Below are 56,021 nucleotides of genomic sequence, written 5' to 3'. Positions count from 1 at the left end.
ACCTGCCCGACGAACGACGGCTCCACCCGCGGCCTGCCGATGCCCTCGATGCGCGAGGGCATCCCCGTCGCGTAGTCGCAGGAGTTGGTGTCGTAGCCGCCGAAGAACGCCGAGTTCTCCGGATCGACCACGAGCAGACGGGTGGCGTGCCTGCGGTAGCGGATGTACCGGCCCAGCGTCGCGCTCGTGCCGCCGGTCCCGGCGCTCATGACGAGCCACTCCGGCACCGGATGCTCTTCACGAATCATCTGGTGGTAGATCGACTCGGCGATGTTGTTGTTGCCCCGCCAGTCGGTGGCCCGCTCCGCGTGCGTGAACTGGTCCATGAAGTGACCGCCCGTTTCCGCGGCGAGCCGTCGGGCCTCGCTGTAGATCTCCGGCGGCCGGTCGATGAAGTGGCAGCGACCGCCCTGCGCCTCGATGAGGGCGATCTTCGCGCCGCTCGTGCTGCGCGGCATGACGGCGACGAAGTCGAGGCCGAGCATCTTCGCGAAGTACGCCTCGCTGACGGCAGTGGACCCCGAGGACGCCTCGATGACCGTCGTCCCCTCGGTGATCCATCCGTTGCAGATCGCGTAGAGGAACAGCGACCGGGCCAGCCGATGCTTGAGGCTGCCCGTGATGTGGGTCGACTCGTCCTTCAGGTAGAGCTGCACACCCCATTCGACGGGCAGCGGGTACCGCAGCAGGTGCGTGTCGGCGCTGCGCTGCGCGTCGGCGTCGATGAGGCGGACGGCGTTGTCCACCCAGTCACGCGGAAAGCTCCGGTCGATGACGACGCAGTCGCCGTCCGTCACCGGGCCGTGCCCTCACCGCGGAGCCGGGCACGCAGGTCGGCCTGGTCGGCGCGACGCTGCGCGTCGAACGCGGCGATCCCCTCGTTGACCCGGCGGCGGAGTTTCGCGAACAGCAGCAGCGACAGCGGGAGTGCGATGAGGACCGCGAAGATGGCCGCGACGAGCAGCGGCACGGCGACTCCGACGAGTGCGGCCACCCCGAGGATGATGGCGCCGATGACGACGACCAGCAGCAGCCGGGCGATCGAATAGATCGCGACGTCGCGCGCCAGCTGCCCCTTGGTCACCCGCCCGTCCTGCTTGGCCGGTGCGCTCGAATCGGCAGCACCGGGGCGCTCGACCTGGTCTTCTGGCTTCTCGGATGACTCACTCACGCCCCCAGGTTACCCATCGTCGAGGCCGCTCCTCACACGTCCGACTTATCCGATTTGTCTATTACCTCCCCTTTACCAACATTAGATCGTTCGAGTACCCGGGGTGCCAGATGCCACGATGACCGAGATCAGTCGCAACAGCGGCCGGCTTCAGCACAGACCAGTCGAAAGCAGTGGAGGACCGTCGATGAGCGCACCCACCTACAACGGATCCGGATTCAGCGGATCCAACGAAGCCCTCATGACCCCGGGCCAGGTGGCTGCCCTGTTCCATGTCGACCCGAAGACAGTGACGCGATGGGCGCACGCGGGCCGGCTCGGATCGCTGCGCACCCCGGGCGGACACCGCCGCTTCCGCGAGGCCGAGGTCATGCAACTGCTCCGCTCCCTCACGACGGAAGCAGGCCGACCGTAAGGCTGACCGCGACCACACTGCCCGGACGCCACCCGGCCGGGTAGGTGCCCTCTGCCGCCGACGCGGCTACGCTCAGGGATACCGGCTACCCTCGAGCGGTGTAAGGAGGTGCGCGGTGATCTATCTGTTGGCACTCATCGGGCTCGTGACAGTGGCGGTCCTGCTCTGGAAGGCGTTCGGCCCGAACACCAGACCCGTGCTCAGCAATCGGGTGCAGGGACCCGACGACGATCCGGATTTCCTCTGGAAGGTCGACCGGGAGACCCGTCGGAAGAAGTCCGACGAACCCGATACCGGTCCGGCGGACCCCGCCGGATGAGCCGAAACCGGGGTGCCGGTCGATCCGGCGCCCGCGGTGTCATCGCCTCAGCGACGATCCTGTAGCGCGAAACTGGACGCCGGGAAGTCCGACGCCACCGCGGCAGCCAGTTCGAGAAGAGCGTTGCGCGTCTTCGGACGCAGCCGCTCCAGTTCGATCTCGGCGCCCTCCTCGAGGTGCGGATCGAACGGAATCAGCCGGACCAGGCGGCACCGCTGCTCGAAATGCTCGACGACCTTCGGCAGATCCACCTTGCCCGACCGTGGTCGCACCGCGTTGACGACGGCCACCGACCGGGACACCAGTTCGCGGTATCCGTGGGCGTCGAGCCAGTCGAGGGTCGCGGAGGCGCTGCGGGCGCCGTCGACGGACCCCGAACTGACCACCACGAGCGCGTCGGCCTCTTCGAGGATGGTCTGCATGGCGGAATGCATCAGTCCGGTGCCGCAGTCGGTGAGGACGATGCTGTAGAACTTCTCGAGCATCGTGACGGTCCGCGAGTAGTCGTCCGCGCTGAACGCCTCCGACACCGCCGGGTCGCTGTCGGACGCGAGCACCTCGAGCCGGTGCCGGCTCTGCGACGTGTAACTGCGGACGTCGCTGTACTTTTCGATGCTCTGCTCGTCGCGCAGCAGGTTGCGCACCGTGGCGGGGGTCTCGAGGGGAATCTTCTGACTCAGCGTGCCCCGGTCGGGGTTGGCGTCGACGGCGATCACGCGGTCACCGCGCAGTGACGCGAACGTGGAGCCGAGCGTCGCGGTGGTGGTGGTCTTGCCCACTCCGCCCTTGAGGCTCAGCAGCGCGATCTTGTAGCAACCCTGCAGCGGCTGGTTGACCTGCTTGGTCAGCTCGATCCGACGCTGTTCCTTCGCACTGTTGCCGACGTTGATGTACCGGCCGGACAGTTGGTACAGCGCCTTGCGCCACCCCGTGGTGGGGGCCGGCTTGACCTGCTTGAGGAGCAGCGACGTCGACAGGTCACGCGCCGACACCGCGTACTGCTGGTCGGCATTCGTGTTGTGCGGGCGGGGATGCTGGGGTGCGTGCTGGACCGGCGCCTGCTGCGGCGGAGTGAACGCTCCCGGCGCGGGAGTCTGCTGCGGGGCCGGGGCCGGCGTCTGCGGCCGCGCGGGTGCGGCGGAGGGGGCCTGGACCCCGGGCTGCGCGAACGGGTTGGGACCCTGCGGCTGAACGTACGGGGCCTGCCGCGCGGCGTTCCACGCGGCAGCCGAGGCGTGGTCGTCCGCGGGCGGATTCGATGCAGGCCGTACCGGCTCCCACAAGCCGGCGTTGTTTTCGGACATGGCTGAACATCCCCCTCGTGAAGTCTCCATCGTCCCCACCGAATCACACCGGTCGGAGACGTCGCGGCGGAAGGATATCAGTCGGCGACTACCGTCAGTTGAGGCCCGCGTACGAGTGCAATCCCGACACCACCATGTTGATGATGAACAGGTTGAACAGCATCGCGACGAAGCCCGCCACGTTGATCCATGCGGCCTTGGTGTCGCGCCAGCCCGACGTCGCGCGGGCATGGAGGTAGGCGGCGTAGATCACCCAGGCGATGAACGACACCGTCTCCTTGGGGTCCCAGCCCCAGAATCGGCCCCAGGCGGCCTCGGCCCAGATGGCGCCGAGGATGACGCCCGCGCCGAACAGCGGGAACCCGATGATGGTGGTCTTGTACGCCAGCCGGTCCAGGGTCTGCGCGTCGGGCAGCCGCTCCGCGATCCGCGCGAACACGCCCGTTCCCTCCTCGCCGTGCGGGTACCGCATGCGCAGCAGGAACAGCAGGCTCGCGATGCCCGACACCAGGAACACACCGGAACCGACGCTCACGATGGTGACGTGGATGGGCAGCCAGTACGACCGCAGCGCGGGCACCACGGGCGCCGCGTCCGCGTACAGCACGGTGGCGGCGAGGAACATCAGGATCAGGACGGGGACGAGCAGGAACACCCACATCGACCGGTACGCCGGCTTCGACAGAAGCGCGAGACCGACGACGAGTGCGGCCGCGCAGGCCATGGTCACGAACTCGTACATGTTGCCGAGCGGGAACCGCTCGGTGGCGAAACCGCGCAGCACAATCGACGCGAAGATCAGTACCGTGCCGACGACGAGCACGGCAGCGCCCATGCCGCCGAAGCGCTCGGACATGGGCTTCTTCGGCTGTTCGACCACTCGGCCGGGAGCCGACGGCGCCTCGGCCGGACGGGCGCCGGAGCCTGCCGACACGAGTTCCCGGTCCTGCACGGCCTGCGCCCGGGTGGACGCGTACTGCACGATGAGCAGCACGAGTGCCAGCACCAGCACGGTGAAGGCTGATCGGAAGGCCCAGTCGCTGTACTGCGCCAGTGTCTCGTTGGTCGTCATCGTTGGCTCTCCTGCGCGTCAGGCTTCGTGTCGTCCGTGAGCAGACGGGTGCAGAGTCGGCCGAACTCGTCGCCCCAGCCGGCCTGATCGGTCCGGGCGAGTCCACCAAGCTCTACTACAGTACGTCGTGGGTCAAGATCGGAAGCGTCCGCGGGGTAGATGCGGGCCCAGACGCGGCGACGCTTGACCAGCAGCGAGACGAGCAGTCCGGCCATCATCGTCAGCGCCGACAGCAGCACCCACTGCTGCGCCGGGTCGTGCGACACCTGCAGGTTCACGAAGTCCACGGCACCGTCGAACCGCACCTGGGTGCCGTCGGCCAGCGTCGAACTCTCCCCCGGTTTCAGATTCACCCGGTCCTGCTTCACGAGCCGGCCCTGGTTGATCAATTCGGTGTTGAGCGAGAACAGCGACTGCGGATTGCCCGTGTCGAGGCCGGTGTCGCCCTTGTAGATGTCGATCGCGACGGCCGGGTCGTTCATGGCCGGGTAGCTCGACGCCAGCAGATTGCCGTGCAACAGCGCGGTCGGCGCGAACAGTCCCTCGATCGCGATCTGGTTCTTCCGGCGCTCGTCGGTGTCGGTGTACATGCCGCCGGGCGGGTCGAACCGCATCGCGCCGCTGCTGAGGAACGTCGTCGCGTCGTCGGGCCGCCACTGCAGCGTCTCGGTGCGGGTTTCCCCGTTCGGGAACGTGACGGTGAACGTCGGTGCGTACCCGTGCCCCTGCAGGTAGACGCGGTCACCCTCGACGCGCAGCGGGTGGTTGACCTGCAACTGCCCGTCCCGCCACGTGTTCGTCTCGAGGTCGTCACCGGCCTGGTAGGCGATGTTGGACGTGAACATCTCGGCCTGACCGCTGTCGAGGTAGTCGGCCGCGAAGTCCTTGACCTTGACGCACAGCGGTGTCATGCCGGTGCCGTCCTGCGTGTTGCCCGCCTTGAACGAGTCGAAGACCGCGGGCGACGTGGTGCAGAAGCCGGGACCGTTGTTGGCGACCACGATGACGTTGCCCTCGTAGCCGAACAGCTTGCCGACGGCGATCGCGACGAGCAACGCGACGAGCGACAAGTGGAAGACCAGGTTGCCGAGTTCGCGGAAGTAGCCCTTCTCCGCGGAGATGGTGATCTCGCCGTCATGCGCGGCGCGCTCCCCGCCCTCGCGCGTCTCGACCCGCCACCCCTTCAGGTGGGCGCGAATGCGGGCGGCGAGTTCCTCCGGCGTCTCGTCGACGCGGTCCTCGTGATGGTGCGGCAGTCGCGCGAGATTCCGCGGCGCAGGCACCGGACGGGTGCGCAGCGCCTTCGCGTGGTCGACGCAGCGCGGCAGGATGCAGCCGACGAGGGAGATGAACAGCAGGACGTAGATCGCGGTGAACCAGAAGCTGCCGAACACGTCGAACAGCTCGAGTTTGTCCATCCACGGACCGAGGGTCGGCCGGTTCGAGATGTACTCGTCGACCTTGCCCGCGTTGAGGCTGCGCTGCGGGAGCAGGGCGCCGGGAATGGCCGCGAGGGCCAGCAGGAACAGCAGCACCAGCGCCGTGCGCATCGACGTCAGGCCGCGCCAGGTGTTGCGGACGACCGCGAACGCGCGACCCGGCAGCGATTGGCGGGGCACCGGCGCGGCTTCCGGGGCCTCGGGGGTCTGGGTGTCGCTCATATCGGCAGAGTCACTTCCGAGATAAAGGCGTCGCGAACCCAGCCGACGAACTGGTCCCACGCGCCGGTGACGAGGGCGATGCCCACGGCCACCAGCATGATTCCGCCGAAGATTTGAATGGTGCGCGCGTTGCGGCGCAGCCAGCCGACACCGCGCAGCGCGCGGGACGAGCCGAGCGCCAGGATCACGAACGGCAACCCGAGGCCGAGGCAGTACGCGACGATCAGGGCCACTCCGCGGGCGGCGGTGGCACCGTCGGTGCCTGCGGCCAGGGAGATGACACCCGCCAGGGTCGGGCCGAGGCACGGGGTCCAGCCCAGTGCGAACACGGCACCGAGCAGCGGGGCCCCGGCCAGGCTGGAGATGCGGCGCGGCTCGAGCCTCGTGTCCCGCTGCAGGGCCGGGATCAGGCCGATGAACACCAGGCCCATGGCGATGGTCACCACCCCGCCGACCCGCATCAGGATGTCGCGGTTGATCGCGAGGGCCGAGATGGCGCCGAACACCGACGCGGTGGCCAGCACGAACACCACGGTGAAACCGGCGACGAACAGGGCCGCGGCGCCCGCGACCCGCAGCCGTCCGTCGGCGACCGTCTTCGTGCGGGTGGCCGCCTCCTCCGCGGTGACGGCCGGGGCGTCCGCACCGACCACACCCGCGAGGTAGGACAGGTATCCGGGAACGAGGGGCACGACGCACGGCGATGCGAACGACACCAGACCGGCGAGGACGCACGCGCCGAGCGCGAGCAGCAGCGGCCCGGATGCCGCGGTGGACTGGAAGGCGTCGCCGACGCCGCCGGCGAGAAGGGTGGTGCTGGTGCTCACGATTCCTGCGCCACCCGTTCGACCACCGGCTTCAGGTCCTCGGCGAGCAGTTCCTTGAGGAACACGGCGGCCACGCGGTGTTCCCGGTCGAGCACGATCGTGGTGGGGATGACGCTCGTGGGGTAGTTCTGCCCCAGCGCGATCATCGTCCGCATGGCGGGGTCGTAGATCGACGGATACGACACCTTGTTGTCGATCACGAAGTCCTGCGCCTTGTCCTGCTGGTTGTCCCGCACGTTGATCCCGAGGAACGACACTCCCTGATCCTTGGTTTCCTCGTGCACCTGCTCGAGGTCGTTCGCCTCACCCCGGCACGGGCCGCACCACTGCCCCCACACGTTGAGGACCACCACCTGCCCCGCGAAATCGTCGAGCGAGGTGGTCTTGCCCTCGGTCATCAGGTCGGGTCCGGACACCGTGCCGATGGTGCCGCGGTCGGCAGGCGGGTCGTAGAAGATCTCCGTCTGCCCGCCCGGCGACACGAAGTCGAACGTGCCGCCCTGAGCCACGGCGTCGTCGCCGGACGCACACGCCGACAGCGACACCGCGGCCGTACAGATCACCGCGAGAAGCCCGGCGAAGCGCCCCCGACTCATGCCCCGGTCACCCTCGGATCCGACGCGCCCGCGGGCTCCGAGTACACGATGTCGATGAGGGTGTCGCCCTCGTAGACGAGGGAGGTCAGCGACGCGAGACCGCACTGACGGTGCCGCGGGTCGTGCCACAGCCGCTCCCCCTGCAGGAACCGGCGGAGGGTCCAGACGGGGAGTTGGTGGCTGACGACGACGGCCTCGTGGCCCACCGCCGACACGCGGGCGCTGTTGACGGCGGCCAGCATGCGGTGCGCGATCTGCAGGTACGGCTCGCCCCAGGACGGTGTGAACGGGTCGCGCAGTTTCCACCAGTGCCGGGGCCGGGACAGCGCGCCGTCGCCGACGGACACCTTGAGGCCCTCGAATTCGTTGCCCGCCTCGATGAGGTTCTCGTCGGTCGCGATCTCGACGCCGTGCGCGTCGGCGATCGGAACCGCCGTCTCCTGCGCCCGCTGCAGCGGCGAGGACACCACGTGCGTGATGTCGTGCTTGGCCAGCACCGACGCCACCGCGCGGGCCTGCGCCTCACCCGTCACCGACAGCCGGAACCCGGGGAGCCTGCCGTAGAGGATTCCGCGCGGGTTGTGCACCTCGCCGTGCCGGAGCACGTGCACGATGGTGCGGGTCTGTGTGTGGTCGGGATGATCGGCTTCGGTCACGTTGGGGTTCCTCGGGTCGGGACGGGAGGTCGGGTGGGTGTCGGCGGCGGGGCTACCGGCCGCGAGGGGGGACGACACGTCAGGGCTGGACGGCCGCGGCGGCGGCCTTCGCGGCGTGCGGCAGGGCGTCGGCGATGATCGAGAACGCTCTGTCGTCCATAGCGGCGGAGACGAACCACGCCTCGAACGCGCTCGGCGGCGGGTACACCCCGCGCGAGAGCAGTCCGTGGAAGAACGCCGGGAAACGCCAGGTCTGGGCGGCCTTGGCCTCGGCGTAGTTGGTCACCGGGTCCTCGCTGAAGAACACACTGAGCATCGTGCCCGCGGTCTGCACCCGGTGCGGCACGCTCTCGGCGGTCAGCGCGTCGGACAGCAGGGTCCGCAGGGTGGCGCTGTTGCGCTCGAGTGCGTCGTACACGCCCTGGTCCGCGGCGCGCAGGCTGGCGAGCCCGGCTGCGACGGCGACGGGGTTCCCGGACAGGGTGCCTGCCTGGTAGACGGGTCCGGCCGGGGCGAGGTGTGCCATGACGTCGGCGCGGCCACCGAATGCGGCGGCGGGCAGACCACCGCTCATCACCTTGCCGAACGTGTAGAGGTCACCGGCGACGCGGTCGAGTCCGAACCAGCCGGCGGAGCTGACGCGGAATCCGGTCATCACCTCGTCCATGATGAGCAGCGCGCCGTTGTCGCTGGTCAGCTTCCGCAGGCCCTCGTTGAATCCGGGCAGCGGCGCCACGGCGCCCATGTTGCCCGCGGCGGCCTCGGTGATGACGCACGCGATCTGACCCTCGTTCGCGGCGAAGGCCTGGGCGACGGCGTCGAGGTCGTTGTACGGGACGACGATGGTGTCCTCGGCCTGCGCGCCCGTCACGCCGGGCGATGTCGGGAGGCCGAACGTGGCGAGTCCCGAGCCGGCGTCGGCCAGCAGCGCGTCGACGTGTCCGTGGTAGCAGCCGGAGAACTTGAGGACCTTGGTTCGGCCGGTGAATCCGCGGGCGAGGCGGACGGCGCTCATGGTGGCTTCGGTGCCGGAGTTGACCAGGCGCACCTTCTCCACCGGCGCGACCCGGCCGACGATCTCCTCGGCCAGTTCGATCTCGCCTTCGGTGGGCGCGCCGAACGACAGGCCGGTGGCGGCCGCCTTCTGCACGGCCTCGACGACGGCGGGGTGCGCGTGCCCGAGGATCATCGGCCCCCAGGAGCAGATGAGGTCGACGTAGTCGTTGCCGTCGACGTCGGTGAGCGTGTAACCGGACGCTTCCCTGATGAACCGCGGGGTGCCGCCGACCGAGTGGAAGGCCCGCACCGGGGAGTTGACGCCGCCGGGAATGACCAGATCAGCCCTTTCGAAGAGCTGGGCGGAGCGGGATGCGTGCACGTCGGGGTCACCGGAGGAAACAGTCACGGCCTCCAGTGTCCCAGTTCTGTCGAATTTGCCAACGACAGGGTGTAGTGGGTGGCCAGGATCACTCTGCCCGATCGGTCGCGCCGGGCGATTCGGGGACGAGCGAGGCGAACATCGCCCGCATCTCCTCGGACAGTTTCATCAGTTCCACGTATCCGCCGAGCGGGCCGCCCTCGAGGTACGCGAACTCCATCCCGACGCCCTCGAACCGGCCCCGCTGCACCACCGGCAGTCCCCGGCGCCCGGCCTCGGCGAGGGTGGCCTCGAAGTCTTCGGGAACCCAGGCCACGTGATGGACGCCGGGACCGCTCGTCTCCAGCTGTTCCGTATAGAGGTTGCGTCCCGACACCGGTTGGATCAGTTCCAACTGCTGTCCGCCGGCATATCCGAGCGACACGTGGACCACGTAGTCGGCGGGCTGCCCGCGGTACGTGCAGTGCTCGGGTCCGAAGTGCACGCCCGGGAGCCGCAACCATCGCGCGACGCCCAGCTGTTCCGTGAAGTACCGCTCCGCCGACTCGATGTCGTCGACGACCCAGCAGATCTGGAGAATCGGGCCTTCGACGAGACTCATGCCATCTTCCCGTTGTCCACCGAGTACACGGCTCCGTGGATGGCGGAGGCGTCGTCGGATGCGAGGAAGGCCACCGTCTTCGCCACGTCCTCGGGTTCCATCAGCCCTCGCGGGGAGGCCGACTTCATGACCAGATCGAAATCGACACCGTCGGGGAACGCGAAATTCGTGACCTGCGGCGTCATCATCCCGCCCGGGCAGACGGCGTTGACCCGGAGCGGTGTGCCGGTGAACTCGAGCGCCATCGCGCGGGTGAGGCCGACCAGTCCGTGCTTGGCGGCGCAGTAGCCGGCCGAGTACGCCTGCCCCTCCAGCCCGGCGACCGACGCGACGTTGACGATGTTGCCTCCGCGTTCGAGCAGATGCGGCAGTGCTGCCCGCGACAGGTAGAACGGCCCGTTCAGGTTCACGGCGAGGTCACGTGCCCAGTCGTCGTCCGTGACGTCCGCGGTGTGCCGGAGGGTGTGCGAACCGGCGACGTTGATCAGGACGTCGAGACCGCCGAGCCCGGAGACGCAGGCTGCCACGGCCGCGCTGCACGCGTCCGGCGACGCGACGTCCGCCGGCGCACAGTGTGCCGCCGCCTCCGGTCCGGCGATGTCGATCATGGCCTGCCGCAGCGCATCCCCGTCCCGAGCGACCCCGAAGACGCGAGCTCCCCGGTCGGTGAGGAGCCGAGCTACGGCCCGTCCGAGCCCCGAGGATGCTCCGGTGACGAGAGCGACTTTCCCTGCGAACGTTCCCCGACCCGTGTCATCCATCAGTCGATGATGCACTGCGTGCCGGTCGGAGGTTCACAGATTGCCGCGGGCCGCCTGCTCGCGCTCGATGGATTCGAACAGAGCCTGGAAGTTGCCCGCCCCGAACCCGAGCGAACCGTGCCGTTCGATCAGCTCGAAGAACACGGTCGGCCGGTCACCGAGCGGCTTGGTGAAGACCTGCAGGAGGTATCCGTCCTCGTCGCGGTCGACGAGGATTCCGCGCTTCTGCAGTTCCTCCACCGGCACCCGGACCGTGCCGATGCGGGCCCGCAGCTGCGCATCCTGGTAGTACGCGTCGGGTGTGTTCAGGAATTCGACGCCCTCGGCCCGCAGCGCGTCCACCGTCGCGAGAATGTCTCCGGTCGCGAGGGCCAGATGCTGGCAGCCTGGCCCACCGTAGAATTCGAGATACTCGTCGATCTGCGATTTCTTCTTTCCCACCGCGGGTTCGTTGAGCGGGAACTTCACCCGGTGGTTGCCGTTCGCCACGACCTTCGACATGAGCGCCGAGTACTCCGTGGCGATGTCGTCGCCGACGAATTCGGCCATGTTCGTGAATCCCATGACCCGGTTGTAGAACCGGACCCAGTGGTCCATCCGGCCCATCTCGACGTTGCCGACGGCGTGGTCGAGCGCCTGGAACAGCCGAGCGGGTTTACCCGGTCGTGCCGCGAAACCGCTGGAGCGCGCGACGAATCCGGGGAGGTAGGGGCCGTCGTACCGGCTGCGGTCGACGATGGTGTGCCGGGTGCTGCCGTACGTGGCAATGGCCGCGAGCCGCACGGTGCCGAACTGATCCGTGACATCGCGAGGCTCGTCGAGAATGGTGGCCCCCTGCGAGCGTGCGTGCGCGATGCAGCGGTCGACGTCGAGCACTTCCATGGCCAGGTCCACCACGCCGTCGCCGTGGGCCCGGTGATGGTCCGCGAGCGGGCTCTTGGGATCCACGGCTCCGTGCAGCACGAACCGCGCCGACCCGGACTCGAGGACGAACGACTTGTGCGAGCGCTGACCGGTCTCCGGCCCGGCGTAGGCGACGAGGGTCATGCCCCAGGTGGAGACGAAGTACTGCATGCTCTGCGTCGCATTGCCGCACGCGAACACCACGGCATCCAACGCGACCACCGGAAACGGGTCCGACGCGTCGTCGTGTTCGACGAGCCCGACCAACTGCCGGAGTTCGTCGGTCTCCAGATGTGCGGCCACCTCGCGGGGCGTCAGGCGAATGTCGACGGTCGTCATACTTTACTGTGATCCAGCTCACACCACTGCGCAACGGCGCCTCTTGACGCTGTTCAATCTGTACAGAATGCTGGATGAAAATACGGATCGACCCTACATATTGACCAGGGACGCCATGAGCATCGATCAACTCGACGCCGCACTGCTCGACCTACTGCATACCGAGCCGAAGGTTGGCGTGCTCGAGGCGTCGCGACGCCTGGGAGTGGCGCGCGGCACCGTTCAGGCGCGACTCGACCGCCTCGAACGCACCGGCGTGATCACCAGTTCGGCACCGACTCTCGACCCGGACGCACTGGGGTTTCCGGTGGTCGCGTTCGCCACCCTCGAGATCGCCCAGGGCAACGGGCACGCCGCGGTCGTCGAGCACCTGACCGCCATCCCCGAAGTTCTCGAGGCACACACGATCACCGGAGCCGGCGACGTCCTGGTCCGCGTGGTGGCGCGCACCCACGCCGACCTGCAGCGGGTGATCAACTCGATCGTGGACGGGCACAACGTCCTTCGCTCGTCGACCGTCATCGCGACACAGACCCAGATCGCCCTGCGTCACGACCAGCTCGTCCGCGCCGCGGTCCCGCCGCCCCCTGTCAGCGATCCTCGGGACTCAGCTCGTCCAGCAGAGAACTGAGCAGATAGCAGGCGTCGTCGAACCGGTCGTGCCCGACGATGCCGCCCCAGCGGTGCTCGATCTCGGCGACCCGCACGGCGGCGTCCTGCAGCGCCTGCCGTCCCCGCGCGGTCGGGACAACCAGTTTCGCCCGCCGGTCCGTTGCGTCCGGAACCCGTTCGACGTACCCGAGATCCTCGAGATCGTTGATGAGTTCGGACGCGGCGGACAGACTCAATTCGGCACGGGAGGCGATCTCCGTCAACCGCCGCCCGTCCCAGCCGATGTTGCCGAAGATCTGCAGATGCGGTGGGCGGATGTCGCCGTAACCGCGCTCTGCCATGGGCTCGCTCAACTCCCGGCGGAACTCGTGCAGCAATCGGACCAGTAACTGTCCCACCGCCGGCCGATCGGACGGCAGACCTCTTGACCGCTCCATGACACAGGAGAATACTACGGTTACCGAAGTTTCGGTTTCCGAAGCAAACTCGAACCCACGCATTTGGGACATCCCATGGACACACACTCGATCACCCGGACCATCCCGACGAGCGTCGGGAACCTCGCCGTCCACGTCACCGGCAACGGACCGCCGACCGTGCTGTGGCACAGCCTTTTCGTCGACTCGACGACGTGGGCGCCCCTGCGCAGCCATCTGGTCGCAGACCGGCAGTTGATCTCGATCGACGGACCCGGCCACGGAGCCGGCACCGCCGTGCAGCGGCGGTTCACGATGGAGGAGTGTGCGGAGGCGGCAATTGCCGTCCTCGACGCACTCGACGTCACCGAGCCCGTCGACTGGGTGGGCAACGCCTGGGGTGGACACGTCGGACTCGTCGCGGCCGCCCACACTCCCGACCGGTGCCGCACCGTGATCACCATCGGGACACCGACCCAGGCCCTCACCCGCAGAGAACGCGCCAGGATCGTGCCGATGGTATGGGCCTACCGCATCGCCGGGCCGATTCCACCGCTCACGAATGCGGTGATGAACGTCCTTCTCGGCAAGGAACTCTCACGAACGCACCCGCAACAGTTCCGGGCCGTCTCACGCACTCTCCGGCAGGCACCACGACGTGGCATGCACCAGGCGATGCAATCGATCATGCTGCACCGCAAGGGGCTGGACCCCCTCCTGCCCCGGATCGGGGCGCCGACGCTGATGGTCGTACCCCGCGCAGACACGATGATCTCCATCGAGCAGGCACGGGCCGCCGCGGCGACGATGCCGCACGCCGCGGCCACCACGGTGGACGGCGCCGGCCACATCACACCACTGATCGCCGACCCCGCCGGACTCGCCGACCTGATCACCGCCTTCTGGCGCGATCCCGTGGGGTACCTCGCGACGATCAGCACCTCGGCCTGACTCGGCTGGTCCGCGCATGTTTCCGGCAGCGAAGGCCGCCCGGCTGACGAATCGGCCCTCGTCGGCGGACCTCCCGTGACGAGCGGCCGCCCGATCCCGGACCCCGTCGGTCCGGGACAGGAATCGGTGTGGGACTACCCGCGGCCACCCGTGGTCCAGCAGAGCGGCGAGTTGGTGGAGGTGCGGTTCGGCGGGCACCTCGTCGCACGCACACGCAACCCGCTGCGCCTGCTCGAGACGAGCCACCCGCCGACGTACTACCTGCCGCGCACGTGTTTCGCCGAGGGGGTCTTGCGTCCGGTTGCCGGGAGCACGGTGTGCGAGTGGAAGGGGCGGGCGGATTATTTCGACGTCGTCGCTGGCGGACACGTCGCCGAGCGTGCGGCGTGGCACTATCCCCGGCCGGTCGCCGGGTACGAATCTCTCGTCGGGCACGTTGCGGTCATGCCGGGATCGATGGACGGCTGTTTCGTCGACGGCGAGCGGGTTCGGCCCCAGACGGGGGGCTTCTACGGCGGGTGGATCACCGATCGGGTGGTGGGCCCGTTCAAGGGTGGGTCCGGGAGTCGCTTCTGGTGATCGTTCCGGTCAGACGCCTCAGCCGGTACCGTGGGACTCGTCCTTCTCCCACGGTGGCAGGTCGTCGACGATCAGGGCAATGATCCACGGCAGGGGAAACGCCACGCCGATGATCGCCACAGCCACCCAGGGGTTATTGGTAAGTCCGTAGACCACCGCCGACAGCACGAACGCGAGAATCCTGAACGACGTCACGATCACGTATCTGCGCACCCGTACCCGATGCTGTTGTTCGAGGGACACCGACGCCGTGGTGATGCTGATCGGGTGGCGGGCGGTGCCACTCGGTGCGGAGGTCCACCGAAAGGTCGGGCCCGTGACGGCGGAGCGCAGTACGCGGGAAAAGTTCACCACACCGGAATACCCAGGACATCACAGAGTGCAACCCCCATCGCCGATCTCACGGCCGGCCGGAGGGGGGGATCGCAGATGCGTAGAGCACGCGGCCACGATCCCCATCCGTTCCTCGACCGACATCGCGCCCCTCACGGCGACGGCTACTGTCGAGTCATGGCCACCACAGCTGACCACCTGAGAAGCACACTCGACGGACGCTGGCGGGAGGTACGCGAGCGCGTCAGGGCGGAATTGTCCGGCTCCCCCGACTTCGCACCGCACTACACCCCCGACCTCGACGAGGCCCGCGCCAAGACGCTGGCGCAGTTGCGTCTGCTCGCGAGCAACGGGTACGCCGCCGACGGTTTCGCGAAGGACCACGGCGGTACCGGTGACGCCGGCGCCGCAGTCACGAGCATCGAGATGCTCGCAATGTCCGATCTGTCCCTGATGGTCAAGGCAGGCGTGCAGTGGGGACTGTTCGGCGGCGCGATCGAGAACCTCGGCACCGCGCGCCATCACGAGGCGTACGTGAAGCGTCTCGTCGACCTCGATCTGCTGGGGTGTTTCGCGATGACCGAGACGGGTCACGGCAGCGACGTGCAGGCGCTCGAGACCACCGCCACGTACGACGCGGAGGCGGGCGAATTCGTCATCCACTCCCCCACGCCGTCCTCGCGCAAGGACTACATCGGCGGGGCGGCGCAGCACGCGACGATGGCAGCCGTGTTCGCGCAGTTGATCACGGGCGGCGAGTCGCAGGGCGTGCACTGTTTCGTGGTGCCGATCCGGGACGAGGACGGCAACGACCTTCCCGGCGTCCACACGTCGGACTGCGGCTACAAGGGCGGGCTTCCCGGGGTCGACAACGGCCGAATCACGTTCGACCAGGTCAGGATTCCGCGGGAGAACCTTCTCAACAAGTACGCCGACGTGGAACCCGACGGCACGTATACGTCGCCGATCGACAACGCGAACCGCCGGTTCTTCACCATGGTGGGCACTCTCGTGCGGGGACGCGTCACGGTGGGCGGGTCCGCCGGCGCCGCCGCTCGCGTCGCATTGTCGATCGCCACCCGATATGCGTTGCAGCGCAGGCAGTTCAACGCCCCGCAGGACGAGGACGAGGTGCTGCTCATGGACTACCTCGTCCACCAGCGCAGGCTGTTCCCGCTGATCGCGCGCTCCTACGCTCTGCAGTTCGCCCAGAACGAGCTCGTCGCCAAGATGCACGAGATCCAGAGCAGCGCCGACGCCGACCCCCAGGAACAGCGTGAGCTCGAGGGCCGCGCCGCCGGGCTCAAGGTTGCGAACACCTGGCACGCCACCCGTGCGATCCAGGAGGCCCGTGAAGCGTGTGGCGGCGCCGGGTACATGGCCGAGAACCGCCTCACGGCGCTCAAGGCGGACACCGATGTGTTCACCACGTTCGAAGGCGACAACCACGTCCTGACGCAGCTGGTGGCGAAGGAACTGCTCACGTCCTACGCGGACGAGGTGCGCGGCATGAGCCCCGTCGAATGGATGCGCTTCGCGGCCACCACGGTCTCCGACGTCGTCAAGAAGCGCACCGCCGCGCAGCAGATCATCCAGACGATCCTCGACACGAGGCAGGACAACGAGGAGGACGGCAGCCTCTTCAACCGCGGCACCCAGCTGACCATGTTCGAGGACCGCGAGCAGTACCTGCTCTCGACCGCCGCCCGTCGCCTCCAGGGTGCGCAGAAGCGCGAGGAGAACCCGTTCGACGCCTTCAATTTCGTGCAGGATCATGTGCTGCACGCCGCGCAGGCCCACATCGACCGGGTCGTGCTCGAGGCGTTCGTCGCCGGCATCGACGAGTGCGAGGACGACGACGCCCGCGACCTGTTGAGCGATGTCTGCGACCTCTACGCGCTGAGCGTCATCGAGGAAGACAAGGCCTGGTTCATGGAGCACCGGCAGCTGTCGGTGGAGCGGTCGAAGGCGGTGCAGCGGGGAATCAACGAACGATGCCGGTCGCTACGGCCCCACGCGCAGACGCTGATCGAGGGACTCGGGGTTCCCGAGGCGCTACTCGGCTCCGCGATGCTCGACGGTCCCGGGACCGACACCGTCCGCAAGACCCAGATCTTCCGGTGACGAGGACGGCTCGGCGGGTTCGCCCGCCGGGCCGGACCGGAGCCGGCGCACCGAGTCGATCACCAGCAACCCCGCGACCGTCACCAGGCCGGCGGCGACGGCGATCCACGACCCCGAATACGCGGTTCCCTCGAAGGAGGGTGCACCCGGCGCCACGGGACCGAACGCCGATGTGACCTGGGAGCGGTTCCAACACCACACCGCGGCGACGACGCCGGCCACGGCGCCGATCCACTCCGCTGCCGCCACCGCGGTCCGGCGGTTCATTCCGCCGACCCTCCCGCCGACTTCGCGAGCAGCGATTCGAGATGCTCGCGCAATGCCACGTCGTCCTTCGCCCACGCCTGCACCAGGGCACCGCCCCGCAGTCGCAGTCCGATGCCCGTCCGCCGGCGGGGAACCGCGGACAGCTCGCCCAGACTCCGCGCGGTTTCCCACGGCTGCTGCTCGTACGATTCCGGGTCGGCGGGGGGCATGATCTTCAGGATCTCGGTGATCGGCAGGTCTTCGGTGCCCTGCCGCAACGACGACGTCGTGAGTTCGACGCTGGCATGTCTGCGGGCGGCCACCACCTGCACGTAGACGAACCCGCTGAGCAGCACCGCGAACAGCGACAGCGCGAACCAGTGCACCACCGGGCCGGTGAGCAGTTCGATGATCAAGGCGATCAGGCAGAACACCGGGCCGAACGCCACCATCCGCCAGCGGGCGCCGGGCTCACTGAACAAGACGGCTGGTTCGCTCACACGCTCATCCTGCGACATCACGGCCCGCGAGGAAAACGTGAGGCACGTCAGGAGAGGGCGCCCGGGATCACGACGAGCAACAGAGTCAGCAGCACGAAGGCCACGATGATGGCGAACATCAGTGCTTCTTTGCGAGACCCGTGTGCTCGATCGTCAGCGCGCATGGAGGAAAGTCCTTCGGTCGAAATGAAGTCTGCGGTCTGCCCTTGTGACGTACTTCACGGTACATCTTTATATTTCACGAGCAAATCGGAGCTACTCGGCGGAGGGGGGCAACCTCAGGAAGTAGCTGTTGGAATCCTTGCGGTGCATCAGCACGACGGCGCCGACGGCCACCACGGCCTGGAGGATCTGCACGCCGCCGAGAGCGAGCGCGGTGCCGCTTCCGTCGGATCCGATGCCGAAGAGCACCGGGACGGTCCACACCACCATCATCACGCACGCGATGGTGAGCAGCATCCGGGCCCAGTTCCGGCCCTTACGCATGAAGTGCACGAACAGGAGAAAGAGCCCGGTGAGGATCAGGATGAGGACGACAGTGAACCCGATGCCCACGTAGAACAGCGACTCCACGCTGTCGCGGCTCATGTCGACCTCGCCGGATGTGACGCTGGGGTTGTTCATCAGTTCGTCGACGAACGTCGACTTCTCGCCCACCACCAGAACCATCGCGGCCAACGCCTGGATCAGACCGAGCCCGGCCACCGCCCACAGCAACTGGGCCGCGGTGCCCACGTCGATCGGTGCCGGACGTTCGGGCTTCGACTGCGGCACCGGCGGGGGGTAGGGGAAATCGTGCGGAGACGGGCTCTGCTGATGCGGAGCCTGGTGCGGCGGTGTCGGTGGCCACTGCTGGGTCATGGCACTACCGTATCCGCCGACGAGACGATCACAACCAGCCGGCCGCTTCGGTCGCCCAGTACGTCAGCACGACGTCCGCACCGGCGCGGCGGATACTGGTGAGCGATTCGAGGATCGCGGCGTCCCGGTCGATCCAGCCGTTCTGCGCGGCGGCCGTGATCATCGAGTACTCACCCGAGATCTGATACGCCGCAACGGGGACCGGCGAGCGGTCCGCCGTCTCGCGCAGAACGTCCAGGTAGGACATCGCCGGCTTCACCATCACCATGTCGGCGCCCTCGTCGATGTCGAGGTCCACCTCACGCAGCGACTCCCTGCGATTGGCCGAATCCTGTTGGTACGTGCGGCGATCACCCTGCAGTGACGAACCCACGGCCTCACGGAACGGGCCGTAGAACGCCGACGCATATTTCGCCGAGTACGCGAGCTGACCGACGTCGGTGTACCCCGCGTCGTCGAGGGCCTTGCGGATGGCGGCGACCTGGCCGTCCATCATTCCGCTCGGACCGAGCAGATGCGCGCCGGCCTCGGCCTGCGCGACCGCCATGTCGACGTACCGCTGCAGCGTGAGGTCGTTGTCCACCGCACCGTTCGCGTCGAGAACGCCACAGTGACCGTGGTCGGTGAACTCGTCCAGGCAGGTGTCCGCCATGATCACCGTTGCATCGCCGACTTCGTCTGCGAGCCAGCGCAACCCGCGGTTCAGGATGCCGTCCGGCTCGGACGCGCCGGATCCCTCGGCGTCCTTGTCGTCGGGACGGGGCACCCCGAAGAGCATGAGTCCGCCGAGTCCCGCCTCGACCGCTTCCGTCGCCGCCCGCCGCAGCGAGTCGGGAGTGTGCTGGAAGACGCCGGGCATCGACGAGATCTCACGAGGCTCGTCGATACCGTCCGCGACGAACATCGGCAACACGAGATGCCGTGGCTCGAGCGAAGTCTCGGCGACCAGACGACGCAGGGCCGGTGTCCGGCGAAGCCGTCGCGGTCGATGGGTCGGGAACAAGGACATGCCCTCCTTCGTCGGGCCTGTGAGTGGTTGAGGAGTGCCTGGACTCCTCAACCACTCACAGGCGCGTAGCGCCTATCGCCGAGCGCGGGACTTCTTGCGCGGCGGGGGCAGTGCGCCCTCGGCACGCAGGCGCGCCGCGTGCTCGGCCAGAGCCTCCACCAGCGGGCCGACCTGAGCGGTCTCCGGCTGCACGTCCACGCGCAGGCCGAACTCGATGGCCGTCTCGGCGGTCTTCGGACCGATGCAGGCAACGAGGGTGCGCGCGTGCGGCTTTCCGGCGATGCCGACGAGGTTGCGGACCGTCGAGGACGAGGTGAAGCAGACGGCGTCGAACCCACCGGTCTTGATCATCTCGCGGGTCTCGGCCGGCGGCGGCGCAGCCCGGACGGTGCGGTACGCGGTGACGTCGTCGATTTCCCAGCCACGTTCGCGCAGGCCCTCGGCCAGCGTCTCGGTGGCGATGTCGGCGCGGGGCAGCAGAACCCGGTTGACCGGGTCGAAAACGTCGTCGTAGGGGGCGAACTCGGCCAGCAGGCCTTCGCTCGACTGCTCGCCGGAGGGCACGAGTTCGGGGTTGATTCCGAACGAGCGCACCTTCGCGGCCGTGGCCTCACCGATGCAGGCGATCTTGACGCCGGAGAACGCGCGGGCGTCGAGCCCGAACTCCTCGAACTTCTCCCACACCGCACGCACCGCGTTGGTGGACGTGAAGACCACCCACTGGTAGCGACCGTCGACGAGGCCCTTCACGGACCGTTCCATCTGCGCCGGGCTGCGGGGCGGCTCGACGGCGATGGTGGGTACCTCGATCGGGATGGCGCCGTGCGTGACGAGGCGGTCGCTCATTTCGCCTGCCTGATCCTTGGTGCGCGGGACCAGGACCTTCCAGCCGTACAGTGCGCGCGACTCCCACCAGGACATCTTGTTGCGCTGGGCGACGACCTTGCCGACCGTCACGACCAGCGAACCGACCAGTTCGGAACCGGCCTCGTTCAGCGTCGCGAGGGTGGCCTCGACGGTGCGCTGCTGCCGGGTGGTGCCGCGGACCGTGATGGCCGCCGGGGTCTGCGGAGCCAGGCCGTGCTCGACGAGGGCGCTCGCCGTCTCGGCGAGATGCCCCGACGTGGCGTGCAGGACCAGTGGTCCGGGTGCGGCGGCCAGGGCCGCCCAGTCGACCTCGCCGCGGACGTCGGCCTCGGTGTGTCCCGACCCCAGTGCCATACCGGCGTAGGAGGGGACGGCGGACGCGGACGGCAGGCCCGGCAGGACCTCGAACTGCACCTGGGTGCGGGCGACGGCGGTGACCTCGGCGATCACCGAGTCGGTGGTCAGCGGGTCGCCGGACACCAGACGCACCACGTCGTGGCCGTTCTTCGCCTCGTGGACGAGGGTCTTCGCGACCTCCGCCGGCTCACCCAGTGCGGGACGGACCTCGGCGAGCGGCTCACCGGTCTCGGCGTCGACGCCCAGGTCGGTGCCCACCAGGACGGTGACGCCCTTGTCGACGTCGGGGTCGGTGAAGGCGAGGGTCGCTGCGGCAAGGACGTCCCGTGCGTGCACGGTGAGCAGTGCCGGATCGCCCGGTCCGGATCCCACGAACAGGATTCGTCCGGGGGTGTTCTTACGGACTCGGCTCATCGGTAATTCTCCAGTGCGATCATGTGTCGAGATGGGTACAGGGAGCGGATCGGCCGATCAGTCGGCCTTCGCACATCAAACATCGGCATCACCGGCCTCGGTGACATTCATCAGCTCCCGCGCACCGAGCTCGAGAAGCTCCCGCGCGACGGAGCGGCCGAGTTCTTCGGCGTTCTCCGGGGAGCCCACGGCCCCCGTGCGAATGACGTCGGAACCGTCGATGGCTGCGGCGCAGCCCCGGACGGACAGTTCGTCGAAGATGCGGCCGTCGTCGTCGAGTGATTCGACGACCTCGGCGATCGCGCCGATGGGCGCGGTGCAGCCGGCCTCGAGCTCGGCGAGCAGTGCGCGTTCCGCGGTGACGGCGGCGCGGCTGTTCGGGTCGTCGAGCTCCGACAGGATCGCGACGAGTGCCGTGTTCGCCGACAGGCATTCGACGGCGAGCGCGCCCTGCGCGGGTGCGGGCAGCATCTGGACCGGCTCGATGGACTCGGTGATCAGGTCCAGTCGTCCGATCCGCGCGAGGCCCGCCCGGGCCAGGACGACGGCGTCGAGTTCGCCGGATTCGACCTTGCCGAGGCGCCGCTGCAGGTTGCCGCGCAGCGGCCGGATGTCGAGGCCGAGGCCCAGCGCCCGCAGCTGTGACGTGCGCCGCGGTGCGGACGTGCCGACCTTCGAACCGGCGGGCAGTTCACCGAGGACCAGTCCGTCGCGGGCCACGAGCGCGTCGCGGGGATCCTCGCGCGGCGGGATGGCGGCGATGGTGAACCGCTCGTCGGGGGCGGTCGGCAGGTCCTTGTAGGAGTGGACGGCCACGTCGACGCGGCCGTCGGCGAGCGCTTCCCGGAGTTCGGCGGTGAAGACGCCGACCCCGATCTTCTCCACCGACTCCATGGACTGGTCGCCCTTGGTCTTGATGATGACGAGCTCGGCGTCGTGCCCGGCCGAGATCAGTGCGTCGCGCACGGTGCCGGCCTGGGTGGTCGCGAGCTCACTCCCACGGGTTCCGATCCGCAGCGTACGGGTGCCGACGGCGCTCATGCCTGCGATTCCTTCCCATGGTTGTCGTCTGTGACGAAGCGGCGCAGGCGCGGGTCCTGGCCGGCGATGAAGCCGTCCGTGATGTCGATGGCGCTCAGGTCGGTGGCGCCGCCGAGGTCGGTGGGCTTCGCGACGGCCTCGACGGATCCGGGGCTGAGTTCGAACAGTTCCCGCAGGGCGGCGGCGTAGGAATCGCCACCGGGCGCGGAGGCGAGCTGCTTCACCCGGACGGTGGGCGCGTGGAGGAGCTTGTCGACCACCCGCCGCACGGTGCGTGCGACCTCGTCGCGCTCGGGGTCGTCGAGTCCGGGCAGACGCGAATCCAGTCGCATCAGCTCCGCCTCGACCACGTCCGCGGCGCGCTGGCGCAGGGCGGTGACGGTCGGCGTGACCTCCGCCAGCCGCTGGCCGGCGAGGTAGTTGGCGAGTTCGGCGGCGACGATGGTCCGGGCGGCGTCGGCGTCGGACGCGGCGGCGCCTGCGGCGGGATCGCGCTGCAGCGACTCCATGTCGAGGACGGTGACCCCGGGCAGACCCGACACGGCGGGCTCCACGTCGCGGGGCAGACCGAGGTCGCAGATGACGAGGGGGCGTTCGGCGTCGCGGCCGGGCTGTGCCAGCGCGCGGTGGGTGTCCGCGAGCGTGACGACGGCGCCGACCGCGCCGGTACAGGTCACGAGGACGTCCGCCTGGGCCATCGCGGCCGGGAGTTCGCTCAGTTCGAGGGCCTGCGCCTCGACACCGTTGGATCGGGCCGTGTCGGCGAGGTGCTCCGCACGCTCCTTGGTGCGGTTCACCACGACGATGCGGCCGATCCCGGCACGCGTCAGGTGCGCGACCGACAGACCGCCCATGGAACCGGCGCCGACCACGACGGCGGTGCGTCCGGTCAGCCCGCCGTCGCCCACGATGCCGGCGGCGCGGTCGAGGGCCACGGACACGACGGACGCGCCCGCCGAGTCGATACCGGTCTCCGAGTGCACTCGCTTGCCGACGCGCAGCGCCTGCTGGGCGAGCTCGTGCAGCGTGCGGCCCGCGGCCTGCTGTGCGTCGGACGACGCATAGGCGGTCCTGATCTGCCCCAGGATCTGCTGCTCGCCGATCACCATCGAGTCGAGTCCGCTGGCCACGGCGAACAGGTGCTCCGCCGCAGCCTCGCTGTAACGCACGTACGCGTGCCGGTGCAGATCGGTGAGATCCAATCCGGAATGGTCGGCGAGCAACTCGCCGACCTCGGCCAGCGCACCGTGGAATGCATCGACGACGGCGTAGATCTCCACCCGGTTGCAGGTGGAGACGATCATCGCCTCCGAGATGTGCGACGACGCCAGAAGCTTGTCCGTCAGCTTCGGGCGATCGGTGTCGGTGACAGCCACCCGCTCGAGAACCGGCACCGGGGCCGTCCTGTGCGAGACCCCGACAAGCAGAACACTCACGGCGCGATCACTGATCCGTTTCTTGGTGCGGTGGACGGGACAGCCGAATGTCCGATGCGGACGCGGGGAGCGGTGGGGACCGATTCCGTGTTGCGTGCGCTGTTGAACGAGAGGACCTGCATTTCGACCGCGAGATCGACGCGGCGCATCTCGACGTGGTCGGGGACGTCGAGCGAAGTAGGCGAGAAGCTGAGGATGCAGCGCAGTCCGGCGCGGACGAGCCGGTCGGCGACTTCCTGCGCCGCCTCGTCGGGCGTCGAGATGACACCGATCGTCGCCTCGAGCTCGGCGCAGGCCTGTTCGAGTTCGTCGACGTGCCGCACGGTGAGGTCGCCCACCGGCGCACCGACCCGCGCCGGATCGCTGTCGAACAGTCCGACCATGGAGAACCCGCGACGGCCGAAGCCGCCGTAGCCGGCGAGCGCCTGGCCGAGGTTTCCGACGCCGACGAGCACCACCTTGTGTCCGCGGTCCAGGCCGAGCGCCCGCTCGATGCGGGCCCGCAGGCGCGTCACGTCGTAGCCGACGCCGCGCACGCCGTTCGGCCCCAGGAAGGAAAGGTCCTTGCGGAGCTTGGCGGAGCCGACACCGGAAGCGGCGGCGAGTTCCTCGCTCGAGACGATGATCGTGCCGCGTTCCGTCAGCACTCCGAGGACCCGCAGGTACGTCGCGAGGCGCGTCACCGTAGCCTGGGGGATGTCCCGCGATTCGGGGATCGGAGCCGCGCCGGCGACCGAGGGGGCCGGAGACCCGACCACTGACTGCCCGACCGCCCCCGTGACGCCAGGGGCCACAGACCCATGCGTCTGGTGCGTTTCGGTCACGTCGTTGGCTCCTCGTCCGACCGGCATTCGATGCCGTTCTTCACGATGCTCCGGGGAATTGTTCACACCACGGTAACTGCTTGTGAACCCATGCACAAAGTCGCTGCGACTGCGCGACATGCGGTCCTACCTGCACGGCATCGGAAGATCCCACTTTTAGGGTTCCCTTACTTGCGTAAATCCGAGCGAAGGCGCTCTTCGTCGACCTCCCAGTAACTGTGCTCACGTCCGTCGAGCAATACCACCGGTAATCGGTCGCCGAATTCGGCCCGCAATTCGGGGTCCGTGGCCGCCGCCTCGTCCACGTCTATGCACGTCAGTTCCAGCCCGAACTCCTCGCACAGAACCAGCAGCCGGTCGCGGGCCGGCGCGCACGCACCGCACCCCGCCCTCGCGAGAAGCGTCACCTCGTGTCCGCTCGCGCTCATGCCTCGCCACTTCCTTTCGACGCCTCCGGTGGAGTCACTGTGCCGTTTCGGGGTCCGCAGACGCCAATCGGCTCGGAGATGAACGTCACACAGTTCCCCCAGCGCGGCCATCCACCCGCCCCGTCCCCGATTCGGGAGATAGGCTGCTCCCAGAGGCTTCTGCGATACGGGAGGTGCGAGTGCCTGCGCGATCACTACCGAACGGCACGGGTTTCGGTTCAGGTCTGGCGGGGATCATCCTCCCGGGCCGACGCCAGTTCAGGAATCCGCTGGGACCCAGCGAAGCCGAGGTACGTGCCAACGTCGCAGGTGAGGCGAGTGCCGATGCGGCCCTCGCACTCCACGTCGCGGCCGGCGAAGAAACCGAACTGGTGGAACACGACGTTCCCCTCGACCTCACGGCGGCCGCATTCTTCGACGTCGACAACACGATGGTCCAGGGCGCCTCGATCATCCACTTCGCCCGCGGACTCGCCGCCCGCAAGTATCTGAAGACGTCCGACCTCGTCGACTTCGCGTGGAAGCAGATCAAGTTCCGCGTCACCGGCAAGGAGAGCAGCGACGACGTCGCCTCCGGCCGGGAGAAGGCCCTCTCGTTCGTCTCCGGACGGTCGACGGCCGAGCTCGCCCGGCTCGGTGAGGAGATCTACGACGAGGTCATCGCCGACAAGATCTGGCCCGGCACCCGCGCGCTGGCGCAGATGCATCTGGACGCCGGACAGCAGGTATGGCTCGTCACCGCGACGCCGGTGGAGCTGGCCCAGGTCATCGCGAAGCGCCTCGGCCTCACCGGCGCCCTCGGCACGGTGGCCGAGAGCGAGGACGGGATGTTCACGGGACGCCTGGTGGGCGACATCCTGCACGGCCTCGGCAAGGCGCACGCCGTGCGCGCCCTCGCCGTCCGCGAGGGACTCAATCTCAAGCGCTGCACCGCGTACTCGGACAGCCACAACGACGTGCCGATGCTGTCGCTGGTCGGCACCGCGGTCGCGATCAACCCCGACACCGATCTGCGCGAGCTGGCCAAGAACCGGGGCTGGGAGATCCGCGACTTCCGGACCGGACGCAAGGCAGCCAAGATCGGCGTCCCCACGGCGCTGCTCCTCGGCGCTGCCGGCGGCGCACTCGCCGCAATCGTCGCGCGGCGCCGCGAACAGGCGGCCTGAGCCGCGCGCCGCGGCGCAGCGGTTCAGCCCAGGAACACGTTCCGGCGCTTGGCGAGGAGCCGGTACAGCGTCTGCTGGATGGTCTCCCGGACGTGGTCGGTGACCTCGAACAGTTCCATCGGGTCGTCGGCCGCCGCAGCGTCGTAGGTGTCGGTGACGATCGGCTTGCCGAACTCGATGTACCACTTCGACGGCAGCGGGACGAGGCCGAGCGGTCCGAAGTGCGGGAACAGCGGGGTCACCGGGAAGTACGGCATGCCCAGCAGCCGGGCGAGCGTCCCGAGTTCGCCGATCTTCGGGTAGATCTCCTCGGACCCGACGATCGAGCACGGAATGATGGGCGCACCGGTCCGCATGGCGGCGGACACGAAGCCGCCGCGGCCGAACCGCTGCAGCTTGTAGCGCTCGCTGAACGGTTTGCCGATGCCCTTGAAACCTTCGGGGAACACGGCCGCGACCTCCCCGTCCTGCAGGAGGCGCACCGCGTCCGGGTGGCACGCGAGGGTGTGCCCGGCCTTGCGGGCGACACCGCCGACCAGCGGCATCTCGAACGCCAGATCGGCGGCCAGCATCCGCAACGGGCGATGCGCGGGGTGATGATCGTGGACGGCGACGGACGTCATCAGACCGTCGATGGGCAGGACACCGGCATGGTTGGCGACCACCAGCGCGCCACCGGTCGACGGGATGTTCTCCAGACCGCTGACCTCGACGCGGAACCACTTGTCGAACAGCGGCCGCAGGATGGGGAGCCACACGTTCTCGGCGAAGTGCGGGTCGTAGCCGAAGTCGTCGACGTGATAGTCGCCCGACAGCCTGCGGCGCACGAACTCGGCTGTGTTGACGATCTGCTCGGCCAGGGCGTTGCGGACGGCGTCGACGGCCGAGGACTCGGTGACGGGCTCGGGTGGGGTGATCACGGCGGGTGGAGGCATCGCGGACGGATGTCGGCTCTCGCTCTGCTCACGCCTCGAACGTCCGATAGCGGCCCCGCGCGCGGCTGTCGCACCGTGCAACGGAATGACCTTCGCCACTTCGTTCACCTCTCCCCTTTCGCCGTGCCGGTAAGAGCGAGTAGTGCGTTTTCTGCTGCGTCGACCCATTCGTTCTTGATGATCGCCTTGACGCCTGCCGCGCGAGCGAAGTCGTCGAGCGCCTGCATCGAGGTCCACCGTGGCTCGAAGGATAGTTCGCTTCGCATGCGGGTGGTGTCGAGTCCGCAACCGAAGTGGAAGTACTCGAGTTGCTCGGTGGTGTACGACCTCATCACCGGACCCATCAGCGCACGTCCGAGGTTGCGGAACAACCCGAACGGCATCGGGACCTCGATCCGCCCGGCGCGGCGGATGGCCTGGGACATCATGACCACGCCGTCGCCGGCGACGTTGAACGTGCCCGCCGGACCCGACACCGTGGCCCGTTCCAGTGCGGCGAGCGCGTCTTCCTCGTGCAGCACCTGCAGGCGTGCGTCGCGTCCGAGGATGGTCGGCACCACGGGTGAGGTGAGGTACTGCGCGACGGTCGCGTTGAGACGGGGCCCGACCAGGGGTGCGAGGCGAAGAATCGACACGCCGATGTCGGGGCGCCTGCGCCCCATTCCGCGCAGATAACCCTCGATCTCGATGCAGTCCCGTGCGTAGGCGCCCGCGGGACGCCGCCGGGCGCTCATCTCCTCGGTGAACTTGGCCGGGTCCTTGGCGCTGCAGCCGTACACCACGGAGGCCGAGCGCAGTACGACCTTCCGGACCGTCGGCGCCTTCTGGCAGACGGCGAACAACTGCATCGCGCCGATGACGTTCATGTCCTTCATGGCCGCGCGACTGCCCGACTTCGGCGGGCGCGCCAGCGTCGAGGCGTGCACGACCGTGTCGACCTCGGCGTTGCGAATGACCTTGCCGATCAAGGGATTCCGGATATCGGCGCGCACGAACTCGGCGCGGCCCATGCGCCGCAACATGTCCTTGCTCGGCGACACCGCGTCCACCGCGATGACCCGCTCGATGTCCGGATTCTGAGCGAGCCGGGTGACCAGGTACCCACCCAGAAACCTGCTTGCCCCAGTGACCAGTACGACGCGCGGCACCGCCGTCCGCGTAGTACTGTCTCCGTCACTCACAACCACTAGAACCCCCGATCACGTAGCGAGTGACGTCAACGATACGTGCAGGAGGGGGATGGCGCTCCGCACAACGACAATTGGTCGGTCGCCCACTACGCGGAGGGTGCCGGCGAAACGACGGATGCCCGCCACCGGAAGGTGACGGGCATCCAGACGCAACTCTTTACTTACCGAGTTTCCTGCGCTGCACTCGGGTGCGTCGAAGCAGCTTGCGGTGCTTCTTCTTCGACATGCGCTTGCGTCGCTTCTTGATCACTGAACCCATAGCGGGTGTCCCTCACGTTCTTCTCTAGCGTTCGTGCGCACGCCTGTCACGTACGCCTGCGCCACTCTGGCGCCTGGGCCTCGTTTTAACTAGCTCAGCGCCTTACGACACCAGCTGGCTGGTACGACAGTCGCTAATCGTACCGGTGCGGGTCCGCTCCCGGAAAACTAGGTCGCACCGCTCCCGGCGAAACCGAAGTGACCCTCTTCGTGCCGATCGGTCAACCGGCGTCGAAGTACGAGGTTTCGAGGTAGTCGTGCACTGCTTTCGCATGCACTCTGAACGAGCGGCCCACACGGACGGCGGGCAGTTCGCCGCTGTGCACCAACCGATACACAGTCATCTTGGACACTCTCATCAGCGTCGCTACCTCGGCGACGGTGAGAAATTGCGTTCCGGCCAGTGCCGGTTGTCCGTCCGGGGCCGAGCCCTTGGACGGCTTTTTTGCAGACGTCATCAACCACTTACCTCCGGCACGTCTCGCGCCGCCGGCTTCCCCTCCGGCGGAACAGACACGCACGTGCTACTTCGAGCTTAGCGGGACGGATGGGGTTACTGCGACGGGTGTGGGCAATCGAATATTCATTCGGTCGTCGTGCCGAGTTCGGCGGATCGAATTTTCGCAGCTTCGAGGGCATCGAAAAATGCTGTTCGGAGCCCGTTTCCCTCCAGCCGGCGGATCGCTGCCGCGGTGGTTCCGCCGGGCGAAGTCACGGCGGCACGAAGTTCGGTTGCGCTCTCCCCCGACCTGTCGAGCATGGCTGCGGAGCCGACCATGGTCTGCACGACCAGTTCGGAGGCGGTCGCCCGGGTCAATCCGAGCCCGACGCCCGCGTCGATCATGGCCTCGGCGACCAGGAAGAAATAGGCCGGACCGGAGCCGGAGACGGCGGTGACGGCGTCGATCTGCGATTCGGGGACGACGACGACCTTGCCGACCGACGACAGGACGCCGCGCACCAGTTCGAGGTGCTCCTTCTTCACGTGCCTGCCGGGTGCGAGCACGCTGACGCCCTCACCGACCAGCATGGGCGTGTTGGGCATGACCCGCACCACCGGGAACCCGGCAGGCAGCCTCGTCTCGTAGAAGGCGGTGGGGATACCGGCAGCGAGCGACACGAGCAACTGCTCGCGCTCACCGTCGAGTTCCACCTTGGACACCTCGGTGAGCGCAGCCTCGACGTCGCCGGGCTTGACGGCCATCACGATGACGTCGGCACCTTCGGCGGCGTCGGAGGGGGTGGTGACCCGCACCGAATACGCCGCGGCCAGTTCGTCGGCGCGCGCCGGATGCTGCTCGGCCACCACCAGATCCTTGACGGCGTGACCTGCCTGCAGAAGCCCCGAGATGAGGGCCTCGCCGATCTTGCCGCCTCCGATTACCGCAATTCTCGTCATGCCGAACAGCCTGCCACGACGCTCTGCGGCGCCTTCCTAGCGGGGGATCATCGCCAACTGCCGGCTCTGCACAACGATCGCCCCGGTCGAGTCGAGAACGGTGTGGTCCTCCTCGAACCACGCACCGCCGAGCACGGTGCTGCTGGCCATCACGCGCAGCCAGCCCGGCGCCGGCTGCCTGCGCAGGTACGTGGTCAGCTGCACCGTGGGCGCCCAGCCGAACATGCCGCGGTTCATCGTCACGGGGGCGCTGATGTCTCCGGTCATGATCGCGAACAGGGCCGCCGTGTCGGGATCGTCCTCGTCGCCTGCACGCGGTCGCACCCACATGCGCACCTCCGGTTCACCCTGGTTGCCGGTCAGGAAGTGCGCCGACGTCCCGTCCACCCGCATGTCGCAGCCCTGCGACACGTGGACGATCTGCCCCATCGGATGGTCGGCCGTGAGCACGACGGCGTCGGTGGGCGGTTCCGCCGGAAGCTGGGACAGGGCGTGGTCTCCGCTGTACTGCGGTTCCCCCACGTCCGGGACGCCGAGCGTGACCGACGCGTGCACGGCGACGCGGTCGCCCTGCTTCAGCTCCACGTCGACGAACGACACCTGCTTGCCCTGCTTGCGGACCGTCGTCGACAGCGTCACCTCGCCGGGGTCGGGAGCGGACAGATAGTTGGCACCGACCGCGAGGGGCTGCACCCGGGACAGATCGGCGTCGCCGGTCTCGTCGAGCAGTCGCCTGCGGGCCGCGGCCGCGCAGAGCGACATCATCGAACCGCCGTGCACCTTGGGGCCGATCGTCCAGATCGGGTCGATCGACGCCTGGTAGGCCCCGTCACCGGCAGCGGTGAGGACGTTGAGGTCGCGGAAGGGAGTTGAGCTCACTGCTGTTCCTGTTCTTCGGGGTTCCGGAGGCGCTTCTGCGCGACGTCCTGGTGCGCGAGCCGGCGCATCGCGGCGATCACCGGCTCGTAGATGGCCGTGCCGAGCACCGCGTAGCGGATCGCGTCCTCGGCCGATTCGGTGGGCATGAGTCCGATGTCGATCTCGGCGATCCCGCGCACGTGCCGCCCGTAGGCCTCGAGCCGCTCCTCGGTCATCGGGATGCCGGCTTCTTCGAGCCCCTCGAGTGCACGTTCGAGCTGGCCGACCGCGACGTACCGCGGGTCGTACACCTGCCCGAGCCTGTCGAGGACGGCACGTGCACGCGGGAACTCGTCCACCTCGTCGGCGGACGCGTCGAGGTAGGGCGGGAGTTGCGCGATGGCCTCGCCGAGCACCTCGAACAGCGAGCCGTCAGGGTTGTCCACGAGCCGGAGGATCTCCCGGATGCGCGGAATCGGGAGTCCGGCTCCGGCCAGCGCCTTGACGAGGCCCAGTCGCTCGACGTGCTTCTCGCCGTACCGTGCCTGGGTAGCGCTCGTCGCCTCGCCGGGCATCAGCAGACCTTCGCGCAGGTAGTACTTCACCGTCGCGAGCGGAACGCCGGTACGGGCGACCAATTCGGAAACGCGCACGGCCCCTCCTTCGGCTCGTCGACTCTCGACTTCGGATACCCAGAACTAGATACTGAAACTATCCAATGTGGCGACGAGCTTACCGCAGCAGGCCCGCGGCAGAAATCTCAGGTGTCGTCGTGATCGCCACCGGAGTGGCTGCGCGGCGACCCCGAGGCAGCGCGGCCCGGTTCGAGGTGCTCACGGGCGAAGGCCAGCGCCTGTGCGAGCATCGAGGACCGTTCCCGCTGCGTCCGGGCGTTCTGCGTGTTGATCTCGATCACCGCCTGCCCGTCGAATCCGGTGTCGACGAGATGACGGCACAACTGCGCGCAGGGCTGGGCGCCGTGGCCGGGGATCAGGTGCTCGTCCATCGACGCGCCCCGGCCGTCGGCGAGGTGGAGATGAGCGAGGCCCTCCCCCATCCGCTCCGCCAGCTTCATCGCATCCATGCCGGCCGTGGCCGTGTGCGACAGATCCAGGGTGTAGTGGGCGTGGCCCGAATCGGTGGGGTCGTAGGACGGGCTGAACGCCGACAGGGCCGCCCCCGGTCCACCCCGTCTCCGGAGTCGCTGGGCCGACCTCTCCTTGCTGCCGAAGAAACCGTCCGCCCGCATGGGGAACATGTTCTCCACCGCGACGATCACGTCACTGCGCTGTTCCAGGTCGGCCACCTGATCGGCGAAACCCTCCGCGTACCGGCGCTGCCAGCGGAACGGGGGGTGCACCACGACACTCGTCGCCCCGAGCGACTCGGCGGTGCGGACGGAACGCTCCAGCTTCGCGACCGGGTCGGCGCCCCACACCCGCTGCGAGATGAGCAGGCACGGCGCGTGGATCGCCTGCACCGGTATCGCGTACCTGCGCACCAGCCCGGCCACCGCCCCGATGTCCTGGCTGACCGATTCGGCCCACACCATCAGTTCGACGCCGTCGTATCCCAGATCGGCTGCGTACCGGAACGCCGCTTCCGTGTTCTCCGGGTACACCGAGGCCGTCGACAGGCCCACCAGTACCTTCCGCCCGCGCGGTGACCGTCGAACCTGCCCGTGCCCGCTGTCCCCGACCATGAGCAACTCAGCCCGACGCAAGCATGAAGGCTAACGGCCCCAGAGTGACGATCATCCCGACCACGACGGCGATCACGAAGCTGGTGATGTCGTCGGTGCGACGCAGGATGCGGACCATCGCGACCAGCCCCACGATGACGAGCAGCGCCAGAATCAGCGCGACCCACGGAAAGACGTCCCACAACTTCTCGAAACCCTTGAAGAGCAGGGCCCCGGCGATCACGGCTACGACACCCTGACCGATGAGGACGGCCCACTCCCGGGTGGAGTTCTCTCCTGTCTCGTCCTTCTTCCCCGCCCTCTCCGCTTTCGCGGCCTCGGCCTTCTCGGCCTTCGCCTCCTTGCGGGAGCGGCGAGGACTCTCGGGCTTGTCGCCCTCGTGCTTCTCCGTGTCCGCATCGTCGGTGGCGGCCTCGATGAGTTCCGTCTCCTCGCCCGCGTTCGCCGTGTCCGAGTCCCGGGACTGCCGCATCAGGTCGCCGGCCAGCGTCGAGCCGGACAGCAGTGCAGGTTCCGGCTTCGCCTTGGCGGGAGCCTCGGGCTTCGGCGTCTTCACGAACTTCGACGCGCCGTTCGACGGTGCAGCGCTACCCGCCTTGGCGGGGGTTCCGGTTTTCGCCGTCGCCTCGGGCTTCGCGGGTGCTTCGGCCTTCGTCGCCGGTTCGGCCCCGGCCGCCGGGGTGCCGGCCTTCGGCGCCGGCTTCACGCGGGGAGCGGCGACGGTCGCGGCGGGCTCCGGCTTCTTCACGACCGGGGCGGCCACGGTGGGCGCCGGCGCGGGGGCCTCGGGCGCCGGCCGTTCTTTCTGGACGGATCGACTCACCCAGGTTCCCTGGTGTTCACGCGACGTCCCGCCCGGCACCACTCCCCGCCCGCGGCCGCCGGGGCGACTGGCGATGGGCTCGTCGTCATCGTCTTCGTCGTCGACCGGAGCCTTGAATGCTGCCGTGCGCTCGTCCGCGCGCACGGACGGCGCCGCCGGCGCGGGCGCGCGCGGCGGCTCGGGAGCGGCAGGTTCCGGTTCAGGATCGGGTTCGAGTGCCCGCGAATCGGACGGATCCCGGACCACCGGGATTTCGCCGGTCAGCTCGGCAACGGAGATTCCCCCCTTGACGCCGCGACGACGCCGCCCGCCCCGGGACTCCACCTGCTGCCCGTTGCGTTTGAGCAGTTCTGACACAGAGATCTGCTGACTGTCCTCGGTCATCGAGCACCCACCATCAATTCACCGCCCATTTCCGTATCGAGCTTGCGGAGGATCAAACCCTCACGCAGAGCCCAGGGGCAGATTTCCAGTTCCTCCACGCCCAGTGCTCTCATGCTGGCCTCCGCAACGAGTGCTCCGGCCACGATCTGCTGCGACCTGTCGGAGCTCACCCCTTCCAATTCTGCACGGTCCGAGGCCGTCATCCGCGAAATGAAAGCTATGAGTTGCCTGAGACCGCTGGCGGTGAGGGTGCGCTTCACCCGCGGGCCCGCGCCGGACGGCGCCGCGCCCGTCAGCCTGGCCAGCGAGCGGAACGTCTTGGACGTGCCGACGGCCCGATCCCACTGCCCCGCCGCGCGCAGTTCCTTCGACGGGACGGTCAGTTCGGCGTCCAGCCAATCCCTCAGCACCGCCACACGACGCTTGCCCGGCGGGTCGGCCTCGAGCCAGTCCCGGGTGAGCCGTCCCGCGCCGAGTTGCAGCGACAGCGCGACGTCCGGGTCCTCGTCGCCACCCGTCGTCAGCTCGAGGGATCCGCCTCCGATGTCGAGGTTCAGGATGCGGCCCGCGCTCCACCCGAACCAGCGGCGCACGGCGAGGAACGTCAGCCGGGCCTCGTCGACACCCGACAGAACCTCGAGCGTCACCCCGGTCTCGGCGTGTACCCGCTCGAGCACGGCGTCCGAATTGTTGGCGTCGCGCACGGCGGACGTGGCGAAGGCCATGAGCTCACCGCACCCCGACGTCTTCGCGATGCTGGCGAAGTCTGCCACCGTCGAGACCAGGCGATCCGCACCCTGGGAGGTGATGTCACCCCGGTCGTCGGTGTTCTCCGCCAACCGCAGAGTCGACTTGGTCGAACTCATCGGTGTGGGGTGGCCGCCCCTGTGGGCGTCCACTACGAGAAGATGGACGGTGTTGCTTCCGACGTCGAGTACCCCTAGTCGCACATTGACACGGTACTGGGTCTACCGTCGGGCTTTGTGACAGCACGTAAAGCAGGGCGTTCACACAAGATGACACCCAGCCCCGAAGTACCCCTCGACTTCGCTCGCGAATGGGTCGAATTTCCCGATCCCGACAACACCGAGCACATCATCGCCGCGGACATGACGTGGCTGCTCTCCCACTGGACCTGCGTGTTCGGGACCCCCGCCTGCCAGGGCATCATCGGCGACCGACCGGACGACGGCTGCTGCTCCCACGGCGCGTTCCTGTCCGACGAGGAGGACCTGGAGAAGCTGAACAAGTCAGTGAAGCTGCTCACACCCGAGGACTGGCAGTTCATGGAGAAGGGTCTCGGCAAGAAGGGCTACGTCGAGGAGGACGACCTCGAGGACGAGCCCGCGCTGCGCACCCGCCGCTATCACGGCGCCTGCATCTTCCTGAACCGCCCCGGCTTCGAGGGCGGCGTCGGCTGCGCGCTCCACTCGATGGCCCTCAAGCGCGGGATCGAGCCTCTCGAGGTCAAGCCCGACGTGTGCTGGCAGCTCCCGATCCGCCGCACCCAGGAGTGGGTCGAGCGTCCGGACGGCGAGCAGATCCTCAAGACCACCATCAGCGAGTACGACCGTCGCGGCTGGGGTGAGGGCGGCTCGGACCTCGACTGGTACTGCTCCGGCTCCCCCGACGCCCACGTCGGCGCCAAGGCCGTCTGGCAGTCGTACGCACCCGAGCTGACGGAACTGCTCGGCAAGGCGGCGTACTCGGAGTTGGCGAAGATGTGCAAGCGCAGGGCCGGCCTCGGCCTCGTCGCCGTCCACCCCGCCACCGCGGCCGCCCAGCGGAAGGCCGCCGAGTAACGCATCAGACCCATCGGTCGATTTACCCGTCACGGCCCCATTCCGGGCACAGCCATGACGGGAGAGACAATGTTCGCTCGAATTCTGACCGGTGCCCTGTTGACCGCCGCCGCGACGCTCGCCCTCGCGCCGACCGCGTCCGCCCAGCCGACCCCGGACTGGAACACCTTCTACGACAAGACCGCGAACTTCGTCGCACCGTTCGATCCGGGAGCCTTCGGCGACAAGGGTGACCGGGCGCTGGTGCTGAGCCCGTACGGAACCGGCCGGGTCATCGAGTGCAAGGGCGACGGACACTACGTCGCGGTCTACTGCAGGCAGTTCGACGACCAGGGTCGCGAGCATGCCATCACGCAGATCATCTCGGCGCCGCTCCGCGGCGTGTACGTGTACAACCCGTTCTGACAAGCTCCCACCAATTCGTCAGCCGCACAGTCAATTTCCTGTGCGGCTGACGAATTCGTCTGCAGTTGTGGCGGATCGGCGTCCGCTCAGGCCTCCAGCTTGTAGCCCAGTCCCCGGACGGTGACGAGGTGTTCCGGCTTGGCCGGGTCGGTCTCGATCTTCGAGCGCAGACGCTTGACGTGTACGTCGAGGGTCTTGGTGTCGCCGACGTAGTCCGCGCCCCACACCCGGTCGATCAACTGTCCGCGGGTGAGCACCCGGCCCGAGTTCCGCAGCAGGTACTCGAGGAGGTCGAACTCCTTGAGCGGCAGCGTGACGGCCTCGCCGTTCACCTGGACCACGTGACGTTCGACGTCCATCCGGACCGGCCCCGCCTCGAGGACGGCCGAGTCCTGCGCGACGTCGAGTTCGCTGTCGACGCCGCGGCGCAGCACCGCGCGGATGCGGGCGATCAGTTCCCGCGCCGAGTACGGCTTGGTCACGTAATCGTCGGCGCCGAGTTCGAGGCCCACCACCTTGTCGATCTCGCTGTCCCGTGCCGTCACCATGATGACGGGGACACCGGACCGGCTGCGGAGCTGCTTGCAGACATCCGTGCCGCTCATGCCGGGCAGCATGAGGTCGAGGAGGACGATGTCGGCACCGGCCCGATCGAACTCGGCGAGCGCGGACGGTCCGTCGCCGACGATCGTCGTCTCGAACCCTTCCTTGCGTAACAGGAATGCCAATGGGTCGGCCAGTGACTCCTCGTCTTCCACGATCAGCACACTTGTCATCGCTTGGCCTCCATACCGATTTCTCTCTTCCCGACGTTTCCGCTCGCGGCGTCCACTGTCTCGATGTGTGCAGGAATCTGCAGGGTAAACGTCGAACCTGTTCCGGGCTTGCTCCACAGGTCGATCGATCCGTTGTGGTTGGCGGCCACGTGTTTGACGATCGCGAGTCCGAGCCCTGTTCCGCCGGTCGCGCGTGCCCGCGCCTTGTCGACGCGGAAGAAGCGTTCGAACACGCGCTCCTGGTCGGCCTTGGCGATGCCCTCGCCGCGGTCGGTCACCGAGATCGCCACGTTGTCGCCGCGGATGGACCGGCTCACCGACACCGGCGTGCCCTTCGGCGAATAGGCGATCGCGTTCTGCACCAGGTTGGACAGCGCGGTGACGAGCAGGGCGCGGTCGCCGAGCACTTCGTAGCCGCTGTTGTGGTCCGTGGTGACGGCGATGCCGGCGGCTTCCGCGGAGATCTTGCAGCGCTGCAGCGCCTCGTCCACCACCTCGTCGACGGAGACGGCCTCGAGGTCGGGCAGTTTCTCGGCGCCCTGCAGCCGCGACAGCGCGATCAGTTCGGTGACCATCTTGCCGAGCCGGACGGATTCACTGAGCACGCGTTCGCCGAAGTGCCGGACCGACTCGGGGTCGTCCGCCGATTCGAGGAGCGCCTCGGCCAGCAGGCCCATCGCGCCGACCGGGGTCTTGAGTTCGTGGCTGACGTTGGCGACGAAGTCGCGGCGGGTCGCCTCCATCCGCACCTGCTCGGAGTCGTCGTCGGCGAACAGGACCACGAAGTTGTGGTCTTCCTTGCTGAGCAGACGTGCGGTGCCGCGCACCGCGATCCGATCGCGTCCCCGCTGCGGGTTCTTGGTACTCAGGTCGACTTCGACGGGTTCGCCGGTTTCGAGGACCCGGAGCGCCGCCACCCACGCGCGGTCGTCGACGAGCCGGTTCCGTACCAGGCCCAGCTCCTCCGCGCGGGGGTTGAACAGGACGACGTCGTGGAACTGATCGACCACGGCGATGCCGCTCTCGGATGCCAGCACGATCAGGTCGAGGACCTGCGACATGGTGAGCCCGGACTTCTCTTCCATGCGCTGCGCCTGCCGGGTGGACAGCATGGGGATCAGCACGCCACCGACGAGGTAACCGACGAAGCCGCCCACGATGGCAAGCAAGACGGCTTGAACAACACTCACGCCTGAATCGTACGTTCGCGCGGCGGGCCGGTTACGCAGGGTCCAGGCATTTCCGCGCACGTCACACACGGGAACCGGAGTCTTCGTCCGTAGTTAACCTGCTGTTGGCCGGATGTCCCGCGAACGGGACATCCGGCCGGGCGCACGGGTTACTTCCCGCCCTGGTTCGCGACCGCGGCGGCGCCCGCGGCGGCGGCTTCGGGGTCGAGGTACGTGCCACCGGGGTTGAGCGGCTTCAGGTTCTCGTCCAGGTCGTAACGCAGCGGGATGCCTGTCGGGATGTTCAGGCCCGCGATGTCCTCGTCGGAGATTCCGTCGAGGTGCTTGACGAGGGCGCGCAGCGAGTTGCCGTGCGCCGTGATCAGCACGGTCTTGCCGGCCTTCAGGTCGGCGGAGATGGTGTCTTCCCAGTACGGGATCAGGCGGTCGACGACGTCCTTCAGGCACTCCGTCAGCGGGACCTCATCGAGGTTCGCGTAGCGGGGATCGGTGTCCTGGCTGTACTCGCTGCCTGCCTCGATCGGCGGCGGCGGGGTGTCGTAGCTGCGGCGCCACAGCATGAACTGCTCGTCGCCGTACTTGTCCTTGACCTGTGCCTTGTTGCGTCCCTGCAGGGCACCGTAGTGGCGCTCGTTGAGACGCCAGTCGCGGATGACGGGAATCCAGTGCCGGTCAGCGGTGTCGAGCGCGATGTTGGCGGTGCTGATCGCGCGGCGCAGCAGCGAGGTGTACAGCACGTCGGGGAGCAGGTTGTGCTCGAGCAGCAATTCGCCGGCACGCTTGCCCTCGGCGATGCCCTTATCGGTCAGGTGGACGTCCACCCAGCCGGTGAACAAGTTGAGCGCATTCCATTCGCTCTCGCCGTGGCGGAGCAGCACAAGGGTTCCGGTACTCATGCCGTTCATCCTGGCATGCCTCCCGGAACCCTCGCGCCGTGAACCCCTGCCGTCAGCTCCGGCCGGCCTCGCTCGCCCGGAGATCCTTGCGGAGGATCTTGCCCGCGGCGGACTTCGGCACCAGGTCGATGAACTCGACCCTGCGCACCTTCTTGTGCGGCGACACCCGCTCGGCGACGAACGCGATGACCGCGGCCTCGTCCAACTCGGCGCCCTGCTGTTTGACGACGAACGCCTTCGGCACCTCCTCACCCTCCTCGTCGAGGACACCGATCACGGCGGCGTCGGCGATCTGCGGATGCGTCAACAGCAAGGCCTCGAGCTCGGCCGGCGGCACCTGGTAGCCCTTGTACTTGATCAGCTCCTTCATCCGGTCCACGATCGTCACCACCCCCTCGGAATCGACGGTCGCGATGTCACCGGTGTGCAGGTACCCCTCCCCGTCCAGGGTCTCCGCGGTCGCCTCGTCGTTGCCGAGGTACCCGGCCATGATGTTCGGGCCCTTGCACCACAACTCACCCGGTTCGCTGACGCCCTCGGCCGGGTAGGCGACCTCCTCACCGGTGCCGGGGTCGACGAGCTTGCACTCCATGTTCGCGATCGACGGACCGACCGAGTCCAGGGCGATGTCGTCGCGGTCGAACGGGATCGCATGCGAGACCGGGCTCATCTCGGACATCCCATAGCCCTGCCGGACTCGGCACCCGAGCCGGTTGGCGACGGCCTTGCCCAGTTCCTGATCGAGCGGGGCGGCGCCGGAGAAGATCGAGTGCACACTCGACAGGTCGTAGTCGTCGACCAGCGGGTGCTTGGCCAGCGCCACCGCGACCGGCGGGGCGATGAACACATACGTGCACTTCTGCCCGGAGACGATTCTCAGGAATTCGACGAGATCGAACTTCGGCATCGTCACCAAGCTCGCCCGGTTGAACAGGGCCGCGTTGAGCAGCACCGTCATGCCGTAGATGTGGAAGAACGGCAGCACCGCCAGCAGCCTGTCCTCGGCGCCGATGCCCATCCGCGGGTTGATCTGACAGACGTTCGCCACCAGGTTGCGGTGCGTGAGCATCACCCCCTTCGGCCGGCCCGTGGTGCCCGACGAATACGGCAGCACCGCCAGCTGGGTCGCCGGGTCGAACGAGACGTCGGGGGCGGGGGCGCCCTCGGTCAGCAGATCGGTCAGCGACGGGTGCCCGTCGGCGCCGTCGAGGACGATCACGTTCCCCGCCGGGATCCCGACCTTCGCCGCGGCGGCCTGCGCCTGCGGCAGCAGCGGGGAGACGGTGAACAGGAACTTCGCCTTCGAGTCGGTGAGCTGCTTGGCGATGTCCTCCGCGGTGTAGAGGGCGTTGATGGTGGTCGCGACCCCACCGGCACGCAGGATCCCGTGGAACACCGACGCGAACGCGGGAACGTTCGGCGAGTGCAGACCCACCACCTCACCGACGGCGAGACCGCGGGCGGCCAGCGCCCCGGCCACCCCGTCGATCTGGGCGATGAGGGACTGGTAGGTGGTGACCGCGCCGGAGGCACCGTCGATCAGCGCAGGCCGGTCCAGATCGGCCGTATCGACCTGGCCGAAGAGGAAATCGTAGACACTGAGGTTCGGAATCTCGACGTCCGGAAACGGGCTCTTGAAGCTCACTGGGGCCTCTCCCTCGAAGTGTTGCAGCAGCAGTTGTCGGTACAAGTTTCTGTGAACATCAGACACATGTACCTAAGCTGTGACAACAGTCACAAGCTCGCCGCAACTCTACCCGTGCGTATTTCCTGTCCGCGGGCGGTCGACCAGCGCTCAGGCCTGCGAGTCCTCGATGAGATGCTCGAACGGTTTCAGGTTCGCGAGCGACTCTCCCCGTGAGACGCGCCACTCCCACTCACGCTTGATGGATCCGGCGAAACCGAGCTCGAGGAGGGTGTTGAAGTCTCCGTCGGCCGCCTCGAGCACCTGCCCGAGAATCCGGTCCAGTTCGTCCGCGGTCACCGCGTGCTCGGCGATCTGGCCGACCAGGTAGATGTCGCCGATCTTGTCGATCGTGTACGCCACCGAGTACAGCCGGCGATTGCGCCGCAGCAGGTACTTGTAGACGCCTTCGAAGTTCTCGTCGGGTTTGCGGCAGACGAACGCCTCGACGCGCAGACCGTGCTTGCCGACGGTCAGGAGCGTGGTGGTCTTGAGCTTGCGCTCGCCGGGCAACTCGACGATGAAGTGCGTCGAGTCCTTCCTCGTGAAGTCCATCTCACGTTCGGTCAGGGCGGACTCGATCACGTCGGCCAGGTCGCTCATGCGCGCACTCCCCCGGCCCTGCGCAGCTTCCACAATCCGCGTCCGCGACGCGGGGAGAATTCGCTGGGGCCGTGTCCGTAGTTGTAGTTGACGGTCGCCATCCGATAGCTCTCGAGGAGTCCGTCGGCGGTGTGTTCCCAGGAGAAATTCTCCGCGTGGCGCGGAGCCTCGGCGGCCAGTGCGGCGAGCCTGCCGGGCTCGGAGACCAGTGACTGCAACGCCGTCGCCCAGTCCTCGGTGCGGTGCCCGTCCACCAGTAGCCCGGTCTCGCCGTGCCGGACCGCGACACCGAGACCGCCCACGTTCGCGGCGATCACGGGTGTGCCGCAGGCCTGCGCCTCGATGGCAACCAACCCGAACGACTCCGAATAACTCGGCACCGCAACGAGATCCGAGGCCCGGTACACGTCGACGAGCCGATCGGGCGCCTGCGGCGGGAGGAACGTCACCCGGGCCGCGATGCCGAGCGAGGAGGCGAGTTCGATCAACGCGTCCGGCCGCGCCAGCCCGGAGCCGGACGGACCCCCGACCACGAGCACCCGCAGTGACGATTCGGGATCTCGGGCGATCAGTTCGGCGGCAGCGCGGAGCAGGACGTCGGGCGCCTTGAGCGGCTGGATGCGTCCGACGAACGTCACGACGGTCTCGCTCGGGTCGAGCCCCAGCTTCGCCCGGGCGGCGGTCCGGTCGCCCGGCCGGTACCGCGTCAGATCGGCGCCCGGCGCCACCACGTCGATCCGGTTCGGGTCGGCGCCGTAGTGGCGCACCAGCTGATCGGATTCCTCGGTGGTATTGGCCACGAGCCGGTCGGACTCGGCCACCACCTGCTGCTCGCCGATCTGACGGGCGGCCGGTTCCGGGGTGTCGCCGTCGGCCAGGGACAGATTCTTGACCGCGGCAAGCGTGTGCGCGGTGTGCACGAGCGGCACACCCCACCGGTCGCGGGCGAGCCACCCGACCTGCCCCGACAGCCAGTAGTGCGAGTGCACCAGGTTGTAGTAGCCCGGTTCGTGGCGGGCCTCCTCACGGAGCACCCCGGCGACGAACGCGCACAGCTGCGTGGGCAGATCCTGCTTGTCCAGCCCCTCGAACGGGCCGGCCACCACGTTGCGGACGAGGACCCCGGGCGCGGCTTCCTGGACCGGTGCGTCGGCGGACGACGTGGCCCGGGTGAAGATTTCCACCTCGACGCCGCGACGCGCCATCTGGATGGCGGACTGCAGCACGTAGACGTTCATGCCGCCCGCGTCGCCGGTACCGGGCTGCGCCAGTGGTGAGGTGTGGACCGAGAGGACGGCCACCCTGCGGGGGCGCGAATTGTGCATGGGCGTCACCACTCCATAGTGCTCCCTCACCGATCGGCCCCTTTAACCGAGGTTGTCGACGAACTCGCCGACCTCCTTCACGAACCTCTCGGGATCCTCCACGAACGGTCCGTGATCGCAGCCTTCCCAGAACGACGCCCGCGCCTGCGGGATCAGTTCTGCAGCGTGCCTACCAGCCGAGACATCGACGACGGAGTCCTCGGTGCCGTGCAGGACGAGCACCGGGACGTCGAGCGCCCGCAGCAGGTCGTCGTGGCTCGCGGACCGGTTGAAGAGGGCGGCCCGCACCCGGGGCGGGGTGGCGAGGCTGGCCCCGAACAGCGCCTGCGACTGTGCGCCCTTGCCTTCCGGCGGTCCGGTGAGCGCGTTGCCGAACGCGCCCAGCGCACGAATGGCGTCGCGCGGCTCCTCGGACATCGCGCCGGGGATCGCCGCGCGCATCGCCGCGCCGACCTTGCCGCCCGCCTCCCCCCGGCCGATGCTGGTGATGGCTCCGACGAGGACCACGCCGTCGACGGCGGCCGTGCCGTGAGACGCCAGGTAGTCGCAGATCACGAGGCCGCCGTAGGACCAGCCGAGGAGCACGGCGCCGGACGTGACGCCTTCGGCCGTGAGCACCGCGTCGACGTCCCCGGCCCAGTTCGCGGAGTCGTCGTAGCCGGTGTGGGGCGCACCCGAGTAGCCGTGCCCCCGCAGATCGACGGCGATGACGCGGTAGCGGGCCGCAAGTTCGTCGAGCACCGCGGGGCCCCAGCACTTCGAGGACTGCGCCCAACCGTGCAGGAGTACCAGGGCCCGCGCGTCGGGGGCACCGGTCACCGAGTAGACGAGGGGCGTTCCGTCGACGCCGACTGTTTCACGAATAGCCATGGGGTCACCATAGAGGCCAGCAGCGCGGCGCCCGCCGCCACCGCGTATCCCGCTGTCGTGCCGAATTCGTCGATCATCCGGCCCGCGAGTGCCGACCCCACGGCGACGCCGACACCCAGCCCGGTGACGATCCAGGTGATGCCCTCGGTCAGCGCGGCCGCGGGCACGATCTGCTCGACGAGACCGGTCGTGGCGATCATGATCGGCGCCACCGTCATCCCTGCCACCGCGTAGGCGACGGCGAGCGCCGGGATGCTGTCGGCCAGCAGCAGCGGAATCGTCAGGACCGCCACCGCGAGGACCGCGACCATCAGCTGTTTCCGGAGCGACGCCGACACCCGGATCGCGCCGAACACGATGCCTGCCACAGCGGAACCGGCCGCGAAGAGGGCCAGCACCACGGTGGCGGAGGCGGGTGCGTCGTGGCTTCGGGTGAAGGCGATGGCACCGACGTCGATGACACCGAAGATGGTGCCCATCGACACCATGACTGCCACGAGGATCCACACGGCGGGCGTCCGGACGACGGACGGGCGTCCGTCGTGCGATGCCGAATGCACGGGTGGTTCGGTGCCACGCTGAGCGACGAGCGCGAGCGTGCCGACCACCAGCAGGACGAGCCCCGCGAGCGGTCCCGCCTCGGGGAACACCGTGACGGACAATCCGACGGAGACCACCGGTCCCGCGATGAAGCACAGCTCGTCCACCACCGCCTCGAACGCGAATGCCGTCCGCAGCAGTGGCGTGCCGCGGTACAGCTCGGTCCAGCGGGCGCGCACCATCGCACCGATCGTCGGCATGCAGCCGGCGGGAACGGCCCACACGAACAGCACCCAGTCCGGCGTCCCGAACCGGACGCACAGCAGCATCGCGGCGATGGATGTCGCGCTGATCCCCGACGCGACGGGAAGGACGCGGGACTGCCCGTATCGATCCACCGCCCGGGACACGACCGGCGTGATGAACGCGTACGTCAGCGCGAACACCGCGGCGAGGGCACCGGCCAGTGCGTAGTCGCCGCGCAGTTCGGACAGCATCGTGACGATGCCGATGCCGACCATGGCGATCGGCACGCGCGCAACGAATCCTGCGGCGGAGAACGCTGCGGAGCCGGGGGCGGCGAAGATCTGACGATAGGTACCGAGCACGCGTCGAGCCTCACAGATCGTGGCCGCGACTTCCAGCACGTGCAAGTATTGCGCTCATGAGTGTCCTGGTGTGTTTCCACGCCCATCCCGACGACGAAGTGTTCACCACGGGCGGCGTGATGCGTCAGGCCGCCGACGCCGGTCATCGCGTCGTCGTGGTCACCGCGACGGACGGAGCGCTCGGCGAGGCCCCCGAGGGGATCCTGACCGAAGGCGAATCACTCGCCGAGCGTCGGCGCCGCGAGCTGGAGGAGTCGACGTCGCTGCTCGGCGCCCAGCGTGTGGTGTTGCTGCACTACGCGGATTCCGGGATGGCCGGAACGCCGGAAAACGAGAATCCCGCCGCGTTCTGCAACGTCGACGTCGAGGAGGCTGCCGCCCGGCTGGCCGCGATCCTCGTCGAGGAATCCGCCGACGTGGTCACCATCTACGACCCCAACGGTGGCTACGGCCATCCGGACCATGTCCAGGTGCATCACGTGGGCATCCGGGCCGCCGAACTCGCCGGTGTGCCGCACGTCTACGAGGCCGCCGTCAGCCGCGACCACGTCCGGCGACTCATGGCCGCGAATCCGGAGTGGTCCGAGAACGCCCAGCCACCGGACCTCGACACGTTCGGTCTGCCGGACTCCGAGATCACCACGGTCGTGGACGTCACCTCGGCCATGGACGCCAAGCGCGCCGCGATGCACGCGCACGCCACCCAGATCGGGGATTTCGGCCCGTTCCTGCAGATGCCCGAGGAGCAGTTGCGGGCGGCGTTCGGTCAGGAATGGTTCCGCCGTCGCGGAGCGCCGGCCGGGCTCGCGGAGTCTTCGCTGCCCCTCTGATCGACCGGCCCTGGTGTCCTCCTGCCGGAGAACCTCTTTCCCGCCAGGGTGAGGACGGCTGCGGCGAGGAGGCATCCGCCCGCCCCGATCCCGGTCACCGTGCCGGGTGCCACCGTCGTCGTCAGACCCAGGAGGAGCCCGGCCGCGGCGACCACGACGAGCAGCGCACCGAGCACGGTCAGCGACGCCTCGCCGAGGACGCCGGCCAACGGCACGAAGTGCACGCCGACGGCGAAGCACACCCAGACCGGAATCCACGCCGACAGACCCGTGTTTCCGAGAACGGCTGCGCCCGCCCAGATCACCGCGAACTCGATCACCACCACGAGGGTGTACCGCCGGCGTACCGCCCGGTCCGCCAACGCGGAACTCTCGGTCGGACTACGCACGGCGAGCACCGCTCCCAGCACGGCGACGACGAGCGCCACCACGATGGCTGCGTCGAGGAGCGCGGTGAGGGGGCGGGGAAGGTCGACGGCCATGGCCCAGGCGAACCAGGCTGCGGCGAAGAATCCGACCACCGCGGCACTCCCCCGTGCCCGGCCCGACCGGCGGGCGGCTTCCGACAGACTGGACATGCCGCCAATCTAGCCCCGCGAACCGCCTGCGCGGGTTCGGTTCCGCGCCTAGCATCCACGGGTATGGATCCCGCTGATCTCGTCGCGACCATGCCGTTCGCCGTGCACACCGGGGTTCGCCTCACCAAGGCCGCACCCGAGGAGGTCGTCGGGCACCTCGAATGGGACCAGCACCGCACCACCGCGGGAAGCGGCATGCACGGCGGGGCGCTGATGACGCTCGCCGACAGTGTCGGCGCCGTCTGCGCGTTTCTCAACCTTCCGGCCGGAGCGTCCACGTCGACCACGAGTTCGAGCACGGTGTTCACCCGCGGTGTGCGCAAGGGCACCGTCACCGCGACCGCGCGTCCGCTGCACGCCGGCCGAACCACGGTCGCCGTCGTCACCGAACTGCGCGACGACGAGCACCGGCTCGTGGCGCAGGTGACGCAGTCACAGGCAGTGCTGCACCCTCAGCCGGGAAGCTGACCGATGTCGCGACTGCTGCGGGCGTACCGCGCCACGGGAGCGGATCTGCCGTTCGGCAACGTCCTCGCCGCGCACGACGTCGCGATGGAAGGCTATTTCTGGCGGTTCACCCAGCCCGCGACGGGACAGGTCGTCATCGCGCTGGCGGGAATCAACCGCGCCGCGGACGGGCACTGGGCGACGCTCGGTCTCGCCGGTCACCCCACCCGGTTCCTGCGAACCGCCGCGCATCCGGAGGGCTGTGCCAACCCGGCCGGACTCGGCGCGTTCGCGGGCGACGCGTTCCGCGGGTCCGTCGACCGCGTGAAGGTGGATCTCGGGCAGGACGCCCGCCTCGACGTCCGGGTCGGCGCCCAGGTCCCGTGGCCGCGACGCAGGCTCGGCGGATCGAGTGTGTTCCAGACCGTGCCCGCGCTGAACCAGTACTGGCACCCGTGGCTGCTCGGCGGACGGGCCGAGGGAACAGCCGTGCTGGGCGGCACCGAGATCGACCTCGACGGCGCCCAGGTCTACGGCGAAAAGAATTGGGGTAAGGGCGGATTCCCCGACTCCTGGTGGTGGGGCCAGGCCCAGGGTTTCGCCGACCGGCAGGCGTGTGTCGCGTTCGCAGGCGGCGAGGTCACCGCGGGTGGACTGCGCACCGAGGTCACGGCCGTCGTCGTCGCGCTGCCCGACGGCACGGTGGTCCGCCTCGGCAATCCGGTCACGTCCCCCGTCCGGGCGCACGTCACGGACGAGCGGTGGTCGTTGCGGGGCCGCGGCCGCACGTGGAGCGTCGAGATCGAGGGCGGTTCCCCGCTGGGCTCGGCGCACGTGCTGCCGGTTCCGCTCCCCGCCGAGCGTCGCAACATCCCCGGCGCCCTCGAGCACCTCGCGGGCTCGATGAGTGTCACGGTCCGCCGTCGGGGAGAGCTCGTCTGGGCCGACGAATCACCACTCGCCGCGTTGGAGCACGGCGGGATCGAGCGGGCGCGCGCGGAGCTGCGCAGGCGGGGTGCGCCGCCGGACGCGACATCGGCGCCGCCGCTCAGCTGATCACCTCGAGCTCGGGTGGCTGCAACGCCTCGACGATCTCGTCGGTCTCCGCGTGGAGGACCCCGATTCGCCCGGCCTCCTCCAGGTTACGCGCGTCGACGCCCGAGATCGCGTCGGCCGCGACGAGCACCTTGTAGTCCCGTTCGCTGGCATCGAAGATCGTGGCGCGCGGGCAGTTGGGATAGTTGCATCCCGCGATCACCACGGTGTCGACCCCCCACTGGCGCAGGCGATCGTCGAGTTCGGTGCGGTAGAACGAACTCCACCTGGGCTTGAACAGAATGTGCTCGGCCGGAGAGACGGCCTGGAGGCCGCCGCCGAGGAGCGACTCGGGATCGAGCGGTGGCACGCCCAGCTCCGGCGCCACCTGGGAGCCCGCGGTGCCCGGTCTGGCGAGGTCGAATCCGGCCGCGATCAGGCGGCGGCGGCACAGGTCGACGTCGTCGCCCTCGTACAACCGGACGACGTGCACGATCGGGGCCGAGGCCTCCCGGTAGGCGTCCACGAGACGCGCGATCGCGGGCAGCACTGCCGAGGTGCCCGGAATCGGGGCGGCCCCGCCGTCCACGAAGTCCACCTGTGTGTCGACGACGAGCAGCGCGGACCGGCCGAGATCGGGAGCGAGGAACGGATCCGAGTTCTGCCGCCAATGGGTCACGCAGCAAATCTAACGCTCGCGCGCACCCTGTAGCCGGAATCACAGGGACCGGTTCATTCACCCGAAACGAGGGTTTGGGACCATGGAGTGGGTGGGGTAGTGCGAGAAGGGTCCCAACCGATGACTGTGAGCGATGAGAACTGGCCGTTGATCGGCGCGACAGGGGCGCGCTTCGGATCAGCCGGCCGGCGCCGCAGCGCCAGGAAAGACCAGGACCCGAGCCCGCCGCAGTCGACCGAGTGGGTGGAGCCCGGCCCGGCCGAGGCCGCCCCCGAGCAGGTGGAACCCGCTCCCGAACCCGCCGGCCAGGCCCCCGAGACCATCGACAGTGCTGCTGCCGAGTCCACCGAGTGGGTGGCGCCCGAGGACACCGTCTCCATCGTCCGGCCGTTCATCCTCACGGGCGGTCGGACCGAGTCCGGGGTCGATCTGCCACTGGAGGCGCTCATCGTCGCCCGCCCGGACGGGGACACCGTCGTGGACGGGATGCCGGCGCCGGACGAACTGCGCCGCGTCTTCGCGCTGTGCTCGGAACCGCGGTCGGTGGCCGAGATCGCGTCGCTCGCGTCGATCCCGCTCGGGGTCGCGCGCGTACTCGTCGGCGACCTCGCCGCGGCCGGGGCGGTCACCGTCAACGAGACGGCCGGGTCCACCGGCCCGGACCGGAAACTGATGGAACGCGTCCTCGACGGGCTGCGCAAACTCTGAGACCCGCCGGGGTGAGCGCCCGGACGGACACACACGAATTCGTCAGCCGCACAGACTATTGCCCGTGCGGCTGACGAATTGCTGTGACGTTAGTTCGATGTCCGGCGCATCGCTCCGACCGGATCGGAGTAGATCGTGCTCAGCGACACGACCGTCGAGGCGTACTCCTGCACCCGGTTGCCGAAGCCGGAAATGCGAATGTCCCTGCGCTCCAGCGACGACGCCTGCGCGAAGGCCTCCGCGACGTGCGGGATACCTGCCGGGTACTCGGTGAACGCCTGACCTCCGAGGATCACCCGGTCCGGGTTGAACAGGTCCCGCAGCATGGCCACCGTCTTCCCGAGCACCTGAGCGCGTTCCACCAGAAGCTCGTGCGCGGGAACGGAACCCGAGGACGCGGCCTTGTAGAGGGCGCTCATCGTCGGCCGCTGGTTGGACTCCGGGAGGATGCCCGCATCGAGGGCGGCGGAGATGACCGCGCGATCGCTGATCGTCGCCTCGAGGCACCCGCGTGAACCGCACGAGCACTGCGCCGACGAGCCGGTCGGCAGGTGCGCGATGGAACCGGGACCGCTCGACGGCGTGTGGACGCGGCCGTCGATCGTGATCGCGATGCCTGCGGTCTCGCGGGCGTAGAAGTACAGGCCCGTTTCGCCTTGCGCGACACCGTCTTCGCTGTCCGGGCTCAGCAGCAGTTCGGACGCGGCCATCGCCTCGACGTGCGCCGCGACGGAGACGGGCAACCCGAGTCCGGTCGCGATGATGGCACCGACCTGGGCGGACTTCCATCCCAGCCGGGGATGGTCGACGACACCGGTCTGCGGATCGACACGACCGCCGAGGGCGACACCCGCCCACAGCGGGCGACGCCGGTGCCAGCGGGAGGCGAAGGCCCGCGCGCTGCGTGCGATGCCGGCGAGTGCGTCGGCGGATGCTCCCTGCGGGGTGGGTACCTCGACCGCGCCGAGGACCTTCCCGCGCAGGTCGCTGGCGATGATGCTGGTCACGACCGCGCCGATGTGGATGCCCACCGTCAGGTAGGGCTCGTGGTTGACCTCGAACGGAACGCGCGGACGGCCGATGGCGCCGGACGGCGTGAGGTCGCCGCGTTCGCGCAGCAGCCCGAGGTCGAGAAGCGCCGACACCTGACGGTTGACGGTGGCGATGCTCAGGCCGGTCGCTTTCGCGGCGACATCCCTGGACAGCGGCCCGCGAGACCGGGCCACCCGCAGAACACCGGCGGCCGGGCCGTCGCTGATCCGCAGCTCGGGGGGAACGATGTGGAGACGGGGACGGGACACGGGCCGCTGGAATCGAGATGCGGAGCCGGTCCGGGTGGGGCTGGAAAGAGTGGGGGTAGACACGTGGCAGTCCTTGCAAGCGGAGGCGGTGCGCACCTTCGTCCGAACGCTGCATCCGTCCCATCGGAGAGTGGGGACGACCGAGGACGATCGATCAGGAGAAGACTGCGCGAATTAGCTGCAGATGCTGAGACAGCGACAACACAGTTCCCGCGCCAAGGGCAGCCGCGAGCCCAGCGCGGAAGTCACATAGGTGACCCGCGGAGCGGTCGACTGGCCTGAAGACATGACACGAAACTAGCAGCTTCGGTCGGTTTCACCAATCGGAGGGCGCGTCGGCGTGTAGCTCCGCGCCGCGCCACTTCCGCAGTTCCCGCCATTGCGAGGCGCCGCCTGCGGCGCACATCGGAGAGCATCACCACTCTTGACGGCAATCGTGTTTCACGACACAATACGCCGGGATACCAACCGAACGTACGGTTATAGGAGCGAGATGTATCGATGTGATCGACACCGGTCTGCCACCGACCGGAACCGAGGCTGTCGATGAAGACGACGAAGGCGCTGCTCGCCCTGGGCGTCGGACTCAGCGTGCTGCTGACGGCCTGCTCGGCCACCGGAACGCAGGACTCCCCCGGAACCGGGATCACGGTGAAGAGGGACGGCTACGGAATCCCCCACGTGTACGCCGACACCACGCGCGCGCTGTACTCCGGATACGGCTACTCGGTCGCCGAGGATCGGCTGTTCCAGATGGAGATGGCCAAGCGGTCGTCGATCGGCACGGCGGCCGAGGTGCTCGGACCCGACTACGTCGAAATCGACAAGACGGCGCGCAACAGCATCGATCCACAGTCGATCAAGGATCAGCTGGCCCGACTCCCGCAGACTGAACGCGACATCTTCGAGGGCTACGCCGAGGGGTTCAACAAGCGGATCGACGAGGTCGGCGCAGATCCGGCACACCTGATGCCGAAGCAGTTCCTGGACGGCGACTTCCGGCCCGAGCACTGGACCGGGTACGACGTGGCCATGGTCTGGGTGCAGACCATGGCCAACAGGTTCTCCCAGTCGAGCAGCGAACTCGCGAACCTCCAGGTCCTGAAGAGCCTGCAGGCGAAGAACGGCGACGAGAAGGGCAGGCAGCTCTTCGACCAGCTGATCTGGGCCGAGGAAGATCCCGGCGCCCCGACGACGGTCCCCCGCGACGAGTCGACTTCGCCCGACGACGGGCCGCACGCGATGTCACAGGAAGCGGGGCTCTCCGACGTCACGCAGGCTCTGCCCGACGCGAATCTGACCCGGATGAAGAACGCCGGCGGAGGCGAATGGCCGCACATGAAACCCGAGGCCAGCAACCTCTGGATGGTCGGCGCCGACAAGACCGCCGACGGCACATCCATTCTGATGAACGGACCGCAGTTCGGCTGGTTCAACCCGTCCTACGTGTACGGCGTCGGTTTGCACGGCGCCGGCCTCGACGTTGCGGGAAACACCCCCTATGCCGTCCCGACCGTTCTGTTCGGCACCAATAAGACGATCTCGTGGGGAGCGACCGCCGGGCCGCTCGACGTCAACGACGTCTATCAGGAAGTGCTCGACCCCTCGAACGAGCACGCGTACCGGTACGACGGCGAATACCGCCCGATGGAGGTGCGGAACGAGACGATCGAGGTGCGGGGCGGACCGGACGTCGCGTACCCCGTCTACTCGACGGTGCACGGCCGCGTCACCAGTTTCGACACCCCGAACGGCAGTGCCTACTCCCTGAAGGAGAGCTGGGCGGGATACGAGATCCAGTCGCTGGTCGCCTGGATCGACATCATGAAGGCCACGAGCTGGGACGAGTTCCTCGAGCAGGCGAAGAAGGTGGCCATCACCATCAACTGGTACTACGCCGACAACCAGGGAAACATCGGGTACGTCTCCCCCGGTCGACTGCCGGTCCGCCCTGCCGACCAGGACCTTCGACTTCCGGCGATCGGTGACGGCAGCATGGAGTGGGAGGGCATCCGCCCCTTCGAGGAGAACCCGCAGTCGTACAACCCCGAGCAGGGCTATCTGGCCAACTGGAACAATCAATCCGCGGCCGGCGCACTCGCCGACGGCTACAACTGGTCCCCCGTCGACCGCGTGCGAGCGATCACCACTCGCCTCGAGGCCAAGGACAAGTTCACCCCCGGCGAGATCTGGGACATCAACCGGCAGGCGTCGTTCGCCGACCTCAACGTCGACTATCTGCTGCCGTACCTGGCGCAGGCCACCGAGCAACTGCCCGGCAGCGACCCTGTCGCCGCGGGCGTGAACATGCTCCGCGACTGGGACGGACAGGCCACCGACGACAACGCGGACGGCGTGTACGACGACCCGCAACCGGCGATCATGCGCACGTGGCTGCCGATCCTGTTCGACACGGTGATCCGGGACGACCTGCCGGAAGACGTGTACGCCTCGTACTCGGGCAAGGTGTACCCCGCCGCGGGCACCGCGCGTCCCGCCGAGGCGACGAAACTCGTCTACAACGCCCTGCGCGGCGACGAGTCCGGAGTTCCACAGACCACCGACTTCTTCAACGGAGCGGACCGGATGTCCGTCCTCCGTTCGACGTTCGGCCAGGCGATGGACCGGCTGCGCACCGAGCAGGGCCCCGACCCCGCCGGCTGGAAGATGCCGGTCGCCGCGAATCGGTTCGACTACAAGAACTACCTGGGCGTCCCCCAGGCCGGTAGCGACGAGGTGCTGTCCCTGTCGCCGTACATGAACCGTGGTACCCAGAACGACCGCATCGTGCTCGGCGACGGCATCGCCGACCTCTGCACCGTCGGGCCGCCCGGCCAGAGCGGGTTCATCGCACCGGACGGCACGCGTTCACGGCACTACAGCGACCAGATGGACATGTACCGGAACTTCCAGTGCAAGACCGACCACCTGACCGAACAGTCGGTCGACGCGAACAAGTCCAGCGAGGTGACGCAGAACTAGTGGGCTCGGCAGTTCGGTAGGCATCCCGTCATCACCCCGCCGGGGCGGCACGTCCGCCGCCCCGGCGCCCTCGAAGGAATCGACATGACCTCCACCCAGACCTCCGTGACACCGCAGGCGCCCGTCCGGCCGCTGAAGGTGGCCGGCGCCAGTCTCATCGGGACCGCCATCGAGTGGTACGACTACTTCATCTACGGCATGGCCGCGGCAATCGTGTTCGGCCCGTTGTTCTTCCCGTCCTTCTCGTCCATCGCGGGCACACTGGCCGCGTTCGCGACGTTCTCCGTCGGCTTCATCGCCCGGCCGATCGGCGGCGTCGTGATGGGCCACTTCGGTGACCGCATCGGACGCAAGTCCATGCTCGTCCTGTCCCTGATGCTGATGGGCGGCGCGACCGTCGGCATCGGACTGCTCCCCACCTACGCCACCATCGGCGTGTGGGCGCCGATCCTGCTGGTCACCCTGCGTTTCGTGCAGGGAATCGGCGTCGGCGGGGAATGGGGCGGCGCAGTGCTGATGGCGGTGGAGCACGCACCCGCCAACAGGAAGGGCTTCTACGGGAGCTTCCCGCAGATGGGTGTGCCCGGGGGCCTGATCCTGGCGAATCTCGTGTTCCTGGGGGTGTCGACGAGCCTCAGCGAGGAAGCGTTCCTGTCCTGGGGCTGGCGGGTGCCGTTCCTGGCCAGCGCGGTGATGGTGCTGATGGGTCTCGTCATCCGGTTCACCATCACCGAGAGCCCCGACTTCGAGAAGGTCAAGAGCACCCACCGCGACCAACGACTGCCGATCGTCACCGTCCTGCGGGAGAACCTGCGCGAAGTACTTCTGGCCGCAGGCGCGTTCATCGGCATCAACACCGTCGGCTACATCTTCATGGCGTACCTGCTGTCCTATTCGACGAAGGTCCTCGGCATGAGCAAGACGCTCGTGCTCGTCTTCACACTGATCGCCTCGTTCGTGTGGCTGATCGTCATCCCCGTCGCGTCGATCCTGTCCGACCGGTACGGCCGGCGGCGACTCCTCGTCACGGGCTCGGTGGGGCTGACCGTCTGGGCGGCCGCACTGTTCCCGCTGATCGACCTCGGGAACCCCGCGGTGACGATGCTCGCCCTCCTCGGCACGGCCGTGTTCATGGGCATCGTCTACGGACCGATCGCAGCACTGTTCACCGAACTGTTCAGCGCCGAGGTCCGGTACAGCGGTGCGTCGCTCGGCTACCAGATCGGCTCGGTCCTCGGCGGCGGCCTGGCCCCGACCGTGGCCGCCGCGCTGTACGCAAACTGGGGTTCGTCGGCACCGATCAGCCTGTACCTCACCGCGGTCACACTGCTCAGCCTGCTCTGCGTCATCGCGATCACACGGAAGGTTCGCGCCGCCGCGTAGCGCCGACACGATCGACGCTTCCGTCGCCGCCGCACCGCCTCCCGGTGCGGCGGCGACGTCGTTCCGCGCACCCGCCCGTTGCGATCAGGGTGACGTAAATCCTTCCGGCGACACACTGCCCGATGGTTCGGTTACGGGACTCCACACCGTCTCCGGTATCCGAAAGGCTCACCATGTCCATCGATTTCGCGCCCGAGCACGTGACCGACGCCGAGGGTTCCCAGAACACTGCGAGCGTCGTCAAGCTCGGCGCCCACATCGGCGCCCGGATCGACGGCGTCCGGCTCGGCGGCAACCTCGACCCCGCCACCGTGTCGCTCATCCGCCAGGCCCTGCTCGAGCACAAGGTGATCTTCCTCCGTGGCCAGGAACACCTGACCGACGACTCGCAGTACGAGTTCGCGGAGCTTCTCGGCTCCCCCACCACGGCGCATCCGACCGTCACGTCGCGCGGCACCAAGGTGCTGCCCATCGACTCCGACTACGGCAAGGCCAACAGCTGGCACACCGACGTCACGTTCGTCGATCGCATCCCGAAGGCGTCGATCCTGCGCGCCGTGCAACTCCCCACGTACGGCGGATCCACCACCTGGGCGTCGGGTGTCGCCGCCTACAACGCGCTGCCCGAACCGCTGAAAGTCCTCGCCGACAACCTGTGGGCGACGCACACCAACGTCTACGACTACGCGGCGACCAGCGCGGAACGCGCGCAGGACGAGAAGGCGAAGGAGTACCGCGCCGAATTCCAGTCCACCTACTTCGAGACGGAGCACCCGGTGGTGCGGGTGCACCCCGAGACCGGTGAGCGCACACTGCTGCTCGGTCACTTCGTCAAGAGCCTGGTCGGTCTGAGCAGCACCCAGTCGCAGGCACTCTTCCGGGTTCTGCAGGATCACGCGATCTCGCTCGAGTTCACGACCCGGTGGAACTGGCAGTCGGGCGACGTCGCGATCTGGGACAACCGTGCCACTCAGCACTACGCCGTCGCCGACTACGACGACCAGTACCGGCGACTCAACCGCATCACCCTGGCCGGCGACGTCCCCGTCGACATCCGGGGCGAGCGCAGCCGCAGCGTCGCCGGCGACGCGAGTGGCTACTCCGTCATCGACGAGCCCTAACATGTCGGCATGACCTTTTCACCTGACACCCGCATCGCCGTCGTCACCGGGGCGAGCTCCGGAATCGGAGAAGCCACCGCCCGCACCCTGGCCGCGCAGGGATTTCATGTGGTCATCGGGGCCCGGCGACTGGATCGTCTGGAGAAGATCGCCGAAGACATCGGCGGTACCGCACTCGAACTCGACGTCACGGACCAGGATTCCGTGGACGCGTTCAGTGCGGTACTGCCGAGGGTCGACGTGCTCGTGAACAATGCGGGCGGCGCCAAGGGACTGGCCACCGTCGCCGAGGCCGATCTCGACGACTGGCGGTGGATGTGGGAGACCAACGTCCTGGGGACCCTTCGGATCACCAAGGCGCTGCTGCCGAAGTTGATCGAGTCGGGTGACGGTCTGGTCGTCACCATCACGTCGCTGGCCGCGCTCGAGGCGTACGACAACGGTTCCGGATACACGACCGCCAAGCACGCGGAGGGCGTCCTGCACCGCACGCTGCGCGGAGAACTGCTCGGCAAGCCGGTCCGTCTCACCGAAATCGCGCC

At 68.4% G+C, this 56,021-nt stretch carries 61 protein-coding genes (2 of these 61 only partly in view); 17 read left to right on the top strand and 44 right to left on the bottom strand.

The features are described from left to right. Nucleotides 1-797, bottom strand: partial view of an L-cysteine desulfhydrase Cds1 gene (cds1, locus tag DTA22_RS29255; RefSeq protein WP_037233416.1) — the 5' portion only. Its footprint begins 313 nt before the window's first position; only the first 797 of its 1,110 coding nucleotides appear in the window; the start codon lies at nt 795-797; its stop codon lies beyond the left edge, outside the window. Next, entirely contained in the window at nt 794-1,171 is a 378-nt protein-coding gene (locus tag DTA22_RS29250; RefSeq protein ID WP_037233414.1) for a DUF4229 domain-containing protein, read from the bottom strand. The genes cds1 and DTA22_RS29250 overlap by 4 nt, the downstream gene beginning before the upstream one ends. A gap of 187 nt (nt 1,172-1,358) precedes the next feature. On the opposite strand from DTA22_RS29250, the gene DTA22_RS29245 reads away from it, so the two are divergent. Both DTA22_RS29245 and DTA22_RS29240 read left to right on the top strand, forming a co-directional pair. Beyond that, complete coding sequence (locus DTA22_RS29245) at nt 1,359-1,586, top strand: BldC family transcriptional regulator (RefSeq protein WP_037233625.1); 228 nt, start codon at nt 1,359-1,361, stop codon at nt 1,584-1,586. A gap of 115 nt (nt 1,587-1,701) precedes the next feature. Beyond that, nucleotides 1,702-1,905, top strand: coding sequence for a hypothetical protein (locus DTA22_RS29240; RefSeq protein ID WP_037233412.1), 204 nt, complete (start codon nt 1,702-1,704; stop codon nt 1,903-1,905). Nucleotides 1,906-1,952: 47 nt separating this feature from the next. On the opposite strand, the gene DTA22_RS29235 is transcribed toward DTA22_RS29240, so the two are convergent. The 10 genes from DTA22_RS29235 to hppD form a co-directional block, all read right to left on the bottom strand. After that, nucleotides 1,953-3,209, bottom strand: coding sequence for a nucleotide-binding protein (locus DTA22_RS29235; RefSeq protein WP_112301782.1), 1,257 nt, complete (start codon nt 3,207-3,209; stop codon nt 1,953-1,955). Nucleotides 3,210-3,303: 94 nt separating this feature from the next. Continuing rightward, complete coding sequence (gene ccsB / locus DTA22_RS29230) at nt 3,304-4,281, bottom strand: c-type cytochrome biogenesis protein CcsB (RefSeq protein WP_112301781.1); 978 nt, start codon at nt 4,279-4,281, stop codon at nt 3,304-3,306. Then, the gene (gene resB / locus DTA22_RS29225) at nt 4,278-5,942 is read right to left on the bottom strand and encodes a cytochrome c biogenesis protein ResB (protein ID WP_112301780.1); all 1,665 of its coding nucleotides are present in this window, start codon (nt 5,940-5,942) and stop codon (nt 4,278-4,280) included. Before resB ends, ccsB begins: the two co-directional genes overlap by 4 nt. Further along, nucleotides 5,939-6,769, bottom strand: a complete 831-nt coding sequence (locus DTA22_RS29220) for a cytochrome c biogenesis CcdA family protein (protein ID WP_037233399.1) — start codon at nt 6,767-6,769, stop codon at nt 5,939-5,941. The genes resB and DTA22_RS29220 overlap by 4 nt, the downstream gene beginning before the upstream one ends. Beyond that, nucleotides 6,766-7,365 (bottom strand): TlpA disulfide reductase family protein, encoded by a 600-nt coding sequence (locus DTA22_RS29215; protein WP_112301779.1) that lies wholly within the window; start codon nt 7,363-7,365, stop codon nt 6,766-6,768. The genes DTA22_RS29220 and DTA22_RS29215 overlap by 4 nt, the downstream gene beginning before the upstream one ends. Then, on the bottom strand, nt 7,362-8,021 hold the full coding sequence (locus DTA22_RS29210) for a histidine phosphatase family protein (RefSeq protein WP_005566498.1): 660 nt from the start codon (nt 8,019-8,021) through the stop codon (nt 7,362-7,364). The genes DTA22_RS29215 and DTA22_RS29210 overlap by 4 nt, the downstream gene beginning before the upstream one ends. A 79-nt stretch (nt 8,022-8,100) precedes the next feature. After that, nucleotides 8,101-9,426, bottom strand: a complete 1,326-nt coding sequence (hemL, locus tag DTA22_RS29205) for a glutamate-1-semialdehyde 2,1-aminomutase (RefSeq protein ID WP_112301778.1) — start codon at nt 9,424-9,426, stop codon at nt 8,101-8,103. Between the two features lie 61 nt (nt 9,427-9,487). Continuing rightward, nucleotides 9,488-10,000: a VOC family protein gene (locus DTA22_RS29200; protein WP_112301777.1), complete on the bottom strand. Its 513-nt coding sequence runs from the start codon at nt 9,998-10,000 to the stop codon at nt 9,488-9,490. Beyond that, entirely contained in the window at nt 9,997-10,761 is a 765-nt protein-coding gene (locus DTA22_RS29195) for an SDR family NAD(P)-dependent oxidoreductase (protein WP_112301776.1), read from the bottom strand. The genes DTA22_RS29200 and DTA22_RS29195 overlap by 4 nt, the downstream gene beginning before the upstream one ends. A 33-nt stretch (nt 10,762-10,794) precedes the next feature. After that, the gene (gene hppD / locus DTA22_RS29190; protein WP_037233383.1) at nt 10,795-12,003 is read right to left on the bottom strand and encodes a 4-hydroxyphenylpyruvate dioxygenase; all 1,209 of its coding nucleotides are present in this window, start codon (nt 12,001-12,003) and stop codon (nt 10,795-10,797) included. A gap of 115 nt (nt 12,004-12,118) precedes the next feature. Here hppD and DTA22_RS29185 point away from each other — a divergent pair, with 115 nt between their 5' ends. Beyond that, complete coding sequence (locus tag DTA22_RS29185) at nt 12,119-12,634, top strand: Lrp/AsnC family transcriptional regulator (RefSeq protein WP_037233380.1); 516 nt, start codon at nt 12,119-12,121, stop codon at nt 12,632-12,634. On the opposite strand, the gene DTA22_RS29180 is transcribed toward DTA22_RS29185, so the two are convergent. After that, a complete protein-coding gene (locus tag DTA22_RS29180; protein WP_235214681.1) occupies nt 12,594-13,052 on the bottom strand; it encodes a MarR family winged helix-turn-helix transcriptional regulator in 459 nt (152 codons plus the stop codon). The genes DTA22_RS29185 and DTA22_RS29180 overlap by 41 nt on opposite strands. Before the next feature lie 75 nt (nt 13,053-13,127). On the opposite strand from DTA22_RS29180, the gene DTA22_RS29175 reads away from it, so the two are divergent. Continuing rightward, complete coding sequence (locus DTA22_RS29175; RefSeq protein WP_037233374.1) at nt 13,128-13,982, top strand: alpha/beta fold hydrolase; 855 nt, start codon at nt 13,128-13,130, stop codon at nt 13,980-13,982. Between the two features lie 75 nt (nt 13,983-14,057). Then, on the top strand, nt 14,058-14,561 hold the full coding sequence (locus DTA22_RS29170; protein WP_037233371.1) for a DUF427 domain-containing protein: 504 nt from the start codon (nt 14,058-14,060) through the stop codon (nt 14,559-14,561). 18 nt (nt 14,562-14,579) lie between these two features. Here DTA22_RS29170 and DTA22_RS29165 read toward each other — a convergent pair whose 3' ends face one another. Then, nucleotides 14,580-14,912: a DUF3099 domain-containing protein gene (locus tag DTA22_RS29165; RefSeq protein ID WP_245973445.1), complete on the bottom strand. Its 333-nt coding sequence runs from the start codon at nt 14,910-14,912 to the stop codon at nt 14,580-14,582. Between the two features lie 159 nt (nt 14,913-15,071). Here DTA22_RS29165 and DTA22_RS29160 point away from each other — a divergent pair, with 159 nt between their 5' ends. After that, nucleotides 15,072-17,018 carry an acyl-CoA dehydrogenase family protein gene (locus DTA22_RS29160; RefSeq protein WP_112301773.1) on the top strand — a complete coding sequence of 649 codons (1,947 nt, stop codon included), beginning with the start codon at nt 15,072-15,074 and terminating at the stop codon, nt 17,016-17,018. On the opposite strand, the gene DTA22_RS29155 is transcribed toward DTA22_RS29160, so the two are convergent. The 9 genes from DTA22_RS29155 to DTA22_RS29115 form a co-directional block, all read right to left on the bottom strand. Beyond that, entirely contained in the window at nt 16,950-17,285 is a 336-nt protein-coding gene (locus DTA22_RS29155; protein ID WP_112301772.1) for a hypothetical protein, read from the bottom strand. The two genes, DTA22_RS29160 and DTA22_RS29155, sit on opposite strands and share 69 nt — an antisense overlap. Further along, complete coding sequence (locus DTA22_RS29150) at nt 17,282-17,764, bottom strand: hypothetical protein (protein ID WP_112301771.1); 483 nt, start codon at nt 17,762-17,764, stop codon at nt 17,282-17,284. Before DTA22_RS29150 ends, DTA22_RS29155 begins: the two co-directional genes overlap by 4 nt. Nucleotides 17,765-18,019: 255 nt before the next feature. Then, the gene (locus DTA22_RS29145; RefSeq protein ID WP_112301770.1) at nt 18,020-18,625 is read right to left on the bottom strand and encodes a hypothetical protein; all 606 of its coding nucleotides are present in this window, start codon (nt 18,623-18,625) and stop codon (nt 18,020-18,022) included. Between the two features lie 28 nt (nt 18,626-18,653). Then, a complete protein-coding gene (hemB, locus tag DTA22_RS29140) occupies nt 18,654-19,628 on the bottom strand; it encodes a porphobilinogen synthase (protein ID WP_112301911.1) in 975 nt (324 codons plus the stop codon). Nucleotides 19,629-19,706: 78 nt separating this feature from the next. Then, nucleotides 19,707-21,272 carry a bifunctional uroporphyrinogen-III C-methyltransferase/uroporphyrinogen-III synthase gene (locus DTA22_RS29135; RefSeq protein WP_005566479.1) on the bottom strand — a complete coding sequence of 522 codons (1,566 nt, stop codon included), beginning with the start codon at nt 21,270-21,272 and terminating at the stop codon, nt 19,707-19,709. A gap of 75 nt (nt 21,273-21,347) precedes the next feature. Beyond that, on the bottom strand, nt 21,348-22,313 hold the full coding sequence (gene hemC, locus DTA22_RS29130) for a hydroxymethylbilane synthase (RefSeq protein ID WP_037233354.1): 966 nt from the start codon (nt 22,311-22,313) through the stop codon (nt 21,348-21,350). After that, nucleotides 22,310-23,749 (bottom strand): glutamyl-tRNA reductase, encoded by a 1,440-nt coding sequence (locus tag DTA22_RS29125; RefSeq protein ID WP_112301769.1) that lies wholly within the window; start codon nt 23,747-23,749, stop codon nt 22,310-22,312. The genes hemC and DTA22_RS29125 overlap by 4 nt, the downstream gene beginning before the upstream one ends. Beyond that, nucleotides 23,746-24,600 carry a redox-sensing transcriptional repressor Rex gene (locus tag DTA22_RS29120; RefSeq protein ID WP_037233348.1) on the bottom strand — a complete coding sequence of 285 codons (855 nt, stop codon included), beginning with the start codon at nt 24,598-24,600 and terminating at the stop codon, nt 23,746-23,748. Before DTA22_RS29120 ends, DTA22_RS29125 begins: the two co-directional genes overlap by 4 nt. A 140-nt stretch (nt 24,601-24,740) precedes the next feature. Next, nucleotides 24,741-25,001: a glutaredoxin family protein gene (locus DTA22_RS29115; RefSeq protein WP_112301768.1), complete on the bottom strand. Its 261-nt coding sequence runs from the start codon at nt 24,999-25,001 to the stop codon at nt 24,741-24,743. Nucleotides 25,002-25,180: 179 nt separating this feature from the next. Between DTA22_RS29115 and DTA22_RS29110 the strand changes: the two genes are divergently transcribed. Next, nucleotides 25,181-26,167, top strand: a complete 987-nt coding sequence (locus tag DTA22_RS29110; protein WP_037233343.1) for an HAD family hydrolase — start codon at nt 25,181-25,183, stop codon at nt 26,165-26,167. 23 nt (nt 26,168-26,190) lie between these two features. Here the strand turns inward: DTA22_RS29110 and DTA22_RS29105 are convergent, their stop codons facing one another. From DTA22_RS29105 to DTA22_RS29060, 10 genes are all read right to left on the bottom strand, one after another. After that, on the bottom strand, nt 26,191-27,210 hold the full coding sequence (locus DTA22_RS29105) for a lysophospholipid acyltransferase family protein (protein WP_005251979.1): 1,020 nt from the start codon (nt 27,208-27,210) through the stop codon (nt 26,191-26,193). After that, complete coding sequence (locus tag DTA22_RS29100; protein WP_037233342.1) at nt 27,207-28,250, bottom strand: NAD-dependent epimerase/dehydratase family protein; 1,044 nt, start codon at nt 28,248-28,250, stop codon at nt 27,207-27,209. The genes DTA22_RS29105 and DTA22_RS29100 overlap by 4 nt, the downstream gene beginning before the upstream one ends. A 199-nt stretch (nt 28,251-28,449) precedes the next feature. Next, nucleotides 28,450-28,551 carry a 30S ribosomal protein bS22 gene (locus DTA22_RS29095; RefSeq protein ID WP_003402602.1) on the bottom strand — a complete coding sequence of 34 codons (102 nt, stop codon included), beginning with the start codon at nt 28,549-28,551 and terminating at the stop codon, nt 28,450-28,452. Between the two features lie 220 nt (nt 28,552-28,771). Then, nucleotides 28,772-29,008 (bottom strand): helix-turn-helix domain-containing protein, encoded by a 237-nt coding sequence (locus DTA22_RS29090; RefSeq protein WP_005258384.1) that lies wholly within the window; start codon nt 29,006-29,008, stop codon nt 28,772-28,774. A gap of 125 nt (nt 29,009-29,133) precedes the next feature. Then, entirely contained in the window at nt 29,134-29,949 is an 816-nt protein-coding gene (gene proC / locus DTA22_RS29085; RefSeq protein ID WP_112301767.1) for a pyrroline-5-carboxylate reductase, read from the bottom strand. 36 nt (nt 29,950-29,985) lie between these two features. Then, nucleotides 29,986-30,828 (bottom strand): thioesterase family protein, encoded by an 843-nt coding sequence (locus DTA22_RS29080; protein ID WP_112301766.1) that lies wholly within the window; start codon nt 30,826-30,828, stop codon nt 29,986-29,988. Then, complete coding sequence (locus DTA22_RS29075) at nt 30,825-31,460, bottom strand: MerR family transcriptional regulator (protein WP_037233332.1); 636 nt, start codon at nt 31,458-31,460, stop codon at nt 30,825-30,827. Before DTA22_RS29075 ends, DTA22_RS29080 begins: the two co-directional genes overlap by 4 nt. 107 nt (nt 31,461-31,567) lie before the next feature. Then, nucleotides 31,568-32,509 carry a sugar phosphate isomerase/epimerase family protein gene (locus tag DTA22_RS29070; protein ID WP_052033243.1) on the bottom strand — a complete coding sequence of 314 codons (942 nt, stop codon included), beginning with the start codon at nt 32,507-32,509 and terminating at the stop codon, nt 31,568-31,570. A 7-nt stretch (nt 32,510-32,516) separates the two neighbouring features. Then, nucleotides 32,517-33,716, bottom strand: a complete 1,200-nt coding sequence (locus DTA22_RS29065) for a hypothetical protein (RefSeq protein ID WP_112301765.1) — start codon at nt 33,714-33,716, stop codon at nt 32,517-32,519. Continuing rightward, entirely contained in the window at nt 33,713-34,666 is a 954-nt protein-coding gene (locus DTA22_RS29060; protein WP_009474743.1) for a Ppx/GppA family phosphatase, read from the bottom strand. Before DTA22_RS29060 ends, DTA22_RS29065 begins: the two co-directional genes overlap by 4 nt. Before the next feature lie 66 nt (nt 34,667-34,732). Between DTA22_RS29060 and DTA22_RS29055 the strand changes: the two genes are divergently transcribed. Together DTA22_RS29055 and DTA22_RS29050 are read left to right on the top strand one after the other, a co-directional pair. Then, entirely contained in the window at nt 34,733-35,518 is a 786-nt protein-coding gene (locus DTA22_RS29055) for a hypothetical protein (protein WP_112301764.1), read from the top strand. Between the two features lie 69 nt (nt 35,519-35,587). Continuing rightward, nucleotides 35,588-35,923: a hypothetical protein gene (locus DTA22_RS29050; RefSeq protein WP_037233618.1), complete on the top strand. Its 336-nt coding sequence runs from the start codon at nt 35,588-35,590 to the stop codon at nt 35,921-35,923. Nucleotides 35,924-36,009: 86 nt separating this feature from the next. On the opposite strand, the gene DTA22_RS29045 is transcribed toward DTA22_RS29050, so the two are convergent. The 8 genes from DTA22_RS29045 to DTA22_RS29010 all read right to left on the bottom strand — a co-directional run bounded on the left by DTA22_RS29045 (nt 36,010) and on the right by DTA22_RS29010 (nt 44,415). Next, complete coding sequence (locus DTA22_RS29045; protein ID WP_005251956.1) at nt 36,010-36,699, bottom strand: response regulator transcription factor; 690 nt, start codon at nt 36,697-36,699, stop codon at nt 36,010-36,012. Continuing rightward, nucleotides 36,696-37,889: a sensor histidine kinase gene (locus tag DTA22_RS29040; protein ID WP_037237858.1), complete on the bottom strand. Its 1,194-nt coding sequence runs from the start codon at nt 37,887-37,889 to the stop codon at nt 36,696-36,698. The genes DTA22_RS29045 and DTA22_RS29040 overlap by 4 nt, the downstream gene beginning before the upstream one ends. Before the next feature lie 149 nt (nt 37,890-38,038). Further along, nucleotides 38,039-38,794: a phosphoglyceromutase gene (locus DTA22_RS29035; RefSeq protein ID WP_174233884.1), complete on the bottom strand. Its 756-nt coding sequence runs from the start codon at nt 38,792-38,794 to the stop codon at nt 38,039-38,041. A 43-nt stretch (nt 38,795-38,837) separates the two neighbouring features. Next, nucleotides 38,838-40,430 (bottom strand): AMP-binding protein, encoded by a 1,593-nt coding sequence (locus tag DTA22_RS29030; RefSeq protein WP_112301763.1) that lies wholly within the window; start codon nt 40,428-40,430, stop codon nt 38,838-38,840. 150 nt (nt 40,431-40,580) lie between these two features. After that, nucleotides 40,581-41,072: a type III secretion system chaperone family protein gene (locus DTA22_RS29025; RefSeq protein WP_112301762.1), complete on the bottom strand. Its 492-nt coding sequence runs from the start codon at nt 41,070-41,072 to the stop codon at nt 40,581-40,583. Continuing rightward, nucleotides 41,069-42,427, bottom strand: a complete 1,359-nt coding sequence (gene mshA, locus DTA22_RS29020) for a D-inositol-3-phosphate glycosyltransferase (RefSeq protein ID WP_174233883.1) — start codon at nt 42,425-42,427, stop codon at nt 41,069-41,071. The genes DTA22_RS29025 and mshA overlap by 4 nt, the downstream gene beginning before the upstream one ends. Nucleotides 42,428-42,439: 12 nt before the next feature. Beyond that, nucleotides 42,440-43,267: an alpha/beta fold hydrolase gene (locus tag DTA22_RS29015; RefSeq protein ID WP_037237868.1), complete on the bottom strand. Its 828-nt coding sequence runs from the start codon at nt 43,265-43,267 to the stop codon at nt 42,440-42,442. Next, entirely contained in the window at nt 43,213-44,415 is a 1,203-nt protein-coding gene (locus DTA22_RS29010; protein ID WP_037237974.1) for an MFS transporter, read from the bottom strand. Before DTA22_RS29010 ends, DTA22_RS29015 begins: the two co-directional genes overlap by 55 nt. Nucleotides 44,416-44,471: 56 nt before the next feature. On the opposite strand from DTA22_RS29010, the gene DTA22_RS29005 reads away from it, so the two are divergent. Next, the gene (locus DTA22_RS29005; protein ID WP_112301760.1) at nt 44,472-45,245 is read left to right on the top strand and encodes a PIG-L family deacetylase; all 774 of its coding nucleotides are present in this window, start codon (nt 44,472-44,474) and stop codon (nt 45,243-45,245) included. On the opposite strand, the gene DTA22_RS29000 is transcribed toward DTA22_RS29005, so the two are convergent. Continuing rightward, nucleotides 45,182-45,823, bottom strand: a complete 642-nt coding sequence (locus DTA22_RS29000; RefSeq protein WP_112301759.1) for a hypothetical protein — start codon at nt 45,821-45,823, stop codon at nt 45,182-45,184. The genes DTA22_RS29005 and DTA22_RS29000 overlap by 64 nt on opposite strands. Before the next feature lie 63 nt (nt 45,824-45,886). Between DTA22_RS29000 and DTA22_RS28995 the strand changes: the two genes are divergently transcribed. Together DTA22_RS28995 and DTA22_RS28990 are read left to right on the top strand one after the other, a co-directional pair. Further along, complete coding sequence (locus DTA22_RS28995) at nt 45,887-46,291, top strand: PaaI family thioesterase (protein WP_112301758.1); 405 nt, start codon at nt 45,887-45,889, stop codon at nt 46,289-46,291. 3 nt (nt 46,292-46,294) lie between these two features. Next, nucleotides 46,295-47,326 (top strand): tocopherol cyclase family protein, encoded by a 1,032-nt coding sequence (locus DTA22_RS28990; protein ID WP_112301757.1) that lies wholly within the window; start codon nt 46,295-46,297, stop codon nt 47,324-47,326. Here the strand turns inward: DTA22_RS28990 and DTA22_RS28985 are convergent. Further along, a complete protein-coding gene (locus DTA22_RS28985) occupies nt 47,319-47,984 on the bottom strand; it encodes a cysteine hydrolase family protein (protein WP_112301756.1) in 666 nt (221 codons plus the stop codon). The two genes, DTA22_RS28990 and DTA22_RS28985, sit on opposite strands and share 8 nt — an antisense overlap. A gap of 120 nt (nt 47,985-48,104) precedes the next feature. Here DTA22_RS28985 and DTA22_RS28980 point away from each other — a divergent pair, with 120 nt between their 5' ends. Next, nucleotides 48,105-48,692 (top strand): DUF742 domain-containing protein, encoded by a 588-nt coding sequence (locus tag DTA22_RS28980; RefSeq protein ID WP_112301755.1) that lies wholly within the window; start codon nt 48,105-48,107, stop codon nt 48,690-48,692. Nucleotides 48,693-48,781: 89 nt separating this feature from the next. Here the strand turns inward: DTA22_RS28980 and DTA22_RS28975 are convergent, their stop codons facing one another. Continuing rightward, nucleotides 48,782-50,056, bottom strand: coding sequence for an ROK family transcriptional regulator (locus DTA22_RS28975; RefSeq protein ID WP_037237877.1), 1,275 nt, complete (start codon nt 50,054-50,056; stop codon nt 48,782-48,784). A 483-nt stretch (nt 50,057-50,539) separates the two neighbouring features. Between DTA22_RS28975 and DTA22_RS28970 the strand changes: the two genes are divergently transcribed. The 4 genes from DTA22_RS28970 to DTA22_RS28955 form a co-directional block, all read left to right on the top strand. Then, entirely contained in the window at nt 50,540-52,975 is a 2,436-nt protein-coding gene (locus tag DTA22_RS28970) for a penicillin acylase family protein (protein WP_112301754.1), read from the top strand. A gap of 84 nt (nt 52,976-53,059) precedes the next feature. Then, entirely contained in the window at nt 53,060-54,358 is a 1,299-nt protein-coding gene (locus tag DTA22_RS28965; protein WP_112301753.1) for an MFS transporter, read from the top strand. 173 nt (nt 54,359-54,531) lie between these two features. Continuing rightward, the gene (locus DTA22_RS28960; protein WP_112301752.1) at nt 54,532-55,479 is read left to right on the top strand and encodes a TauD/TfdA dioxygenase family protein; all 948 of its coding nucleotides are present in this window, start codon (nt 54,532-54,534) and stop codon (nt 55,477-55,479) included. Nucleotides 55,480-55,488: 9 nt separating this feature from the next. Further along, nucleotides 55,489-56,021 carry the 5' portion of an SDR family NAD(P)-dependent oxidoreductase gene (locus DTA22_RS28955; RefSeq protein WP_037237881.1) on the top strand. It continues 214 nt past the right edge of the window, so only the first 533 of its 747 coding nucleotides appear in the window; the start codon lies at nt 55,489-55,491; its stop codon lies off the right edge, out of view.

The sequence above is a fragment of the Rhodococcus wratislaviensis genome, assembly GCF_900455735.1.
GTDB lineage: Bacteria > Actinomycetota > Actinomycetes > Mycobacteriales > Mycobacteriaceae > Rhodococcus_F > Rhodococcus_F wratislaviensis.
Note: the sequence above shows the minus strand (reverse complement) of the source record. Positions and strands in the feature narration are given on the sequence as shown.

Bases quoted from the DNA above. Each gene is read 5' to 3' on its own strand.
- DTA22_RS29245 (WP_037233625.1), top strand. From the start codon at position 1,359: ATGAGCGCACCCACCTACAACGGATCCGGATTCAGCGGATCCAACGAA.
- DTA22_RS29235 (WP_112301782.1), bottom strand. From the start codon at position 3,209: ATGTCCGAAAACAACGCCGGCTTGTGGGAGCCGGTACGGCCTGCATCG.
- ccsB (WP_112301781.1), bottom strand. From the start codon at position 4,281: ATGACGACCAACGAGACACTGGCGCAGTACAGCGACTGGGCCTTCCGA.
- resB (WP_112301780.1), bottom strand. From the start codon at position 5,942: ATGAGCGACACCCAGACCCCCGAGGCCCCGGAAGCCGCGCCGGTGCCC.
- DTA22_RS29215 (WP_112301779.1), bottom strand. From the start codon at position 7,365: ATGAGTCGGGGGCGCTTCGCCGGGCTTCTCGCGGTGATCTGTACGGCC.
- DTA22_RS29200 (WP_112301777.1), bottom strand. From the start codon at position 10,000: ATGAGTCTCGTCGAAGGCCCGATTCTCCAGATCTGCTGGGTCGTCGAC.
- DTA22_RS29195 (WP_112301776.1), bottom strand. From the start codon at position 10,761: ATGGATGACACGGGTCGGGGAACGTTCGCAGGGAAAGTCGCTCTCGTC.
- hppD (WP_037233383.1), bottom strand. From the start codon at position 12,003: ATGACGACCGTCGACATTCGCCTGACGCCCCGCGAGGTGGCCGCACAT.
- DTA22_RS29185 (WP_037233380.1), top strand. From the start codon at position 12,119: ATGAGCATCGATCAACTCGACGCCGCACTGCTCGACCTACTGCATACC.
- DTA22_RS29180 (WP_235214681.1), bottom strand. From the start codon at position 13,052: ATGGAGCGGTCAAGAGGTCTGCCGTCCGATCGGCCGGCGGTGGGACAG.
- DTA22_RS29175 (WP_037233374.1), top strand. From the start codon at position 13,128: ATGGACACACACTCGATCACCCGGACCATCCCGACGAGCGTCGGGAAC.
- DTA22_RS29160 (WP_112301773.1), top strand. From the start codon at position 15,072: ATGGCCACCACAGCTGACCACCTGAGAAGCACACTCGACGGACGCTGG.
- DTA22_RS29155 (WP_112301772.1), bottom strand. From the start codon at position 17,285: ATGAACCGCCGGACCGCGGTGGCGGCAGCGGAGTGGATCGGCGCCGTG.
- DTA22_RS29145 (WP_112301770.1), bottom strand. From the start codon at position 18,625: ATGACCCAGCAGTGGCCACCGACACCGCCGCACCAGGCTCCGCATCAG.
- DTA22_RS29135 (WP_005566479.1), bottom strand. From the start codon at position 21,272: ATGAGCCGAGTCCGTAAGAACACCCCCGGACGAATCCTGTTCGTGGGA.
- hemC (WP_037233354.1), bottom strand. From the start codon at position 22,313: ATGAGCGCCGTCGGCACCCGTACGCTGCGGATCGGAACCCGTGGGAGT.
- DTA22_RS29120 (WP_037233348.1), bottom strand. From the start codon at position 24,600: ATGCCGGTCGGACGAGGAGCCAACGACGTGACCGAAACGCACCAGACG.
- DTA22_RS29115 (WP_112301768.1), bottom strand. From the start codon at position 25,001: ATGAGCGCGAGCGGACACGAGGTGACGCTTCTCGCGAGGGCGGGGTGC.
- DTA22_RS29095 (WP_003402602.1), bottom strand. From the start codon at position 28,551: ATGGGTTCAGTGATCAAGAAGCGACGCAAGCGCATGTCGAAGAAGAAG.
- DTA22_RS29090 (WP_005258384.1), bottom strand. From the start codon at position 29,008: ATGACGTCTGCAAAAAAGCCGTCCAAGGGCTCGGCCCCGGACGGACAA.
- proC (WP_112301767.1), bottom strand. From the start codon at position 29,949: ATGACGAGAATTGCGGTAATCGGAGGCGGCAAGATCGGCGAGGCCCTC.
- DTA22_RS29070 (WP_052033243.1), bottom strand. From the start codon at position 32,509: ATGGTCGGGGACAGCGGGCACGGGCAGGTTCGACGGTCACCGCGCGGG.
- DTA22_RS29065 (WP_112301765.1), bottom strand. From the start codon at position 33,716: ATGACCGAGGACAGTCAGCAGATCTCTGTGTCAGAACTGCTCAAACGC.
- DTA22_RS29055 (WP_112301764.1), top strand. From the start codon at position 34,733: ATGACACCCAGCCCCGAAGTACCCCTCGACTTCGCTCGCGAATGGGTC.
- DTA22_RS29050 (WP_037233618.1), top strand. From the start codon at position 35,588: ATGTTCGCTCGAATTCTGACCGGTGCCCTGTTGACCGCCGCCGCGACG.
- DTA22_RS29045 (WP_005251956.1), bottom strand. From the start codon at position 36,699: ATGACAAGTGTGCTGATCGTGGAAGACGAGGAGTCACTGGCCGACCCA.
- DTA22_RS29035 (WP_174233884.1), bottom strand. From the start codon at position 38,794: ATGAACGGCATGAGTACCGGAACCCTTGTGCTGCTCCGCCACGGCGAG.
- DTA22_RS29025 (WP_112301762.1), bottom strand. From the start codon at position 41,072: ATGAGCGACCTGGCCGACGTGATCGAGTCCGCCCTGACCGAACGTGAG.
- DTA22_RS29015 (WP_037237868.1), bottom strand. From the start codon at position 43,267: ATGGCTATTCGTGAAACAGTCGGCGTCGACGGAACGCCCCTCGTCTAC.
- DTA22_RS29005 (WP_112301760.1), top strand. From the start codon at position 44,472: ATGAGTGTCCTGGTGTGTTTCCACGCCCATCCCGACGACGAAGTGTTC.
- DTA22_RS29000 (WP_112301759.1), bottom strand. From the start codon at position 45,823: ATGTCCAGTCTGTCGGAAGCCGCCCGCCGGTCGGGCCGGGCACGGGGG.
- DTA22_RS28995 (WP_112301758.1), top strand. From the start codon at position 45,887: ATGGATCCCGCTGATCTCGTCGCGACCATGCCGTTCGCCGTGCACACC.
- DTA22_RS28990 (WP_112301757.1), top strand. From the start codon at position 46,295: ATGTCGCGACTGCTGCGGGCGTACCGCGCCACGGGAGCGGATCTGCCG.
- DTA22_RS28980 (WP_112301755.1), top strand. From the start codon at position 48,105: ATGACTGTGAGCGATGAGAACTGGCCGTTGATCGGCGCGACAGGGGCG.
- DTA22_RS28970 (WP_112301754.1), top strand. From the start codon at position 50,540: ATGAAGACGACGAAGGCGCTGCTCGCCCTGGGCGTCGGACTCAGCGTG.
- DTA22_RS28965 (WP_112301753.1), top strand. From the start codon at position 53,060: ATGACCTCCACCCAGACCTCCGTGACACCGCAGGCGCCCGTCCGGCCG.
- DTA22_RS28960 (WP_112301752.1), top strand. From the start codon at position 54,532: ATGTCCATCGATTTCGCGCCCGAGCACGTGACCGACGCCGAGGGTTCC.